Annotated in this window: 59 protein-coding genes and 3 pseudogenes; 48 read left to right on the plus strand and 14 right to left on the minus strand. The window is 43.4% G+C overall.

What is annotated here, in order from left to right:
* Positions 1-223: 223 nt before the first annotated feature.
* The 3 pseudogenes from QUA34_RS14755 to QUA34_RS14765 all read left to right on the plus strand — a co-directional run.
* Positions 224-458: pseudogene (locus QUA34_RS14755) on the plus strand (IS1/IS1595 family N-terminal zinc-binding domain-containing protein); the annotation flags it as partial.
* Positions 459-559: 101 nt separating this feature from the next.
* Positions 560-1354, plus strand: a pseudogene (locus QUA34_RS14760) (IS5 family transposase).
* 33 nt (positions 1355-1387) lie between these two features.
* A pseudogene (locus QUA34_RS14765) lies at positions 1388-1864 on the plus strand (IS1 family transposase); the annotation flags it as partial.
* 64 nt (positions 1865-1928) lie between these two features.
* Here the strand turns inward: QUA34_RS14765 and QUA34_RS14770 are convergent.
* From QUA34_RS14770 to QUA34_RS14790, 5 genes are all read right to left on the minus strand, one after another.
* Positions 1929-2735: a peptidyl-prolyl cis-trans isomerase gene (locus tag QUA34_RS14770; protein ID WP_333387714.1), complete on the minus strand. Its 807-nt coding sequence runs from the start codon at positions 2733-2735 to the stop codon at positions 1929-1931.
* Positions 2736-2808: 73 nt separating this feature from the next.
* A complete protein-coding gene (locus QUA34_RS14775; protein WP_333387716.1) occupies positions 2809-7725 on the minus strand; it encodes a hypothetical protein in 4917 nt (1638 codons plus the stop codon).
* 566 nt (positions 7726-8291) lie between these two features.
* On the minus strand, positions 8292-9197 hold the full coding sequence (locus tag QUA34_RS14780; protein ID WP_333387719.1) for an AraC family transcriptional regulator: 906 nt from the start codon (positions 9195-9197) through the stop codon (positions 8292-8294).
* Positions 9198-9346: 149 nt separating this feature from the next.
* A complete protein-coding gene (locus tag QUA34_RS14785) occupies positions 9347-9565 on the minus strand; it encodes a hypothetical protein (RefSeq protein ID WP_333387722.1) in 219 nt (72 codons plus the stop codon).
* Positions 9566-9746: 181 nt separating this feature from the next.
* Entirely contained in the window at positions 9747-10427 is a 681-nt protein-coding gene (locus QUA34_RS14790; protein WP_333387724.1) for a hypothetical protein, read from the minus strand.
* A gap of 755 nt (positions 10428-11182) precedes the next feature.
* Between QUA34_RS14790 and QUA34_RS14795 the strand changes: the two genes are divergently transcribed.
* A complete protein-coding gene (locus QUA34_RS14795) occupies positions 11183-14686 on the plus strand; it encodes an NB-ARC domain-containing protein (RefSeq protein WP_333387727.1) in 3504 nt (1167 codons plus the stop codon).
* Positions 14683-17040, plus strand: coding sequence for a carotenoid oxygenase family protein (locus QUA34_RS14800; protein WP_333387730.1), 2358 nt, complete (start codon positions 14683-14685; stop codon positions 17038-17040). Before QUA34_RS14795 ends, QUA34_RS14800 begins: the two co-directional genes overlap by 4 nt.
* 86 nt (positions 17041-17126) lie before the next feature.
* On the opposite strand, the gene QUA34_RS14805 is transcribed toward QUA34_RS14800, so the two are convergent.
* Both QUA34_RS14805 and QUA34_RS14810 read right to left on the minus strand, forming a co-directional pair.
* Positions 17127-18416, minus strand: a complete 1290-nt coding sequence (locus tag QUA34_RS14805) for a glycoside hydrolase family protein (RefSeq protein ID WP_333387733.1) — start codon at positions 18414-18416, stop codon at positions 17127-17129.
* A gap of 1151 nt (positions 18417-19567) precedes the next feature.
* Positions 19568-19738: a hypothetical protein gene (locus tag QUA34_RS14810; protein ID WP_333387736.1), complete on the minus strand. Its 171-nt coding sequence runs from the start codon at positions 19736-19738 to the stop codon at positions 19568-19570.
* A gap of 553 nt (positions 19739-20291) precedes the next feature.
* Between QUA34_RS14810 and QUA34_RS14815 the strand changes: the two genes are divergently transcribed.
* From QUA34_RS14815 to QUA34_RS14830, 4 genes are all read left to right on the plus strand, one after another.
* Entirely contained in the window at positions 20292-20840 is a 549-nt protein-coding gene (locus tag QUA34_RS14815; protein WP_333387739.1) for a hypothetical protein, read from the plus strand.
* A 103-nt stretch (positions 20841-20943) separates the two neighbouring features.
* Positions 20944-24597, plus strand: coding sequence for a hypothetical protein (locus tag QUA34_RS14820; RefSeq protein WP_333387742.1), 3654 nt, complete (start codon positions 20944-20946; stop codon positions 24595-24597).
* 91 nt (positions 24598-24688) lie between these two features.
* Positions 24689-25519, plus strand: coding sequence for a hypothetical protein (locus QUA34_RS14825; RefSeq protein WP_333387745.1), 831 nt, complete (start codon positions 24689-24691; stop codon positions 25517-25519).
* Positions 25520-25532: 13 nt separating this feature from the next.
* Positions 25533-26372, plus strand: coding sequence for an ATP-dependent DNA ligase (locus QUA34_RS14830; RefSeq protein ID WP_333387748.1), 840 nt, complete (start codon positions 25533-25535; stop codon positions 26370-26372).
* A gap of 70 nt (positions 26373-26442) precedes the next feature.
* Here QUA34_RS14830 and QUA34_RS14835 read toward each other — a convergent pair whose 3' ends face one another.
* From QUA34_RS14835 to QUA34_RS14850, 4 genes are read right to left on the minus strand one after another with little or no spacing between them, the layout of a single operon-like run.
* Complete coding sequence (locus tag QUA34_RS14835) at positions 26443-27015, minus strand: HU family DNA-binding protein (RefSeq protein ID WP_333387751.1); 573 nt, start codon at positions 27013-27015, stop codon at positions 26443-26445.
* Positions 27016-27068: 53 nt separating this feature from the next.
* Positions 27069-29780, minus strand: a complete 2712-nt coding sequence (locus QUA34_RS14840; protein ID WP_333387754.1) for a hypothetical protein — start codon at positions 29778-29780, stop codon at positions 27069-27071.
* 4 nt (positions 29781-29784) lie between these two features.
* Entirely contained in the window at positions 29785-31287 is a 1503-nt protein-coding gene (locus tag QUA34_RS14845; protein ID WP_333387757.1) for a hypothetical protein, read from the minus strand.
* Between the two features lie 48 nt (positions 31288-31335).
* The gene (locus QUA34_RS14850) at positions 31336-31764 is read right to left on the minus strand and encodes an RNase H family protein (protein ID WP_333387759.1); all 429 of its coding nucleotides are present in this window, start codon (positions 31762-31764) and stop codon (positions 31336-31338) included.
* Between the two features lie 92 nt (positions 31765-31856).
* Between QUA34_RS14850 and QUA34_RS14855 the strand changes: the two genes are divergently transcribed.
* The gene (locus QUA34_RS14855) at positions 31857-32378 is read left to right on the plus strand and encodes a hypothetical protein (RefSeq protein WP_333387761.1); all 522 of its coding nucleotides are present in this window, start codon (positions 31857-31859) and stop codon (positions 32376-32378) included.
* A gap of 614 nt (positions 32379-32992) precedes the next feature.
* Positions 32993-33544 carry an HNH endonuclease gene (locus QUA34_RS14860; RefSeq protein WP_333387763.1) on the plus strand — a complete coding sequence of 184 codons (552 nt, stop codon included), beginning with the start codon at positions 32993-32995 and terminating at the stop codon, positions 33542-33544.
* Here QUA34_RS14860 and QUA34_RS14865 read toward each other — a convergent pair.
* Positions 33541-34362: a DNA cytosine methyltransferase gene (locus QUA34_RS14865; RefSeq protein WP_333387765.1), complete on the minus strand. Its 822-nt coding sequence runs from the start codon at positions 34360-34362 to the stop codon at positions 33541-33543. The genes QUA34_RS14860 and QUA34_RS14865 overlap by 4 nt on opposite strands.
* Before the next feature lie 77 nt (positions 34363-34439).
* Here QUA34_RS14865 and QUA34_RS14870 point away from each other — a divergent pair, with 77 nt between their 5' ends.
* The 37 genes from QUA34_RS14870 (at position 34440) to QUA34_RS15055 (ending at position 55348) form a co-directional block, all read left to right on the plus strand.
* Positions 34440-34820: a hypothetical protein gene (locus QUA34_RS14870; RefSeq protein ID WP_333387768.1), complete on the plus strand. Its 381-nt coding sequence runs from the start codon at positions 34440-34442 to the stop codon at positions 34818-34820.
* A gap of 66 nt (positions 34821-34886) precedes the next feature.
* The gene (locus QUA34_RS14875) at positions 34887-35294 is read left to right on the plus strand and encodes a hypothetical protein (RefSeq protein WP_333387771.1); all 408 of its coding nucleotides are present in this window, start codon (positions 34887-34889) and stop codon (positions 35292-35294) included.
* Between the two features lie 152 nt (positions 35295-35446).
* Complete coding sequence (locus QUA34_RS14880) at positions 35447-35863, plus strand: hypothetical protein (RefSeq protein WP_333387774.1); 417 nt, start codon at positions 35447-35449, stop codon at positions 35861-35863.
* Between the two features lie 41 nt (positions 35864-35904).
* Positions 35905-36639: a hypothetical protein gene (locus QUA34_RS14885; RefSeq protein WP_333387777.1), complete on the plus strand. Its 735-nt coding sequence runs from the start codon at positions 35905-35907 to the stop codon at positions 36637-36639.
* Positions 36640-36707: 68 nt separating this feature from the next.
* On the plus strand, positions 36708-37055 hold the full coding sequence (locus tag QUA34_RS14890; RefSeq protein WP_333387780.1) for a hypothetical protein: 348 nt from the start codon (positions 36708-36710) through the stop codon (positions 37053-37055).
* A gap of 105 nt (positions 37056-37160) precedes the next feature.
* Complete coding sequence (locus QUA34_RS14895) at positions 37161-37493, plus strand: hypothetical protein (protein WP_333387781.1); 333 nt, start codon at positions 37161-37163, stop codon at positions 37491-37493.
* Positions 37494-37664: 171 nt separating this feature from the next.
* Positions 37665-38051: a hypothetical protein gene (locus tag QUA34_RS14900; RefSeq protein WP_333387784.1), complete on the plus strand. Its 387-nt coding sequence runs from the start codon at positions 37665-37667 to the stop codon at positions 38049-38051.
* A 41-nt stretch (positions 38052-38092) separates the two neighbouring features.
* Complete coding sequence (locus QUA34_RS14905) at positions 38093-38461, plus strand: hypothetical protein (RefSeq protein WP_333387787.1); 369 nt, start codon at positions 38093-38095, stop codon at positions 38459-38461.
* 174 nt (positions 38462-38635) lie between these two features.
* The gene (locus tag QUA34_RS14910; protein ID WP_333387788.1) at positions 38636-39001 is read left to right on the plus strand and encodes a hypothetical protein; all 366 of its coding nucleotides are present in this window, start codon (positions 38636-38638) and stop codon (positions 38999-39001) included.
* Between the two features lie 103 nt (positions 39002-39104).
* Complete coding sequence (locus QUA34_RS14915; protein WP_333387791.1) at positions 39105-39503, plus strand: hypothetical protein; 399 nt, start codon at positions 39105-39107, stop codon at positions 39501-39503.
* Positions 39504-39509: 6 nt separating this feature from the next.
* The gene (locus QUA34_RS14920; RefSeq protein WP_333387794.1) at positions 39510-39770 is read left to right on the plus strand and encodes a hypothetical protein; all 261 of its coding nucleotides are present in this window, start codon (positions 39510-39512) and stop codon (positions 39768-39770) included.
* Positions 39771-39794: 24 nt separating this feature from the next.
* Positions 39795-40085: a hypothetical protein gene (locus tag QUA34_RS14925; RefSeq protein ID WP_333387797.1), complete on the plus strand. Its 291-nt coding sequence runs from the start codon at positions 39795-39797 to the stop codon at positions 40083-40085.
* Between the two features lie 193 nt (positions 40086-40278).
* Entirely contained in the window at positions 40279-40674 is a 396-nt protein-coding gene (locus tag QUA34_RS14930; protein WP_333387800.1) for a hypothetical protein, read from the plus strand.
* 152 nt (positions 40675-40826) lie between these two features.
* Positions 40827-41342 (plus strand): hypothetical protein, encoded by a 516-nt coding sequence (locus tag QUA34_RS14935; protein ID WP_333387803.1) that lies wholly within the window; start codon positions 40827-40829, stop codon positions 41340-41342.
* A 152-nt stretch (positions 41343-41494) separates the two neighbouring features.
* On the plus strand, positions 41495-41794 hold the full coding sequence (locus tag QUA34_RS14940; protein WP_333387806.1) for a hypothetical protein: 300 nt from the start codon (positions 41495-41497) through the stop codon (positions 41792-41794).
* A 186-nt stretch (positions 41795-41980) separates the two neighbouring features.
* The gene (locus QUA34_RS14945) at positions 41981-42490 is read left to right on the plus strand and encodes a hypothetical protein (RefSeq protein WP_333310469.1); all 510 of its coding nucleotides are present in this window, start codon (positions 41981-41983) and stop codon (positions 42488-42490) included.
* A 92-nt stretch (positions 42491-42582) separates the two neighbouring features.
* Positions 42583-44022 carry a phospholipase D-like domain-containing protein gene (locus tag QUA34_RS30215; protein WP_445242822.1) on the plus strand — a complete coding sequence of 480 codons (1440 nt, stop codon included), beginning with the start codon at positions 42583-42585 and terminating at the stop codon, positions 44020-44022.
* 74 nt (positions 44023-44096) lie between these two features.
* The gene (locus QUA34_RS14960) at positions 44097-44702 is read left to right on the plus strand and encodes an alpha-ketoglutarate-dependent dioxygenase AlkB (RefSeq protein WP_333387809.1); all 606 of its coding nucleotides are present in this window, start codon (positions 44097-44099) and stop codon (positions 44700-44702) included.
* Between the two features lie 69 nt (positions 44703-44771).
* Complete coding sequence (locus QUA34_RS14965) at positions 44772-45368, plus strand: SLOG family protein (protein WP_333038917.1); 597 nt, start codon at positions 44772-44774, stop codon at positions 45366-45368.
* Positions 45369-45451: 83 nt separating this feature from the next.
* The gene (locus tag QUA34_RS14970) at positions 45452-45709 is read left to right on the plus strand and encodes a hypothetical protein (RefSeq protein WP_333107496.1); all 258 of its coding nucleotides are present in this window, start codon (positions 45452-45454) and stop codon (positions 45707-45709) included.
* A 44-nt stretch (positions 45710-45753) separates the two neighbouring features.
* Positions 45754-46029 (plus strand): hypothetical protein, encoded by a 276-nt coding sequence (locus tag QUA34_RS14975; protein WP_333387812.1) that lies wholly within the window; start codon positions 45754-45756, stop codon positions 46027-46029.
* An 8-nt stretch (positions 46030-46037) separates the two neighbouring features.
* The gene (locus tag QUA34_RS14980; RefSeq protein ID WP_333387815.1) at positions 46038-46592 is read left to right on the plus strand and encodes a hypothetical protein; all 555 of its coding nucleotides are present in this window, start codon (positions 46038-46040) and stop codon (positions 46590-46592) included.
* 101 nt (positions 46593-46693) lie between these two features.
* Positions 46694-47149: a hypothetical protein gene (locus tag QUA34_RS14985; protein ID WP_333299268.1), complete on the plus strand. Its 456-nt coding sequence runs from the start codon at positions 46694-46696 to the stop codon at positions 47147-47149.
* Positions 47150-47221: 72 nt separating this feature from the next.
* On the plus strand, positions 47222-47680 hold the full coding sequence (locus tag QUA34_RS14990; RefSeq protein WP_333387818.1) for a hypothetical protein: 459 nt from the start codon (positions 47222-47224) through the stop codon (positions 47678-47680).
* A gap of 172 nt (positions 47681-47852) precedes the next feature.
* The gene (locus QUA34_RS14995) at positions 47853-48605 is read left to right on the plus strand and encodes a hypothetical protein (RefSeq protein ID WP_333107502.1); all 753 of its coding nucleotides are present in this window, start codon (positions 47853-47855) and stop codon (positions 48603-48605) included.
* 111 nt (positions 48606-48716) lie between these two features.
* Positions 48717-49070 (plus strand): hypothetical protein, encoded by a 354-nt coding sequence (locus tag QUA34_RS15000; protein WP_333107503.1) that lies wholly within the window; start codon positions 48717-48719, stop codon positions 49068-49070.
* Positions 49071-49139: 69 nt separating this feature from the next.
* Positions 49140-50063, plus strand: a complete 924-nt coding sequence (locus QUA34_RS15005) for a DUF5131 family protein (protein ID WP_333387822.1) — start codon at positions 49140-49142, stop codon at positions 50061-50063.
* 674 nt (positions 50064-50737) lie between these two features.
* Positions 50738-51112 (plus strand): hypothetical protein, encoded by a 375-nt coding sequence (locus tag QUA34_RS15010; protein ID WP_333176257.1) that lies wholly within the window; start codon positions 50738-50740, stop codon positions 51110-51112.
* 2 nt (positions 51113-51114) lie between these two features.
* Positions 51115-51480 (plus strand): hypothetical protein, encoded by a 366-nt coding sequence (locus QUA34_RS15015; protein ID WP_333387825.1) that lies wholly within the window; start codon positions 51115-51117, stop codon positions 51478-51480.
* 49 nt (positions 51481-51529) lie between these two features.
* Positions 51530-51859 (plus strand): hypothetical protein, encoded by a 330-nt coding sequence (locus tag QUA34_RS15020; RefSeq protein ID WP_333387828.1) that lies wholly within the window; start codon positions 51530-51532, stop codon positions 51857-51859.
* A 21-nt stretch (positions 51860-51880) separates the two neighbouring features.
* The gene (locus QUA34_RS15025; RefSeq protein ID WP_333387830.1) at positions 51881-52132 is read left to right on the plus strand and encodes a hypothetical protein; all 252 of its coding nucleotides are present in this window, start codon (positions 51881-51883) and stop codon (positions 52130-52132) included.
* Between the two features lie 90 nt (positions 52133-52222).
* A complete protein-coding gene (locus tag QUA34_RS15030) occupies positions 52223-52588 on the plus strand; it encodes a hypothetical protein (RefSeq protein WP_333387832.1) in 366 nt (121 codons plus the stop codon).
* An 8-nt stretch (positions 52589-52596) separates the two neighbouring features.
* Positions 52597-53586, plus strand: a complete 990-nt coding sequence (locus tag QUA34_RS15035; protein ID WP_333310448.1) for a hypothetical protein — start codon at positions 52597-52599, stop codon at positions 53584-53586.
* A gap of 55 nt (positions 53587-53641) precedes the next feature.
* Positions 53642-54151, plus strand: a complete 510-nt coding sequence (locus QUA34_RS15040; protein ID WP_333310446.1) for a thermonuclease family protein — start codon at positions 53642-53644, stop codon at positions 54149-54151.
* 6 nt (positions 54152-54157) lie between these two features.
* The gene (locus QUA34_RS15045; RefSeq protein ID WP_333038882.1) at positions 54158-54766 is read left to right on the plus strand and encodes a hypothetical protein; all 609 of its coding nucleotides are present in this window, start codon (positions 54158-54160) and stop codon (positions 54764-54766) included.
* A gap of 11 nt (positions 54767-54777) precedes the next feature.
* Positions 54778-55101 (plus strand): hypothetical protein, encoded by a 324-nt coding sequence (locus tag QUA34_RS15050; protein ID WP_333106796.1) that lies wholly within the window; start codon positions 54778-54780, stop codon positions 55099-55101.
* A gap of 16 nt (positions 55102-55117) precedes the next feature.
* Positions 55118-55348, plus strand: a complete 231-nt coding sequence (locus QUA34_RS15055) for a hypothetical protein (protein WP_333106795.1) — start codon at positions 55118-55120, stop codon at positions 55346-55348.
* Positions 55349-55468: 120 nt separating this feature from the next.
* Here QUA34_RS15055 and QUA34_RS15060 read toward each other — a convergent pair whose 3' ends face one another.
* Both QUA34_RS15060 and QUA34_RS15065 read right to left on the minus strand, forming a co-directional pair.
* On the minus strand, positions 55469-55720 hold the full coding sequence (locus QUA34_RS15060) for a hypothetical protein (RefSeq protein ID WP_333310440.1): 252 nt from the start codon (positions 55718-55720) through the stop codon (positions 55469-55471).
* Positions 55721-55778: 58 nt separating this feature from the next.
* Positions 55779-57656 carry a hypothetical protein gene (locus QUA34_RS15065; RefSeq protein WP_333387835.1) on the minus strand — a complete coding sequence of 626 codons (1878 nt, stop codon included), beginning with the start codon at positions 57654-57656 and terminating at the stop codon, positions 55779-55781.
* Positions 57657-57671: the final 15 nt, after the last annotated feature.

Raw genomic sequence — 57671 nt, forward strand, 5'->3', positions numbered from 1 at the left:
TATCCTTGCTCTTCGCTGTGCTTATCTCAACGGTCAACTTTCAATTTGATGTATGTGCCAAAGTGAGATGCACCCGGATACTTTTATAACTCATACAATCAAATTTTGTGATTTTAATATTTTTTTCTCGTTTGAATGTAGGTTGAGTTACAGTTATGCTATCATCAGGGATTATTGCTGGAATCCTTGATATCTGCCAACAAGATTAGTTTAGTCATATAATATGCTATCCTTACGACCAAATTGCCCTGAGTGTGGTTCAAATCACATAGTTAAAAATGGTAGAATTCACAATAAAAAACCAAAATACAAATGTCAAAGTTGCGACCGCCAAGAAAGTCGAAAATCCGACCAAGAAAGTAATTAGCTCAGAAACAAAAGATTTAATCGATCGACTTCTTTTGGAGAAGATTTCTTTGGCTGGTATAGCTAGAAGCACGGGTGTTTCTCAAAAATGGACAGGATTACGTAAGAGGATGTTTGAAAAGGGGGGGATGAGGTAAAAAAAACTTTCAGGGTATAAGCTGAAGATACTTAGTCACAGCACCCTGAAAGAGATATGAGTAAAGTATACTCTAGTAACTTGACCCAATGGCAATGGGAATTAATCGAATCACTGATTCCAGCAGCGAAACCGGGAGGTCGAAACCGAGAGGTAGAGATCTGCTCGGTGCTAAATGCGATCTTTTATGTGTTGACACAAGGCTGCACATGGAGAAACATACCAGGAGACTTCCCGGCATGGCAAACAGTGTATACCTACTTTCGGAATTGGAGAAAAGATGGAACCTGGGTCGCCCCGTCACGAGCGGTTAAGGGATTGGGTCAGAAGTGAACAAGATCGAAACAAGCGAGCCAAGTGAAGCCATCATCGATAGTCAGAGCGTGAAAACAGCCGCAATGGTCAATCAATCAGTGGGTTATGATGCAGGGAAGAAAATTAAAGGGCGTAAAAGATTTGTGACAGTAGATACATTAGGCTTGATCCTGTCAGTATTTGTCACCGCAGCTAGTCAGACAGAACGAGATGGCGGTAAGATTGTACTCCAGAGACTCAAGGAGAAAGGTACTCGAATTACCAGATTACATACTATTTGGGTCGATGGTGAATTTACTGGTGACTCATTTATGATGTGGGTAATGGATCTGTGTCACTGGGTTGTTCAGGTGGTTCTCAGGCCGCAAGAACATAAGGGATTTGTACTGTTACCAAAACGTTGGGTGGTGGAACGCACCTTTGGCTGGCTATCTTGGTGCCGTCGATTGAACCCTTGATCATGAAGGTTTAACAGAGACTTCGGAAACTTGGATTTATATTTCAATGATCCGGATGATGGTTCGTCGTTTAGCATAATTTCATACCTCTCTCTGACTTTTCAAACACCCTCTAAATAATAAATATGCCTCAATCGAACGCACAGTAAAGGTTAAACCTAAAAAAAAAGTTAGATTGAATGTTGAATGTGATGAACTGTGGTCATTTGTAGATTGCAAACAAAATAAGCAGTGCGTGTGGTTAGCAATGGATAGAGAAACCAGAGAAATTATTGGTGTTTATGTTGGCGATTGTAGCGCAGAAGGAGCAAAACAATTATGGAATTCTCTACCTCCTGTATATCGACAATGTGCTGTTTGCTATACAGATTTTTGGGCTGCCTATGCTTGTATTTTTCCTTCGCTACGTTATCAGCCAGTTGGTAAAGACAGTGGAAAAACTAATCACATTGAAAGATTTAATAATACTTTGCGCCAACGTATTTCTCGGATCGTAAGAAAAACTCTTTCATTTTCTAAAAAGTTAGAAAACCATATTGGTGCTATTTGGTATTTTATCCATCATTACAACTATGTTTTGAGCCAATAAATATCTAATCACTATATATTTATTACTACCCAACGCACGTTTATAATGCTGAACACACCGTCTCTCAACTGTTTACACTAGGTTCGGGAATATTTAGCTTTATTGATACCTGCTGCAATTTTTCAGTGAGCCACTGTTGAAAAATTTGCTCTTCGATTTCGCATTTGAGCGAACCATCTAAAGACGCAGGTAAACATTGCTCAACCCTTAATAAACAATACCGTTGTTCGATCTGGAGAGGTCCAACAAGTTGCCCTGGTTGAGCCGATCGCATTGCTTCCCGAATGACTTCGGGCATTTGAGAACGAATGATAGGAGCCATAACTCCACCGACGATTGCATCATCAACGATCGAATGTTCCTTTGCCAGTTGATTAAAATCGGCTCCCTGTTCAGCTTTCTCCTTCAAGTTTCGAGCGCTGTCAACAGATTCCACAACAATTCGAGAGAAAACAACCCGCTCTAGATCAGCTTTGCGCTGGTCAAAGTAGTTCTGCACTTCATCAGCAGTTATGCTTGCTTTTAACTCTTCTTGCTGAATGCGAAAACTGACTTGTTGCTTGAATTCAGAGTAGGTGGTTCCATTTTTGAGTAGCCAAAGCTGAAAAGATTCTGGGCTGGTGAGTTTCTGTTGAAGCCGAAACTCCAAAAGAAATTGCTCGACCATCTCTGCTGTTGGTTCTGGAATCTCTCTAGCCTGAATCTCGCGTTCTAATAGATTCTGTTGAGCGATTTCCAAAAGAACTGTATTCAATTTCCCGGCTTTCTTTAAGTGTTGCAGAGACGCTTGTAGGGAAAGCGGTTGATCGTTGATCGTGACAAATATCAGATTTTCCATTGTTTGAGTAGCCGGAAGCAACGTGCTTTGCATATTTTGACCTTCTAGGTTGTAAAAGTACAGGATTGAGGCAGCCGTCCCAGTGCAAGAACAACTGCCAGCATGATCAGGTGCCAATCAAGAGTGCCAACTTGGGAGCAGCCTTGATCATGAGAGGTACTCCAACTTTGGCATTACCGTCTTTCAGTGCCTTGAAAGCGTCACCCAGTTCGCTAACTCCATCTACCAGAGATAGCCCCTCAATGAAAGCGTTGAGCGGCTGCTTATCTCTAAGCGCGATCGCTGCCTTCGCTAGAGATTCTCCTTTTGCAAAACCTGCTACTTTGAAGCCGGTTGAGAGCGCATCCAGATAGTTCTGTTTCTGGATGTTCTCTGCCATGTTGACCCAATCTCGCCCCTGAGCAAAATTTGTCAGAGAGAAAGCGGTGGAGGCAGCCTGGAGGTACTTCTGATCTTTGACCGCCCATGCCATATCAACCCAATCATTGACCTTCTTGAAGCCAACGGCAGATAAGCCTTGAGAGAGAGCAGTGCGGTCGTTATTAGGATCGCTGTCTTTGAGAGCTTGAACCCATGCACTATTGGCAAGCTGTGAAGCTTGTGTACCTGCTACTGAAAGAAGTTGATCGGCAACTTGGCTCACTTTATTTTCCTTCAGCGCCACCGCAGATTGCACGAAAGCGTTTGCCTTTGCTTGATCGACGTCCAGCTTATCCAGTCCAGCGACCCCAAAAGCAGCATTGAGAACATCCGCAGGCTTATTGTCGATTGCGCCCCAAGCCATATCTACAAATTGGCGAGCATTGTTGAACCCAGCACTAGACAGCCCTGCATCTAGAACAGAGCGCCAATCACCATCTTTCATCGCCCAAGCGGTATTTACAAATGTGTCTGACACACGACGCTCTACGCCGAAGTTAGATAGAGCAGCAGATACAGCGCCTTTGTAGTTCGGGACTTTTAACTCCCAGGAGACATCAACAAATAGAGAAACGAGGCGAGGAGTGACTACGTTGGATGCGCCATAGAACGCTAATGCACCATCAATGGCAGATTTCAAAACTCCTTTCCAGTCTCCTTTGGCAAGGTTGACTAACCCCTCCAGTCCACTGACAGCAGTACCAAGAACAGGAATGCGTTTCAATACACCAATAACTGAGTTAACATCTACAGCGTCTAGTCCACTCTTGAGTTTGCCAGCAAGATCATTAGCTAATTTACCAGCAGGACTATTTGCCAAAAAGCCATCCAGGTCTTTGCCAAGTGCTTTAAGGTCATTGACATCCTTCGGAAGCTTATTTCCTACATAATCAGACGCTTGACTAATAGCACTCCAGCTCTTATCAAGACTATTTTGCACATAATCCGCTGCATTAGAGACCTCATCTACAAACTTTCGAGGATTGGTTGCTAGTTCAAGAGAACCTCGCAGAACACTGTCAAACACAGGTGGTGTGATCTGATCTATACGCTCTGTTATAGGCTTGATTTCACGAGCAACGTTTTCTTTGGCATCTGAATAGATGTTGTCTAGTTTCTGCCCAGCCGATCGAACTAGCCGTTTAGCATCATCGTAAAGATCCTTGATTACACCTGAGATAACCTCTTTGCTTGCTTTTGCGTAAGAGAAACCTACTCCTTGAAGAGCATCTACTGCTTCTGGGATAGAAGCTCCTTCCCCCCGTAACACCTTACCTAAACGGTACGCTGTGCGAGGAGAAAGGACACCACTCTCCCAAACACCTATCGCGACATCTACATAGTTGAGCTCAGGGACACCATCATCCATTGCATCAGCGATCGCTGTATAGTCAAGTCCGATTGCTGCGAGTGCCTTACCGATCTCGCCTTGTGGTGCCCCCACATTTCTCCACAGTACAGCAGCTATATCTCGTGAGCTGACTGCCAACCCACTATCCCAAAGTCCTTTAGCAACATTAGTGTAGTTGAATTTTGCACCATCATCTAAGGCATAAGCAATGTCTTCTAAATTGAACCCAAGTCCATAGTTGAGTGCTCGTGCAATTTGTGTTTCATTGGCTCCTTCATTTCGCAACAGTCCAGCTAACTTAGTAGAACTAATAGCCTTGCCACTATCCCAAAGTCCTTTAGCAACATTAGTGTAGTTGAATTTTGCACCATCATCTAAGGCATAAGCAATGTCTTCTAAATTGAACCCAAGTCCATAGTTGAGTGCTCGTGCAATTTGTGTTTCATTGGCTCCTTCATTTCGCAACAGTCCAGCTAACTTAGTAGAACTAATAGCCTTGCCACTATCCCAAAGTCCTTTAGCAACATTAGTATAGTTGAATTTTGCACCATCATCTAAGGCATCAGCAATGGTTTCTAAATTGAATCCAAAACCGTTATTGAATGCCATAGCAATTTCGGTTGCCGTTGCTCCTTCATTCTTAAGAACGCTGGCTAGAGTGCGAGTAGTGGGGTTCTTGCCACTATTTCCAAGTCCCTTAGCGATGTCGGTGTAGCTAAAACGGGTGCCATTATCTAAGGCATCGGCAATGGTTGCCAGATCAAACTTAGCACCATAGTTGAGTGCCTGTGCAATTTGTGTCGCTGTTGCTCCCCTTTGTTCAAGAAGGTAGGCTAAAATACGAGAGTTGAAAGCTTGCCCAGTAGAATACTCTGTCTTGCCACTATTCCAGAGTGCATAAGCAATGTCAGTGTAGGTGAAGTCCGTGCCTTTATCCAAAGCATAAGTAATTTGGTCTAAATCATAACCAAGCCCATAGTTGAACGCTTGAGCAATTTCGGCTGCTGTCGCTTTTTCCTTCTGTAGAACCCTAGCCACATCGAGAGAATTGAAGGGAATTGGTAAACTTGCAATCCCCTTAGTAATGTCGGTGTAGCTAAAGGTCGCGCCATCATCTAAGGCATCAGTGATTTGGTCTAATGTGCCTCCAATACCGGAGTAGAGGGCTTGGGCAGTTTCCCTTGCAGTTGCCCCTTTGTCTTGAAGTACTTTGGCTAGAGTTGGAGCGTCGAGAGGTAGCCCGCTATTCCAGAGTCCTTTGGCAATGTCAGTGTAGTTGAAAGTTGTGCCATTATCTAGCGAACTGGTAATAATTTCAAGGCTGAACCCAAGACCATAGTTAAATGCTTGAGCAATTTCGGTTGCCGTTGCCCCCTCGTTTTGCAGCACTCTGGCTAGATCTAGGGAGTTGAAACCAGTCTTGCCACTGTTCCAAACCGCATAAGCGATAGAAGTGTAGTCGAAGGTTGTTGCGCCATCATCTAGGCCATTAGTAATGCTTTCCAAACTGAATCCAAGAGCATTGTTGAACGCTTGAGCAATTTCCTTTGCTGTTGCACCCTCATTTTGTAAGACTCTGGCTATAATTTGTGAATCGACATAGGTTTCGCCACTGAAATAAAGTCCTTCGGCAATATCGGTGTAGTCAAAGGTTGCACCATCATCCAACGCATTAGCAATCTGTTCTAAAGTGGCTCTAAAACCTGAATTGAGCGTTTGGGCAATTTCTGTTGCGGTTCCTCCCTTACTTTGCAATGCTCCAGCGATCGCTTGAAACACTTCCGTTTGTGTCGCTCCTTTTCTCTGAATCAGGTCAACTAGCGTTGTTAAACTAATTGCATATCCACTGTTCCACAAACCACTAGCAACATCTGTGTAATTAAAGGTTGCTCCATCATATAGTGCATCAGCGATTGTTTCTATAGAAAAATTGAAGCCATCCTTTAACGCCTGAGCAATTTCCTTTGCCGTCACTCCTCCATTTCGTAGCACTCTGGCTAAGGATTGTGGATCTGTTTTCTCAAACTCCCAGAGTCCTTTGGCAATATCTGTATAGCTAAAGGTTGTATTCTCACCTAGCAGCTCAACAATTTTTGCTGACGTGACTTTAATATCGGATTTAAGTGCTGTGATAAGTGCTGTGGTAATTTCTGTTACCGTTGCTCCTTTACTCCGTAATGCACTAGCTACTGCTCTAGTAATTTCAATCGGCGTTGCACCATAAATCTTAAGCGCACTAGCTAACTCTCGTGGGGAAATCAAATATCCACTGTTCCACAAAGCAATAGCTGTATCTGTATAGCTAAAGTTAATTAACGCATCAACAACCATTGCTGGAGAGAAGTTGAACCCATCTTTCAAGGCTTGAGCAATTTCGGTTGCCGTCGCTCCTTCATTTTGCAAGAATGCAGTTAGATATTTTGGACTCGACTTGTAAGTGCCAACTTCCCAAAGTGCTTTAGCAATATCGGTGTAGCTAAAATCTGTTCCGTCATCTAGCGCATTAGCAATTTGTCCCAGGGTAGCTCCAAAATCAGTTTTGAGTATTTGGGCAATTTCTGTTGCCGCTATACCCTTACTCTGCAACACTCCAGCGATTGCTTGACTAATTTCTGTCTCTGTTGCTCCTTTATTTTGAAGCAAATCAGCTAGCTCTCTAGTGTCAGTCGAATACCCACTATTCCATAAACCAGTAGCTATATCTATGTAGCTGAGGTCTGTTCCATTATCACTACTCAACTGCGCCCCTTTCCGCGTCGCCAGCAAATCATCACCAGCCTTGATGACATCGATCGCCGCTCCTGGATTGATCAAGTCGTCACCCAACCCAGTGATGGCAATATTGACACCCTCACCCAAGTAAAGTGTGTTGTTGCCCTTACCTGCATTTACAATGTCACTTGTAGCACCGCCATAGACTACTGTATCATTTCCTGCACCCGTAACAACGTTAAATTCCTCACCTAAGAAGAGGCTATTATTGCCTCCACCTGCAAAAATCTGATCGTTACTAGACCCCACATAAATTCGATCATTCCCTGCCCCAGTTGTGACGATGGGAATTCCTTCTCCCAGATACAGCGGTCCACTACTACTGGAAGAAGAAAAGACAGTCCCATTCTGAAACGTGTCACTGCTACCGCTCAGGAAAGCTAGCTGCGAGAGTGCATTTGTCTGAGTTAGCAAGCTGTCAGAACCTAAATTTGCTGCACTGTTTAGAACATTGGGGGGGATATTTGAAGAATTCAGCATGATCGGCTCCTAATAATCTTGGCAGGTGGGGGTCAACTTGAAGGAGATGCCTGATCTAAATCTGTGTTTTGACAGGAATAACTACTTTCTCAGCGCGCATTTTGGCAAGCTTGAACTGCGGCAGCTTCACTAATCTCAGTTCTGACTCTGACAGTTCTAAAGTTAACATCATTCGCAACACAAATCCAGCATGAAATCAGATGCACTGAATTCAGGTAAATTTATACGGAACTTCCCCCGCCTGAGCGCGATCGTTTCGGTCAAAACCCATATGAGGTGAGACTTTTCCTGTTGGGAAAATCTTTTACATAACTACAAGTTTTGGAAACTTTTATGTAGCTGGGTTTTTGCTTAATTTTACTATCTCACAAGAGGTTGTAGGCAGAGATTAAGAAAATCTTAAGACCTGACTGCTGATGTTTAACGATCAAATCGCCCAAACCTATATCCCAAAAGAGATACAACCAAAGCCCCCAAAAGCGGGGAATTTCCGTTTATACAAGACGACTTTAATCATCTTTGCCCGTTCAAGTCGAACATTTTCTTGCGATTTGGACACATTCTTGCTACATCATGCGAAACTGCTTGGGTGAAATGCCTGTGTATCTGCGAAAATGCTTAGCAAAATGGCTGGGGTTGGCAAAACCACACTCGATCGCAATGTCATTCATCGTGCCTTCTTTCTGCTTCAGTAATTGCTTCGATTTCTCTACTCGCTGCTGAATTAAGTACGCATGAGGAGTCGTTCCAGTTGATTGCTTAAATAATCGACAGAAATGGTACTGGCTAATCTGCAATTCATCTGCAAGGGTGGCTAATGATAGGTTCTCACTGAGATGAACATTCATGTACTCAAGAGCTTGCTTCAGTTTGTACTTAGGTAAGCCATCTTCATACTCTGGTAAAATGTGCTTGCGGGTTGAGTAGTTTCTCAAAAAATGTGCTGCCAGAGCTGTTGCCATTGACTCCGCATAGAAGCCACTATTTGTTGCATCAGTTTCTAATACCGTTTTCAGAGCTAAGATAATTTGACAGACTAGCCGATCGGGCTTTGATAGCATCGGCTTCAGTTCGATTTTCTCTGGATTCGCAGACTCGTAAGCAGCATGAGCTAGAAATGTAGGATCGAGATAGCAGTGAGTCGTTTCCCCTACCTGACTCGACCTCACTTTCAACGGCACATGAGCCGGAAAAATTTCAATATGCCCCTTTTCCTGTTGGTCGCGTTGACATCGATAACGCTTTCCATCAAATACCATCTCTACTTCCGTTGGCTGGTTCCACGATGGTAGAGAAATGAGGTGCTGAAGACCTGTTGTTTCAGGGAAATCAATTGCAGGCAGTTGATAATGTGCAAGATGGATATTTTTCCACCCCGCTTGTTGACTGGAGTGAATTACTGGACGCGGAGCAAATGTTAAGGTTGAATCTTGTTGAGAGTAATCGATCTCTAAAGGTCTCTCTGCTGACATTATAAATTTGCTCTCCAAATTTGTACGAATAATAGTTCTTTAAATAGCGACAAAAATGGTCTAACTACTAACTCACTATTATCTGGGATGATTCACTTTTATCCCCTCAATCCGCCTACGCTGCCCCTTGGGGGTGCGGAATGTGGGTCTTAACGCCAGCCTCGAATCTGGTACTCTGCCTGAACTTTGCGGATGCGTTCAACTGTTTGACGATGGGCGAGAATTTCTGTGCTGTAATTTGAGTCTTTGCTGCTTTGGCAAGTTTCCGTTATTTCGGGTCTAGGATTATCAATCACACCAATAGCTAAACGTAAAAGCAGACCGATCTTGTCAAAAGCTTGTACCATGATTCTTCTCCTGTCTGACATTCCTGTATGTTCTTATCAAACTCGAAGCAACACTGACTTCAAGGCTGAGAATGACTGAGTTATGTTGTTCATTCTTAAAACACTGCAATTCTGTTATATCAGGCTTGCGTGATTTTCTCTTCGTTAACACACTGTTTTGCATTCCTGCGAGTAGAAAAATTGACCAAAGTTAACTCATGTATCACAACCTTTGCTTCAATAAACTGTTTTTGGGAAATAGTCTACGTAAAACTACAATCGAGCTAGACCAAGCTAGAAGAAACTCATGCTTCATTTTATGTACTTGATTTGATCTCTCACACATACGTCTTCTAATTGCACGAATTTGGAGTTTATCAATTTGATCGAGCGAGTATTTTAGACGATATTGCTTAAACCAGAGAGTTAAATACTCTTCTCCTATCTGATCGTAGAGATAGGAGAGATATTGAATGAATTCTTGATCTCGCTCGATTTGTGTCGTTTCTTCTTCGCCCTCAAGAAAGGGTAGATGTGGTATGAATTTTCCAAGAAATTTCTCGCAAAAATTAGCATAGTCATCAGTGAACAGAATGAAGATATGCCACATTTCGTCAATAATAGTGATGGATGTTCGGATGCCTAGCGACTTTGGAACATTAGGCGAGCCTTGATTTAGGTCGTCAAGATGCTTTGCGTTCAGCCACAACCAGCGCTTCGTTTCAAGAAAAATTTCTTCTGCCTCTTTTCTGGGTATAGCGAACTGAAGCATGAAGCGAGCGACTACTCCCTCGTGCTGATAACTCAAAGCCTGTTCTAATGTGCTTACAAATCTAGACATCCTGAACTCCATCAAAGTTATAGAACTTCTTTCATTACTTGCATTTGCCTGTGCCTTTGTCACATATCTGACGGCCGTCTCCCATTGAGGCAACCTCGAATATGGAACGAATAAGCCTGTCTTTATCCGAGAGGGACTTAATGCTGTCAAGGCTTTCGGTTGTGTTTGGCGAAACAAGTGGAGCAGATGCATCAGTGCAGTGAATCATCGAGCAAAGTTTGTCAGGAAATACTTTGCCCTGACAAACGCTTGATGCGACTTGAAGAGCCTTAGAGTTACCGATACGGGTAATTGCAAAGGCAGGAGCGGCAACAGAAACAAGTGTGAAGGCAAATAGAAGTGAGTGAACCTTGAGAAGTGAATTCATTTGAGTGTCTCAAAACTAGTACAATGTAGACTAGGCAAACCTTCTAGCTGTATGCATTGTGTTTGTGAGCGCAGCCCTTATCCACTACTCACAAACACAATGAGTTTAATTATGGGCAAGGACATTCACGGGCAGGATAGGCTTGTGCAGGCTTACCATTGATAACGATCGATCCTGCTACAAGCGCGGCAGAAGAACCCAAAACGAGGACAGCAGACATAAGCGCAAGAAACCGTTTCATACAATTTGTTCTCCTGAATAGCAAGTTTTTAGTTTTTTGCAGGAAGTTGGAAATCTAGTTTCAGCTTCCTGCAAATCGCCGTTGACTGGTATCGGTGGCGATAATTTAATGAAACATGACTGTTAACTGAGTTCGCGCCTGAGAATGACTGAGTTAGGCTGACTTTTGAGCGATTATCATCTAAAATTCGATCACATCAAAAACAAGAATATGCCACGATCGCTCAGGGTTCGCCAAGACTGTATAGGAAGGGTCAAACTATCGGTGAGACGAAACGGCTTTCCAAGCCAGCAAGCGCTAGCCGAGGAGCTGGGCTTAGCTCGCTCTACAGTCGTCAATTTCCTGACGGGTAAACCTGTTGACCGGGCAGTTTTTGAAGAAATATGTCTCAGGCTATCTGTGGATAGTCAAGAGATTGCTGCAATGGATTTCGATCTTTCAGCACCTGGTCACCAGAATTTAAGCATTAACGCTGTAAGAATATCTAGAGACCTAAGAGGTGCTCCAGACGTTTCCTTTTTTTTCGGGAGAGAACCGGAGCTAACGACGTTGGAGCAGTGGGTTCTTCAGGAACAGTGCAAGCTAATTACGGTATTTGGGGTTGGAGGAATTGGTAAAACAACGTTGTCGGTTAAGCTAGCCCATCAAGTTGAAGAGAGCTTTGATTACGTGATCTGGCGATCGCTCCGAAACGCTCCCCCGTTAGACGCTCTTTTGGTAGATTTGATTCAGTTTCTGACTCCCACGCCAGTTGCTAAATTACCCGAAACACTAGATGGGCAGATTGCAACTCTTTTAGAATGCCTTCAGCAGCGATGCTTATTGGTTTTAGACAACTGCGAGACAATCCTGCAAGAAGGAATTCAGGCAGGAGCATATAAAGTTGGGTATGAAAACTATGGCTCACTACTAAAGTGCATTGGCGAAACACATCATCAGAGTTGCGTCGTTCTGACTAGCCGAGAAAAGCCGGCTGAATTAGTTCAGCTAGAAGGATCTAACGTTCCTGTGCGATCTTTGCGGCTTAATGGTTTGAGTGAAGTAGAAGGATACAAAGTTTTTGAGGTTCAAGGATATTCTGGCTCAGAAGCTGAATTAGAACCTCTGATTGGGCGGTATGGTGGTAATCCATTGGCCCTAAAAGTTATTGCTACGGCTCTTCAAGAATTTTTCGACGGCAATGTTGCTGAACTACTAAGACAAGAGATCCTTTTCTTTGGAGATATCTGGCAGCTATTGAGTGAGCAGTTCAATCGACTGACTGCTGTAGAAAAACAGATCATGTATTGGCTAGCAGTTGAGCGACATTGGACATCGCTGAGCGATTTGCGCGAGAACCTTTTTCCAACAGTGACAGCAAGAGAGCTACTGGAAGCCCTCAATTCACTACAACGCCGTTCTCTGATTGAAAAACGTTTAGACTATTTTACACAGCAACCCGTTGTGATGGAATACATCACAAATCATCTGCTTGAGCAAATTTTTCAGGAAATTAAAACAGGTCAAATCTCGCTACTCAATACTGTCGCCTTAATCAAAACTCAGACGAGGGATTTTGTAAGAGAATCGCAAGTTCGATTGATTATAGTACCCCTGCTCAAGGAATTACAAAAGTATTTCAGAACAGAAACAGCCCTTCGTCACCGATTAGATGCCTCGTTAGAGGTTGTGCGGCATGAGGATGAACTGAAACTAGGCTATGCAGCGGGTAACTTTCTCAATCTGTACCGTTCTCTAAATTTGAACTTTTCAGGATATGACTTTTCTGAGTTAGTAGTTCGTCAAGCCTTTCTACAGGACATCGAGTTGCACGATGTGAATTTTTCGCACTCCGAGTTCATTGATTCGTCATTTACTCAAACTTTTGGTGGTATTCTCTCCATCCAGTTCAGCCCAGATGGGCAGACGCTAGCCACAAGCAGCACAAATTGCGAAATTCAAGTGTGGAGCGTAACCGATAGACAACGCCTCCTAACCCTTCAAGGACATACAAACTGGGTACGAAGAATTTCGTTTGATCCAACAGGTGGACTACTCGCTAGCGCTAGCGATGATGGAACTTTAAGAGTATGGGACTTAGTGGAAGGAACTTGCAAAAATGTTCTAAGCGGGCATGGCGATAGTGTATACAGCGTTACGTTTAGTCCAGACGGTCAAGTCATAGCTAGTGCTAGCTATGATCGTGCTATCCGCTTATGGAATGCTAGTGACGGAACTTGTTTAGCTCTGCTCGAAGGTCATTCTGCTGGAGTTCTGGCTGCCAGTTTCAGTCCCTGTGGCAATCTTGTAGCAAGCGGTAGTTTTGACAACACGATCCGAATCTGGGATGCTCAAACGGGAGTTTGCCTTCAGATACTGACTGAGCATACCAACTGGGTAACAGGACTCAACTTCAGCCCAGATGGGCAATGGTTAGCAAGTCCAAGCTGCGATCTCACTATCCGTATTTGGCGAGTGGCTGACTGGCAATGCGTAAGGATTTTGGAAGGTCATACTGGATGGGTTTGGGGAATTGCCTGGAATTCAGATGGTCAGTTACTCACGAGCTGTAGTGCAGACTGCACCGCAAAAATCTGGGATGCTACAACAGGGGATTGCTTACGTTCTTTAGGGGGACACACAACCCAGATTTGGAGAGCAGTGTTTAGCCCTGATGGACAGAGTATTGCAACGGGTAGCGAAGATCAGACGATCTCGCTGTGGAATGTTGAGACAGGTCGCTGTTTAACGACTATAACTGGACACTCTAACTGGGTCCGTTCTCTGGTGTTAAGTCTAGATGGTCAGTTTTTTGCGACCGGGCACAAGGACAAAACCTTACGAATTTGGAGTAGCGTTGACAATCAGTGCCTACAGGAGTTTAAAGCGCATGAAACCGGCATTTTGTCGTTAGCTTTCCATCCTGATAACGAACTGCTAGCCAGTGGCGGAATGGATAGCATAGTCAAGGTCTGGAACTGGCGACATAAAAAATGTGTCGCTGTCTTTGAAGGGCATAGTGATGAAGTATGGGGACTTGCGTTCAGCCCTGATGGAAAAACTCTTGCTAGTAGCAGCTTTGATCGAACAATCAAACTGTGGCGATTGCATACTAAGACGTGCTTTGCTACTTTGACTGGGCACAATGATCGCATCCCCACAGTCGCCTTTCATCCTAGCCGTAGCATTCTTGCTAGCGGTAGCGATGACTGTACGATCAAACTGTGGAATGTTTCCACAGGAGAATGTTATGCCACCCTGAGTGGACACAAAGCGCGAGTGGGCACGATTTCCTTCAACCGGAAAGGCGATCGACTCGTCAGCGCTAGCCTGGATCAAACGCTGAAAATCTGGGATGTCGAGACCGGAGAATGCCTGCAAACGCTGCAAGGGCATCAAGGCTGGGTCATGGGAGCCGTATTTTTCTCTGACAATCAGACCGTTGCCAGCGCTAGTTCCGATCGATCCGTTAAGATTTGGAACAGTCAAACAGGACAGTGTTTAAATACGTTGAAGGGGCATACCAACTGGGTCTGGACTGTTGCAGTTAGTCCTGACGGTCGAAAGTTGATCAGTACAAGTGAAGATGAATCTATCCGGGTTTGGGATGTGCAAACCGGAGACTGTTTGGCAACGCTGAAGCCTAAACGTCCCTATGAAGGAATGCAAATCACCGGAGTCAGGGGCTTGACCTTGGCACAGGAAGCAACACTAAGAGAACTTGGAGCAATATGAAGCGACGACAGACGCAATTTGTTGGTGAGCCTTGTAGAAAAAACTTTGTGCCAAGGTCTGTCATCAAGACAAGCCGAGAAGAAATTACAGACTTGCAATTGCAGGTTCGTCGATACATTCACAAAGGCGGAGAAGCTTGGGAACTAGCGGAGGAGGGAGATGCTGTTGAACTGCCTCCAGGATTGCACGGTTATGTTTTCGTTGTAGGCGCTTTATTTCAAGCTGACGATCGCCCTCAAGAAGACAGCACTCCGTTATACACGGGCGATGGCATGATCTACCGCTTGGGCTTTGAGCATAGTAAAGCGATTCTCAAAACCCGAATTACAAAAACGCCCTGCTATTACGCTGATATTGCGATGACTGGAGCGAGCGATAACGCGGTATGGAAGCCTGAAACTATGTTTTCTAAACAGCATTGGCTATGGTCGTACTTGGCAGCTTTTCGGCATGGAGGTCCCAGTCGTATGAGTCTCCTTCTAGGAGGCAGAAATCAACTCAATACTGCATTTCTTCGAGTAGGCGATCGGTTAATTGTCACCATCGATGCAGGTCGTCCTTATGAAGTTGACCCCGATTCACTGGAGCTGATTGCACCAATCGGAACAACCGCTCAGTGGCTGGGCATCTTACCGATTGTGTCTCGCCTTGTTTCTCAGTTCACTGGGAGTTACCCGTTTGATGTTTACATCAACTCTGCTCATCCTGTCGCCGATCTCATAAAACCTGAGAATACTGCCGATACAGAACCGGGCTTCTTCACGACGAATTACTCAACTGGATATAACGGACTATATCGAAGACCCGTTAGTTGGGTATTTGATCGACTCAATCGCTTTCTCAAAAGCGGAGCAAATGCCAAAGAACAGTTCGGACGCTTTACTGACTTAATTTACTACCGATTCCCTACAGTGGAGGCAGAATTAGACCACAAAGTCGATAAACATAGCGAGCGTGGCAGATTTAAGGAGCCTATCCTCAAGCACTGGCGATTAGTTCTTGCAGATGGACCGCAAAAGGGTCAACCTGTTGTCGTTGAACAGTCTCTTCATCAGGTCGCTATTACAGAACGCTTTATTGTCCTTGCGGATATCGCCTTCAAGATGGAATTCTCACAGATTTTTTCACCCTTCTTCATCGGGTTTCTCAAACTAAACTTTTTTCAGGAACACTGGTCGCTAAGCGGATGGGTTCGTGCAAAAGTTCTACGGAATATCCTGCCTTTGCCGAAAGGAATTTTGTACGTTGTTAAACGGGAAGATTTAGAAAAGTATCCTAGTTTTGTTTGTACCGATAAGCAAGAGGAGAAACCACCACTTCCTATACCTGCAAAACAGATCATTCTGCCCTATGAAATTTCACATTTTGCTGCTGATTATAGTAACGCAAACGGAAAAATTACGCTTCATGTTGGACATCCCAATGGATGGGATGTGACCCAGTGGATTACCAGATATGATAGTTCTGTACCGGGAAGAGCGGGTCTTCGCAGCGATTTAGAAGGAATGCAGGTCGGAACGACGGATCTCGGTGCTTTGGCAAAGTACGTGATTGATGGTGACAGCGGTGAAATCGATACGGTGAATGTCATTCGGGATGCGGAGTCCACCTGGTCCCCTTCAATCTATACCCACAGCGAACTCTGTCGTGACGACAGCAATAATCAGGAAACTCAAGTTAAAAATATTTATTGGATTACCTGGGGATTTACCTGGGAGCTAGTTCCGCAACAGCTTTATGAAGTCTATAAATTAAGAGGATACAGAGCGATTCCGATTGAGAATCTTCCTGATGGGGACAAACCTTTAACCTTATTGCGACTCGATACTGAAACAATGGAGATTGCAGATTCCTTTCAATTTCCATCAGGATATTTTGCCTCCTCACCCCAATTTATTCCTAGCTCTGAACCACTAGAGGGAAATGATCCGTCTACACATGGTTTTATCGTCTGTACTGTCTTATCTGACGATCTGAACCATGAGAAAGAGTCTTGCGACGAATTTTGGGTATTTCATGGCGACGATTTTCACAAACCCATCTATCGTTTAAGTAATCCGGCTGCCCACAAGTCGCTCAACTTGGCGCTAACACTCCATACAGCCTGGATGAAGGAAGTTCGCAGCGAGAACCAGCGGAAACGCTATGGTGATGTGAACAACCGTCGGAACTTACGGAGAGATTCTGTTGATAAAGATTATGCACCCCGCTTGAAGAATGCTAAGAGCGTTGTTCGTGAGTTGTTCAGTGATATCGTTTATGAGTATTTTGTTGAGCAGCTTTCAGAAGTAGAAGCAACAGAACGCTTGCTACAGGAAAACTATCGGATTGATGGTTCTAATAAGTCCAGTTAATTAAAGCCAATGTACAAGCCGTGTCAGAAAAACCATAGCTTTGAGGACAGGATCGCTCCGTCCTCAAAAGGTTGACTTCCAAGCTACTAGCGAATTCCCCAGTCTACAAATAGATCGCGAGGATCATATCGACGCAGAAGAGCAACTAGATTCTTCAATTCTGGTTCTGTACCCACACAGACGCAGCCTGCGCTCCCCGGAGAACTACTCCCATTCCAATCCATGTGAAAGCCAAAACTGTCACGATCGTCAAATCGGGTCTTGATAATCGGAACCCAAACTGGACCAATCCCGTTTGTCTCATGGAAATGTACATCAATGTAGTTATCCTTGCCGCCTGCAAAATCGATGTCTCCAATGGTATAACGCGCTTGAGGAATAGGCTCAAAACTTCCAGGAAAACTAAGGGGATCGTCAGGGACTCTAAATTCCTGCGCTCCAGGTGCGCCTGAGATTGCATCAAGCGCTGCGAGAACTCTTCCCTTTGGATCGACAAACTCTAGCAATAACTTCTCCAGACCCGCATACGCCGTTGTACCAGTACGGGTCAAACGACAGTAAATTCGCTCCAACATGGGAGGAGGCACACGCTCCACAGCGTTTGTCAAGGCTGCTGTTAGGGCTGCCTTGGTTTTGGCTCCAAACTTTCCATCGACATCAAGGTCGTTTTCGCTCTGGAACCATTCGACCGCCCCTTTAGTAATCGGAGTATATTCGCCAGGCTGAATGCCGTCGGCAAGATAACCAAGCTTTCCTAATGCACAATTCAAAATGAAGCAGTCTTTGCCAGAATTTCCCACGACTAAAGTACGACCGATCTCTAAGGGAAGTTTTGGTTCCTGCCAAGGGGTGGCTGGAAATGTAGTATCTGGTGTGGAAGTACCAGCACCAGGAAATCCATCTCGCCGAAAGAGGGCTTCTTCTCTGTCACGACGGATGACTAGCCCTGGAAGAACTTTGCCATTTCCATGAATCCAGCGATCGAACTCCCTCGCTGCACCTTCGTAATCTTGACTGTTCAATTTCTTCAGAAGCGTTGACCCTTTCAAGCCATCTTTCCCAGTTCCCACATTAAATGCGAACGAAACGAGAGCATCAAACATACCCTGCGTTACAGCAACTGTGCAAAGGGTATTGACTGCACCTGTTTTCTCATCCACCTCCAATTGCAGCCATCGCTCAGCATTAGCTTTGGTGATCGCATCGCCCGCTTGCACAGGTCGTTTTTTATCAATGTGATAGATCGAGCCATAGCCAATCGTCCAAACTCCAACAGGATCAGCGTATGCTTCAATATTTCCATCAGCACGTTTACGGTGTAAACCTTCGGAATCTTTAATAAGATTCAAACAATCTTGTCCAGCTTTCCCAGCCATAGTGGTTCCTTATTCAAGTAGCAGAACTTTGAGACTCTTCCATCAAAATTCGCTATTGCCTGAGTTGAAGGCTGAGAATGGCTGACTTACAGGAATAGCATACTTGTGCTGAAGGCGATTGTGCGCTTTTTACAAAGTAGTCATCGCCGTCATATACAACGATTTTTACAGATTAAGGCACTTAACATACTTGTGCTGTGCTTTCCTATTATCAAAGAAGCGATATTTCGTCAGTTCAAAGCTGGTACTCAATTAGTCATTGCATTGCATAGAACCAAATGGAAAAAGTATAATATCTTAAGCGCCTTCAGATTGCTGGTGTTCAAAAATACGCTGTTTCCAGCTCTCTAGCGCCTCACAATTCATCGTTAGTTGAGGAGATTTAGCATAGCTGGGTTTGGGTTGAAATTCAGAGAAAAGTTCGAGTTGTGGCACGGATTCAAAGGGTTAATTGGACGATCGCTGCTGTAAAGTTTAGCTCAATGGAATTCTGCCAAACATCACGCTCCCGGTAGTAATATTTCCAAATATGGATCTGATACTGTCACAATTATACCAAAATGATGACAGTGGTTGTTTAAAAAATCATATAATTCCTGAATGAAATCAGCAAAATATCGAGATTTTGTTACAGATATTCTTGGTTTTTCGATGTTAATGAGGATTTATTTTGCCAAGTTTCGGAAGCTCTCGCATTCACCTTGCCCATTTATTCGATCGATTCTTAGCTATTCACATCACATATCGAGCCCTATCCTCACGAAATCACGGCAGTTTATCAAGAAATGCTACCACGTCAGTTTTTGCGCTTCTTACGGGCAGGCAATCCAGGGACAAGGAAAATCATGATGACCAGATTGTCAATTTGTAGCTTTGTAAAATTGTTCTTAGTGGTCGCTTAGGAATCACTGGCAATGACAGTTTTATTGAATATAAAGTGCTTTTCGTTGGTTGTAAGTATGAAATACAATTAATTGACTAAAAGCTACTTAAATGCTATTAACGTAGTGCTTCGCTTTTGGGCGATGATGTTTTTTCTCCATAACTATGACTATCTCTCATCAATCACATCTAAATCTAATGAGCAAAATAGCAAAAATAACTAAAAATCACATCGAATGGTTTAAGGAACCGAAGGACTGCTTTTTCTACTACGGCAGCAACTGGTGTCCGGGTTGGGCGATGGCGCTACCCTTCGACTCCGCGAGCGTGCAAGGCGCCCCGCAAGCTACGGTAAAATTGAACTTCCGTTGGCGCAGCCCTCGCAGAGGATCGTTCCTCAATGTTTCTATCTGGTAAGAAATGCTTCCGGTGACTGTCATTGGCTTCCTGCTAACAAAGCTTCTTGCCGTGGGGAAGGTCAAAGTCATCTGTTTGGCAGAGTTATATGGTCAATTCCTTTGATTGGCTTAAAGTCCAGAAATTCAAGCCTATCTCCTGAAGTTTTATGCACTTTCTCGCGACTAATAGCGTTGAACCAGTTCGCTACTGGTTTTCTTATGCTCAAGTTTGTTTTGTGTTTAGCTTACTATTCTGGTTGCACTGCTACAGAAAATGGTCAAATTGTTTTCTTAGGTGACAAAAACAGTGATAAATGGGTAAGCAATTTTGAAAATGCCTAGTTTTTTGATACTCAAAAGAGTGCAAATACTAAAACAACAGTTTTAAACACTAATTCTGTAGCTTGTAGGTTTTTTGCTGATTCTATATTTGTTATTGCCGTTTCCTGGTCAGAACCCCATTAGTCAATTTTAATTTTTCTTTCTATCTTATTTGTAAACAAAAGTCAAGTTTTTGCCGTTAAAAAGAGAAATAAAATTGAGATGATATACTAAAAAAATAATTTATCGATCGATACCAAACTCGATTACCACCATGACAATAACAGCCGGATTCGCAACAAAAATGCTGCGGGCAACACTCGCTGACTACAACTTTTGGCCCCAATCTGAAAGCGATTCACCGCTTTCAATTAAAAGAGCTAAACTGCCATTGGATGAAGCAGCAATCCTCAGCAGAGATGCTTCAATGCGGAGAGCTGCAATCAAGGCGATGAATCCCCTCGCTCCTAGTTATAAAGCTCCGGCGACACGACGCATTGAATACAAAACTTTAGATGAGCTGTTTCAACCTTTGATCAGAAACTCTTTGACAGAGTTAGTAGGGATGGCAACCCAAGGTTTGGCGATGGAAGATCCTGTTTTACCAGAGACAGTATTTAGCATTTTGATGCCGATCGAACAGGTTGAATATCTAACTGAGCTTTACCAAACATTCACTCAGTTGCAAAATACTAAAGTCATCATGGTTCACGACGATGACGGTGACAACACAAGCCCTGATGCTTACACAACTCTGATGATTGCTGGAGAATCAGTGGAATCAGAAGTTATCCTGGCTCAGGCTCTGCTGATTCAAACCTGATAAGCGCCAAAGTTCTTTCTCTCTCTTGTTTTTAATCTCTTCTCTGGTATTGACTACAGAGAAGAGATTAATTCTCGTGTATTCACAAATTAAATAAATAATCATGGCTATTAGAATCACCGCCCCAAATCAGCCAAGTATTCAATTAAACTCTTTGCCTTATTCCTTACCTGTTACTGCGATCGCAGACAGTAACACAAATACTGACGTTCGATTTAAACTAAACGGTACAGTTGTCGGCACAGACACCACAGCAACCAATGTCGGCACTACGGCTGCGCCTCAATATCAATTTGGGATGAGTATTACAATTAATACTCCGGGGAATCATTTAATTGAAGTTGAGGATATTACTGGAACAGCTCCTGTCACAGTTCGATCGACCGCTCAAATAAATTTTGAAGTTAAGGTCAACTCACCAACAATTGCGCTACGAGCTCCTGTTCTTTATTCAGGGCAAACTGTAGTAGTTGCTGATGTTGCATATCCGCCAACTAACTCTTTTGTCCGTTTCACTCTCAATGGCGCAATTATTAAAGAAAGTCCGTGGATTCCTTATGAAACAGCCATCACACAAAGTGGAACTCTACGCGCTGATTTGATGGTTGGCACTAGCATTGTTGCTACAGCTTCTCGGGATGTTGCTCTTATTCCTCCAGAGCCGGCAATCGTTGGGCCACAAGGTCCGATCGGCTTAACCGGCCCTCAAGGTCTGATCGGCCCTCAAGGTGTTGCCGGCCCGAAAGGCGATCGCGGTGATATTGGTCAGCAAGGTAATCCCGGTGCAGTCGGTGCAACAGGCGCGACAGGTGCAGCAGGCGCTCAGGGTGCAATGGGTACTCAGGGCATTCAGGGCATTCAGGGCAATCCCGGTGCTAATGGTGCAGATGGTATGCCCGGTGCAGCAGGTACACCCGGTTCAATCGGCCCTGCTGGTGCTACCGGCCCGCAGGGTATTAAAGGTGATCCAGGCAATCCCGGCGCGGATGGTATGCCCGGTGTAGCTGGAGCGATCGGCCCTGCTGGTGAAACTGGAGCACCAGGTCAGAAAGGCGATCAAGGAATTCCCGGTGCAGCAGGCGCTCAAGGTGCGATCGGTGCTACCGGCCCGAAAGGCGACCAAGGTAATCCCGGTGCTGCTGGCGTAGCAGGTTCTCCCGGTGTCGCTGGTGAAAAAGGTGAACCAGGCAGTCAAGGAATTCAAGGCATCCAAGGTTTGACCGGCCCTGATGGTTCACCGGGTCCTCAAGGAAATCCAGGCGTTCAAGGTGAACCCGGCAGTCGTGGTTTACCAGGTGAACCGGGCGCTCAAGGAGCAATGGGTTTACAGGGTGTGCCTGGGATTGCCGGCCCTCAAGGTGATAAAGGTGAAATTGGTAATCCCGGCGCTACCGGCCCGGCTGGTGAGAAAGGCGATCGAGGCGATCAAGGTCTAGTTGGCGCTACTGGCTCTCAAGGAAATCCAGGCTTAACCGGCCCACAAGGTGAGCAAGGAATCAAAGGCGATCGAGGCGACCAAGGAATTGCTGGTGAAATTGGTGCTACCGGCCCGGCAGGTTTGACAGGGCCTCAAGGTAGTCAAGGAATCAAAGGCGATCCAGGCAGTCAAGGAATTCCCGGCACAGTCGGGCCGGCTGGTGATATTGGTTTGACCGGCCCGCAGGGTGCTAAAGGCGATCGCGGTGATCAAGGTTTAGTTGGTGAAGCTGGCGCGACGGGCCCGATCGGTTTGACTGGTGCTCAGGGTTCTAAAGGCGACCGTGGCGATCAAGGCATTGCTGGAGATATCGGCCCGGTTGGTCCCGCAGGTTTAACAGGGCCTCAAGGTTCTAAAGGCGATCGAGGCGATCAGGGCATTCCTGGCGATGTCGGTATGACCGGCCCGGCAGGTTTAACTGGCGCTCAAGGCGTTCAAGGTTCCAAAGGCGATCGAGGCGATCAAGGCATTCCCGGTGATATCGGCCCTGCTGGTTCGATCGGTTTGACAGGGCCTCAAGGTTCCAAAGGCGACCGGGGCGATCAAGGTATCGCTGGCGATGTCGGCCCGGTCGGTCCGATCGGTTTGACTGGCGCTCAAGGCACTCAAGGAATCAAAGGCGACCGTGGCGATCAAGGTGTCGCTGGTGCTGCTGGCATGACCGGCCCGATTGGTTTAACCGGCCCGCAAGGTTCTAAAGGTGACCGTGGCGATCAAGGTATCGCTGGAGATATCGGGCCCGCAGGTTCGATCGGTTTGACCGGCCCGCAAGGTTCCAAAGGCGATCGCGGTGATCAGGGAATTGCAGGCGCGGTTGGCGCAACTGGTTCGATCGGTGCTACCGGCCCGCAAGGTCAAAAAGGTGATCCAGGCGTTCAAGGAATTGCTGGAAATCCTGGGGCAACTGGCGCAATCGGCCCGGCAGGTGCAACGGGAGCGCAAGGTGAAAAAGGCGACCGTGGCGATCAAGGAATTGCAGGCGCAACAGGTTCCCAAGGTTTGCAAGGTAATCCAGGTACTCCCGGTGAACGTGGAGAGCAAGGAATTCAAGGCGTACCGGGTAGTGTTGGCGCAACTGGCGCAATGGGGCCGATCGGCGCAACTGGCGCTCAAGGTGCTCAAGGGATTCAAGGAATTCAAGGGCGACCGGGATTGATTTGGCGTGGAATTTGGAGCCCGACTTTTCAATACGTGATGTTTGATTCTGTTGCTTATAACGGCAGCAGTTACATCGCTAACGCACCAAGTTTGAATTCTCCACCGTCGCTAACTTCGACAGTCTGGACTTTGGGAGCTAAGCAAGGCGATCCAGGTATCCAAGGCGCTCCCGGAGCAACTGGTCCTGCTGGTGCAGTCGGCGCTACTGGTGCTCAAGGCGCAGCCGGAATTCAAGGTGCAACTGGTCCCGCTGGAACACAAGGGCCTCAAGGTTTGCAAGGTAATCCTGGTGCAACAGGTTCTACTGGTGCGATCGGCCCGAAAGGTGATGTCGGCGCAACAGGTTCGCAAGGTCCGATCGGTGCAACAGGTTCTACTGGAGCGCAAGGAATTCCGGGCGCTGCGGGTGCTACTGGAGCGCAAGGAACTCCCGGCGCAACTGGTGCAACTGGAGCGCAAGGACCGATCGGCCCAAGGGGATCAAATTGGAGAGGTGCATGGAATTCAGCAACTGCTTATTCAATTAACGATGCTGTCTCCCAAGGAGGAAGCAGTTATATAGCCGTCGCTGCTAATACCAACTCCGTTCCACCTTCAGCAAATTGGAATCTTTTATCTTCGGTTGGTTCAACTGGAGCTGCTGGAGCTACTGGTGCAACTGGAGCACAAGGAACTCCGGGTGCAACAGGAAGCCAAGGTATTCAAGGCCCGGTTGGTGCAACTGGTGCGACTGGTGCAACTGGCGCAACGGGACCTCAAGGACCCGCAGGAACAGCAGATTTAGTTTGGTCAGCGCCAATTCAAATCTTGCCTTTGTCGTGGAACGTAACGGGTAGCATCACTTATCAAACCTGTGGAAAATTAGCTCGTATCAACGTTGATGTAAACGTTACTTTCGGTAACATCTCAGGAATGATTTTGTGTAACCTGCCACCTGCTTTTACCACTTGGTATTATGGCGTAGCTGGTGTTACCACTCCGAACGGTATGCTAGCAGCTAGTGGTCAATGGGCAAACATGAGATATGAGCCGAGTGGCACAAGAGATTTAGTCTTGAGGTTTGACAAGATTGTTAACGAGACATTACGATGCCGTAACACTTTCATTCTTCCGATCGATTAATCTTTGTTCAGTTTCCTAAACTTTGTAATTTATAACCCTGCTTAAAAACAGGGTTATAGATTCAACAATCCAATTACTCACAGAAACTAAAATGCTTCCACAATTAGCGAATACTTACAGTCCAGCAAAAGAATATCCTACAGGTTTCTTTTTTAGCAGTCCTAGACTTAACGGCATTCGATGTGTTTACCAAAGATTTGACGATTTGAAAGGACTAAGAAGTCAAATTTTGAGTACCAGATTTGTTGGACTCGATCGGCTTGAATTAGCTTGTCAAAGTCTTTGTGATGCTCATAATCTCACGCTTCTTGATGGTGAGTTATTCATCCCTGGCAAAACACTTGACGAACTAACAGTGTTGGTACGCGATCGAAACAACTATGACCTTGGCAATAAATTTGCTGTTGAGTTTAGACTCTCTGCGGTTCATTCAGCAATGAATCCTGGCATGACGGGTCATGAAATGATTACTTTGATGCGTCAAAACATTCCTCCGTTGGGGATGCTGAGTTTTATTCCTCAAGAATTGATTCGGAGTACACCGCTAGGAATTCTTGATGAATATACAAAGGTAGTTAATTCTGGGGTTTCTGATGAAATATTCTTAAGAAATCCTGATTCAGTATATTCAGAGATTCGATCGGACAACTATCTGAAAGTAAAGGGCATAACAAGCGGAGTCTTTACGGTTGTTTCATTCACACAGAATCCTGTAGTGAATTTCGTCAGTTATATGTCAGTCGAAGGTTTAGTTAATGGAGTCAATAAAATTACTCGGGTTTATGGTTTGAACGATGAAGAGGAACAAGATTTATGGATGAATCGAGATTCTTACATCGGCAAGCAAGCTCAGATAGTTTACATGGGTTTAAGTTCAACAGGAAATCTACGAACTCCGGCTTTAAGTCGATTCGTTAGCTAAGGAAAAAGTTTGAATGTTACCACAATTAGCCAATACTTACAGTCCAGCGAAAAATTATGGTGTTGCTGAATGGTTTAGCAGCCCTAAACTAGATGGAGTCCGCTGCTTATATGAAAATATGACGAGTGGATTGAGAAGTCGATCGGGACTGACTCGATATTCAGGATTGACTGAGATTGAGGAAATATGCGAAAGTATTCGATCGACTAATAATTTATCTTTTATAGACGGTGAGTTATACATCCCTGGAACTCTTTTTGATGTTATCTCAGGAATTGTCCGCAGCAGAAAAACTGTAGAATCTGTAGTAGCAAATAAACAAAAAGTTCAGTTTCGCATCTTTGCGATCGGCTTCAATCAATTCCCGACAATGGAGACAGTTCATGAAGTAGATCAGATTAAGCAAATTTTCCCGGCAATGGGAAAAGTTAGCTACGTCCCTCAGAAATTGGTTGAAAATAATCCTTTGGTAATCCAAACTGAAGCTGAATTGGTCAAAAGTTCTGGACTCTCAGATGAAGGGATAATGCTGCGGAATCCGAACTCTATTTACTCCGGGGTTCGATCGAACAATCTCCTAAAAGTGAAAAACTTTGTTAAGAACAACTTTACGGTGGTTGGGTTTACCAAAGGTAGTGGCAAATATGCCAAGTCTCTGGGTAACTTACTGATTCGGGGAATGATTAACAATCAAATCATCAATAGTCGAGTGGGGACAGGATTTACTGACTTGGAGCGATCGACAATATTTGCCAACCAAGCTGATTATTTAGGCAGAACGCTGGAAGTGGTTTATCTTGGTGTGACTGCTACAGGCTCTTTACGGCATCCAGTATTCTCGACATTTGTGTGAACCAAAATAGAGGCAGAAAAAAGCTTGAGTAGTGTACATCTACTCAAGCTTTTTTCTGTCTGGTTCAAAACTATTTGACGATTCCTACAAGTTCCGGCACTTTCCCCGCTAATTTCCAGCCTGTGCTAGGCGAGTAAACCGGGGTGTTAGCGTTAACTCCCCAGCCTGCTAGTTCACTTGTTGGTACTTCAACGAAGGAACTGTCAGGAGCTTTGATTTGCCAGGTTTGCTCAGGATGACTCAAGGTTTTTTGCGCTAGCAAGTCGGCTGGAATAGGAGGAGGTTGAATGCCTGCAACAAGAGGAACAGGAGCAACAGGAGCGACAGATTGAGCAGTAGATTCAGCAGCAGGTGCAGGCTGTGGTTGGCTTGGATCAGGCTGAACTAAAGTCAAAAAGGATTTGCTGAAAGTCAACTTAGGTCTGCGAGAAGCTTTAAAAGTGATAGCTTCTCCAGTCCGAGGGTTGCGTCCTTGACGTTCAGGTCGATCGGTAGCTTTTAAAATCCCTAACCCTTCTAGCGGTACTTTTTCACCATTGCGGAGAGTGAGTGACATGAAGGCTACTGCTGAATCCCATACCGCGTTAACGGTACTTTCAGAAAATCCAGTTGACGCTTTTACGTGGTCAGTTAAGGCAGACATAACTAATCTGTTCGGATGACTAATGAATATTTTAATTATGCACCATCAAATGATTAATTTGGTGGTAAACCAAAATCTTCTGGCTTATAAAGACCTGCTGGGAACTTGCCTTCTAAGAAATCAATTTGTTCTTGAGAGAGCGATCGGTTATAGAGCCGAACTGTTTTGGTGATGATTTGTCCGCTATCTTCCATATACTTGCCGTTGGTGTAACAGCGCATCTCACGAGTTTCCCCGATCGCAACTTTACTTTGGTACTCTTTCGGTATCCATCCAAGGGGGAAGTATCCGACATTTCTGGTACTTTCAGGAAAGCTCATATCTACCGCAAGTTCCATTCGTGCTGCGACTTCTCCGGCAGCAGGCTTCATTCGTTGGACAACGCGAACAAGTACATTTTGCCCTTTCCATTCACCTCGACTCCAGACACTTGGAGTTTGTCTGTGAACGTTGTATGCGTTGAAATAAGGCAAGGTGTCGGGGTTTTCTTGTAAATCTGTCACGATTTCTTCCCTGAATAAATTGAATGCAAGTGATCCGGTGCTGAGCTCAGTAGCATTAGTATGAACAGCTCGCCAATATGCAGCAGCCCAACTTTTTGCGCTGAAAGCCTCACCGTTGGCATCAGCTAATTGTTCAAGAGCAGAGTTTTTAAGAGCTTGAAATTTTGCGGACACCTCACGGATTTTAGTAGTATCCCCATCATTTTGGTTTTTCCATGCGATCGCAACCTTCATCTCGTCCGCGTATCCTTTGCGTTGCTCAAAAGCAAAATCTAACTGCTTTTGATCGACTACACCACCCACAAAGAGTGCATTTTCAAAGGAGTTGATGTTGATGTTGGTTTCCAACTGAGCTGGTTTCCAGTAGGTGTTAACGACTCTCACCAGGCGGGAAATAGTATCCATCGCATCCTCGGCAACGGCACAGGGTCGAGTTAGATAAACCGCATCCTCTTTAAAGTCTTTGAGCCAAGGGATTTTACCAGCATCTCCGAGACTGTTGAGATATTCGGTAACAGCTTGCAAACCCTTGTCATTATTGGGATATGCCGATTTCAATGAGTCAACCGCGATTTGGAGTTCCTGACTGAGAAAGTCGATGATTGACATCTCGACTGGAGCTGTTTGCATCCCGCCGGGAGGAATCATCAGCACTATTCCTTCAGCTCCCGCACCTCGGGCCCGACCCAGAAGTGAGGCAACAATCCCGGTGCTGTCATTCATGCTGTTAACGGCGACTTCTTGGAGAGTTCCAGGCAACGCCATTTTGGGAAGCTTGTCAACGGATGGAGGTTTGTCAAAGTTGGCGATCGCATCTCTCAGAGCTGGATACTCTCTGGATGAGATGAGCTGAACAAAGTCGCCGTCAAAGTCTCTGCCCAAATTCAGCATGAGTTTTGTCGAGGCTGCCATCAATCCATAGCCTTTGGCATAAGTGCCTTCATGACGGTTGATCCAGAGCTGACAATCTCCCCAATGCCTCATAGGATTGCAAAATACGATGTATTCGCCGGGAGCCATGCCAGGTGCACAAAATACTTTTTCTCTAAAAGTGGTTACGTTGTTCTCATCCGTGGTTTCGTATTTTTGGAAATACTCATCAGGTTGGGACATGAGTGACCAGAAACGAACTCCGGCTGCTTTGGCTAAGTTGAGCCAAACGGCGCGAAGTCTTTCTGCTACTTTCCCGGTGATGTAGGGATGCAATAACAGTCTGCCTTTTAAGTCATATTTGATAATCTCCATTGCAGTATTGACATATTCAGCTTCGGACTGAATACTATCGCCCTGCTCACGTTCTTGTGCTGCTTCTTCTTGATGGATTCGGAGTTCTTTAGCCAGAGCTTGAATAGAATTAGTAGCTGCTGCTAGCTTTTCACATTTTTCTCGCAGTCGGCTGATTATTCTGTCTTGTTCCAGAGTTTCAAATTTAAACCATTGAAACAGCATCCAGCCTGCTTTTGCGGTGCGCTTTTCTGCTTCAAATACCAGCCCGCATAGCAGTTTATCGGTATAGTTTCCGAGTGCTGGTTTTTTGCCTTTTAACGAACTCCAAGGAATGACCAAATCATAGCCTGATTCATCTAACAGAGGATTGTAGGCGATCGTCCCTTTTGCTACCCATTTTTTAAATGCAGCTATCCTAAACTGAATAGGAATATCAGCATCAATTTCATCAGCGTCAAATTCTACTGTTCCTGCGCCTAATATCTCCATAAATTCTCTGGAAGCTTTGGCGTGACTGTCTCCGCTGTTCCAATGCCGTTTATTTACTGGATCATCTTGAGGATTGCCATTAGCATCTCTGGCTGTATCATCAACAATCACATAATTGAATTCTCGACCTATTAAATGTTTGCATCCTGTGTGAAGAATACTGCCGTAAATGATTCGTTTCCATTGTTCTGTTGCTAATCCTCCATAGTAATCACTCCCGATCGGAGCTAGATTGAATGTAAACCTACCATGATTCCGAGAGTTACTAGCTAAATCCAGTTGATATCGATCAGTTTTATCAACAATAAATGGATTCAGCAGTGCAGGACTTTTTGTATTTTCTGGTATTTCACCAATACAAAATCTATCTTTCCCAACATCTTTGTGTAACCCTGAAAGCAGAGTATTTCGCAAAGTTACTTTGGGAGTATTCGACCATTGTTTTGCAACACAGTCCCACACTGACCAAACAGCAGTTGTTGCTACTTTTGCCAGTGTTTCGTCTGCGCCGTACCAGTCGTAATTTAGCTCATAAATTGTTGGCATCTGTTTAAATGAAGTCCATAAAGTTGAGTCTACCTGTTGCTATTCGAGCAACTTTGTCAGGTCCTAATAATGCTGCAATTTCTTCTTTTCCAGTGACTGGAATTGGATTATCAGGATTAGTTAAATTATAACAAATTGCATACTCATTTTTTGGATCTAATCCGAGTCCTATGATTTGGCTCATAGCAAGTTTGGCATTGTCGCGCATATTTTTAGCTGAGAGTTTGAACTGATCCAATATTTCGATCGAATTAGTTTCGTACATGGTAGCTACTCTCAGATTGAATCTGTTAGGATTATCCACTAAATCTCCAAAGACATAGAGAGTTTTCGACAAAGCCGTTTTATTTCGCATCGCTAAAATGATAATGATTGAGACAATTAAAATCGGCCCTGCCATTGCAATCAGAAACATCCAGGCAGTAACATTCATATTACTGGTGCCAAAAACAGTCATCAACAAAGCTTCGTTAATTTTCAAAGCAGAAGCAGCAAAAAATCTTAGTGCTTCAGCCCCTGAACTGCCAGAAACTTTGAGGACGATCGAAGTTACGCAATGAATAAGAGCTGTAATTAAACTTGCTGGTATTCCTGCCAAATTCATGCAAGTCGTTAAAAACCAACTTGCTATGCTAGAAATTATGCCTGCTGTAATCCCTACTGTCGCCAAAGCACCGCCTACAGCAACGATCGGCGCTACTACTGGGACAATTATCAAAGCACTTGCATTCACTTGGACACTTCGGATTGATAAAATCTGATCGTTGTAAATTGAGTTGATATCGTAATTGCTATTACCTATTACTGTACCTGTACCTGTTCCTGTACCTGTACCTGTCGTAGAGCGTACAATTCTGGGAGAAGGGATAGGTGCATCACCCATAGCAACTAAACTTCTAGCCACATTGTTGTATTTAGATCGCGTTCTACGTCGATCGTCTAATTTTAGTCGTTCATCTTGCAATTCTTGGTAATATTTATCTCGTAATCTTCTAGCTTCTTCCTGCATTAAAAGCTTTTTTTGATTAATTGATCTCCAAGCCTCATCCATAGCGTAGTTAATTTTTACCCCGGTTTTGGACAATTCTGGGAGATTTAAGCTATTGTTGAAAGCATTTATGACATCACCATAGATACCTTTCTCTGTACTGGTAGAGATTAATCCAGCCAACGCTCTTTCACCAGCACCTGCTAAATTGGGATAAAGTTTGCTGTTGTAGGCACGGTTGATGCCGTGGGATGTTTCCAAGAATGCTGTTCCACATTGAGCTATCAGAAGAGGAAAGGCTGCTACATTCTGTGATGACTGAAGCCAACCTAAAAGAACTTTAGCCGTTGGATGAGCCAACAATCCCTGAGTCAGCGGTTGCTCCAGGAGCCATTGCTGAGGAGCCTCCATTATCTTTTTGACTTCACTAACTCCTTTTAGTGATTGAAAATTCGCCCAAACATCATCGAGTGGATTGGTAGGCATAGTAAGTGTGGTTGTTTTAGATATTTTTAACAATATTATAATTCAAGTCACACTTACTATGCCTACCCTCATCAGCTAATTTTAAGAATTAGACTTCTTCAAACTTTCTTGTTTAGCAACTCGATCGCACTCAGTCAGTTCAGGAGTAGATTTTCGGGCTAGCCAGATCCATGTTACCTCGTGAACTTTTGCTAATTTATCAAGTTCTTCCCACAAGTCTTGGTTAGCGTTACGGTTCCAACTTTTAGCCATCGTGTTTACGACGTAGCTTGAATCCGAAAACAGTATCACCTTACAAGGCTTCTTGAGAGCTTTCAACGCTTCGAGCGCTGCTGTCAATTCCATCCGATTGTTAGTAGTCGTTGTGTCAGATTGACCACTAATCATTTTCTTGTTAGTTTTGCCTGGAATTGTGAGTAATGCAGCCCAACCACCTGGCCCTGGATTCCCTGAGCAAGCACCATCACAATGAATATTAACCACACTTTTTGTTTCAGTTACAGTTGTCATTACTTTTAACAAAAAAGAACATCAAAATCTAAAAGCGAAGCTACCTAAAACCTGAATTATTGCTATAATATAACAAAGAATTGGGGAAATTTATGTCAGAATACACAGATTTGTTGAGACAATATGCGCGTTTATCGGTTATCAATTCTGGATTGTCGATCGAGAATTCTGAATTATCGATCGAGAATTCGGAACTGTTAATAGAAAGTTTGAGGGTAAAAGCAGAAAATCTAAGACTGACTGAGCGGTTGGAACAAATGAACTATTTAGCAAGAGCAATGTATAACGATTTCAAACTCGATCAACCACATGAAAACTTGACAGAAAATAATAGAGAATCCTTAGAGCTGGAGAGTGGCGGGACTATCTATTTAGTTCAGTATCTCGATCGAAATGGAAAATCCTACATATCAACAGAAGGTTTTACACCAGAAGGTGACATAGCCCCTAAGCTTTATTATTTCGGCTATGCGGTCTTTTTCATGGTAGAAGAACTGGTACGACAAGGATTTAATAGTCTGCCTGAGAGATTTTCAACGTTGTTCGATCGAAACCCAAAGTTTATGAACTATGTAGTCAAAGAATTTGAACGGGTGATGGCATATTATTTATAAGTCCAGCGAAGAAGTTCAGCAGTCAAAGAACAAAAATTTGATATTCATTTAGAAACTAAGGAAGTTTTACTTATGGACGATCGTACCAAACAACGGTTTGAAACAACTTGACGACCAATCGCTTTCATAGATAACCCCTGACTCCGCAAACTACGAATGCGTTCTCTCAAAGCTTCAATTTCAGCGGTCGATGGCGCTACGCGCCCTTCGACTACGCTCAGTGCAAGCCCGCAAGCTACGAGTAGATGGTTCGACTTGCTTAGGCTGTAAGTCCCATGCTCTGATACTGCGCTGTACCTTTCCTGCTGTCGTGTGGGTATGTTTGGCTATCTCGGAATAAGATAGCCCTAGACGGTACAAACGGATTTGTTCTTCTAGATTGCTCATCTCTTTCGCAGAATTATTAATATTGAAGTAGAGAAGCTAGAAACTGGAGACGCATCAAAGGAACAGTCGCTTGGGGAACGCAGATCGACAGACCTGCTAAGTTGATTGCTTCTGCCCTGCCTGGAGTTCTCCGTTTTACTCCTGGCTCGGCTGGCGGGGGATTGAATCGCCACCAGTGGTCATAATGCAATCCAGCCATGTACTCGGGAAACCCAAAAAAACATATTATGCTTCGCTTTGGGGTTGTGATCCTTTTTTTAAAAGTCATGATTGATCCTACACTTCAACAGCGTCTCGAAAATCATATTATTTCTAAAACTGACTGTTGGTTAACAGATTTGTGTTGTTGCAAAGATGGCTACCCTAAAATCAGTGTCCATAAGAAGGTGAGAAAAGCTTCTCGTGCAATCTTTGAATTATACAATGGGGAAATTTCTAAAGGAATGTTTGTTCTTCATAAATGTGATAATCCAGCTTGTATTAATCCAGAACATTTATTTCTTGGAACTCAAAAAGAAAATATGGAGGATATGGCAAGCAAAAGTCGTTCAACCATAGGCTCCAAAAGTGCTAGCGCTAAACTCAATGAAGAACAAGTCCTTGAGATTAAGCGTTTGTTGTCTGAAACAGATTTAACCCAACAAAAAATCGCTGAGTCATTTAATGTTGACAGAAAGATTGTTTCAGGGATTAAAAACGGAAAAATTTGGAAGCACGTTATTTACACATCGGTTAGGGAGAATTTCTCAGAAGCTAAACAGTTGAGTTTATTTGACTAACTTGCTAGTAAAGAAGCTAGAAACTGAAGACGCATTAATGGAACAGTGGCTTGTGGAACGCAAATCGACAGACCAGCTAGAGTTATTGCCTCTGCTCGTCCGTGTGTGTTTCTGGGTAATCCAATGTTTTCTGGTGGAGAATTAAATCTCCACCAGTTTTCATAATGCAATCCAGCCAAGTAAGAGGCATTCCAAGCATCCAAAGGCATAGTTCTGGGTTTAGTTTCTGGGTAGCTGGTAAACGATTTTGCGATTTCAATCTGTGTTCCAATGTGTTTTGACCAGCCCTCCCACCTTTTCCGTTGCTGGATGCCAAAGTGGTTGGCGTAGGCAATGATAAACACTCTTTGCCTCTCATGTACCGCACCGCACTGCGACGCGCTGATAACTTCAACTTCTGTTTCGTAACCGCCCATTCTGAGTCCGGCAATAATTGTTCGTAGCCCTCGATCGATAAGCCCGACAGGATTCTCCACCAATACAAAACTTGGTCTACCGAGTATGACGCATCGGAGTGCTTGGAACCATAAACTTGATTCGATGTGAACGAGTCCGGTTTTTGTTCCGGCTCTGGATGTACCTGTGCAAGGGAACGAAATTGTATAGACATCGGCTTTATTTTTGATTGGTAGGTAATCACAAATATCGGAATGGATTGGAATATTAGGGAAGTGAGTTTGTAGAACTTTTTGAGAATATGGGTTTTTTTCTACGAATTCGATCGTCTCTAATTTAATCTGAGAATTGGCGTTAACTAAACTTCCTGCTAATTCCCAAGCTCCTATTCCCGCAAACAAATCAACGCATTTCAGTTTCATTTTAGTGACTTTATTTTAATTCTATCATTTTCACTTCGTGTTTGGGAAGTATTTTCTAATCACCAACTGTGACTAATATGACTAAAATTGTAATGATTTCTGGCAGTCGCTCAATCAAAGATATCACCGCTGGATTACCATCAATCGATCGAATAATGGAGCTAAAGTTTTCGATAATAGTTGGTGATGCGGGAGGCGTAGACAAGTTAGTTCAAGAATATCTGCGTCGATCGAATTACCTGAACGTTAAGGTTTACTTTGCTTTGTGGAACGGCAACGGAAAACCGAGAAATACGACGGGGTATGAAACGGTTGGAGTTGCAGGGAACTATGTCGATCGAGACAAGATGATGTGCTCAGTTTGCGATTACGGTTTGGCTCTCTGGGATGGCACAAGTCGCGGAACCAGGGACAATATCGATCGAACTGGAAGGAAAACCAAAATTATCAGAATTTGAGGCAATTGAGGTTGGTCGGTGAGGGTCGCTTCGCGATAAGGGAGTGACCTATCACTTGTAACTACCATGACTATTACTCTAGAAAAGTTTGATTTCGACAAATTTACGACTGAGAAAGTTAAATTTGCGATCGATATTGACCGTAAAGTTTTCAACGTATCTGAAGGTTTAACCGATCATTATGATCAGTTAGATAATTCTCCACTGTGGCGAGGTAAGTTTTCAGTTGAGGAGTATCGGCAAATGCTATGGCAACAAATCCAAAAGCATTTACCCAGATATTTCAAGGTCAGATTAAAAGGTTTCTATGAGCCTAATTTAGTCCCTGATTCAGATATCTTTCGATCGATTATGGAATTAGCTCATGCTTATCGAGATAACGGTGAGTTGAAGCTGATTTATATTTCTGATCGTTCCCATGCTGAACTTATCGCCAGATGCGTTGATTATGTGGCAAATCAGATTCTAAATTAGAATTTCGGCTGTACCAGGAAAGGAATTAATCTCCTTTCCTGGTAAGAAGCCGAGGTTTTCAGCGATACCGGAAATTAATCTTTGGTAAGAAGCTGTTATCTGACTATTATACTCGCAACATCGAAAACCGCAATTTAATATTAAGGAGAATCATGTCAGAAATTCACATCAATCCAATGAGCCTCTTCCCTTATGATGTCAACAGACGGGAGGGAACCTATTTCGATCGAAACGGCAAACGAGTTAAGGATGAGTGTCTAGACTATCATTATGCGGTTGCTTATGAAGGCACAGACATTCGCTTGGCAACTTGGGCTTGTAAACAGCGCAAAGAATTGACCAATTTAGCTACTTATTTTGAAGGAGCAACAGTCGAAGAAAAACGTCAAATTATTTGGCATAAAATTGAAACTCAAAGAGTTAATAGACATTTCCTTCGTTTCTGTGAGAGACATAGAAATGAACCTTTATTTCTTTGGTATGTAAGTTCCTACGACTTGCCTACGGCTCAATTTATCAAAAGATTCTTGGAATGGTATTGGTCACAATACCCAATAATCAATCATTAAAAGCTGCTATACTCTAACTAATTTAGTTGGAGTATAGCCTCATGTGTGCAACAAAATCTCCTGATAAACCAGCAATCAAAATAACAGACATAACCCCAGAGTATAACATCAATTATAAAACTGGGTACATAGGATTTCTCAACAAGGGAGCCGACGTAACATCTCTCGGTATCGCTTATTTTACCGGCTGGAATTTGATAAGCGATATCCATGTGACTCATACCTTGATTGTCGCGGGTGAGGATCAATGTATTGAAGCAGACATGGTAAATAACACAGTTAAGGTTTGCAGCCTAAGCAAATACTTCAATGACCCTAACTGTCAAATCTTCTTCCGCAAACCCATACTTTTCAACGAGGCGGTAGGTTATGCGATCGCATACAAAGCCAGTCTCGAAATCGGCAAACAATACGATTTCGGCGCAATTTTGACCCAAGGACTCTCAGGCAGTTTCCCTGGGCGGATGCTCGATCGACTGCTGACCGGAAAGTTGGAGGAACTGCTAGGTAAACTGCTCGACAACCCTAATAAATGGATTTGCAGCGAGCTCGTTGCTTACACCCTAGATGAGCAGTTACTTTACCGAGATAAAGGCATCCTCAAACGTCCTAACTGTACCATCAGTCCTCAAGAGCTTTTCCAGGATACCGAAATCTTTGCACCTTGGAAAAAATCTAAACCCTCAGTAACAGAAACAAAAACAGTAACAGAAACAGTGACCGTAACAGAAACGGTAACAAAAACAGATTCAGAAACAGACTTAATCTGTAAGTAGGAATAGCTGAGGTTAACGGTTAAAACGCTTTGCGGTAAGACGTGAGTTTTTCCGCAGGGAGTTTTGATATGAGTTTAGTTACAGTTACACCAACAGGTAAGAAGGTAGTCGCGCCGATTTTCCGTCCAGACCAGTCTGAGTTTGATTTGCCGGTTAGCCAGAATTTGGTTTGGCGAGGCGGTGTGTATGTTTGCGTAGATGGCAAGAAGGAATATCATTTCTCTTGCCAACTCTCGCTATGTGTCAATGGCGATCGCATCCAGGTGGGTAGCCTTTATTTGACTGTCTGCGGGGTAGTTACAGTTAAGTCGATCGTCCCTTCAGTAACAGTCAGTCAATATTTTGAGTATATTGTCCAAACTGAACAGGGAACTGAAGAAAAACTTCTGCCCTGGGAATTCGATAGCGCTGTCTAACTTTCATTTCAACAATTTTAAGATGTTTATCCAGACAGTTTGAGGTTCTTGAATGCTTCGCTGAGAAGTGCAAATTTGAGGTAACTATTATGAAAGTAATCGCACTTGATAGACTACAACCTGCTAATTTTGGCATTTCTGACACAATTGGCAGACATTGTAAATGGCGCGATGGTGTGTTTATTTACAACAACAGTGACGGGGAAATGTATTTTCAATGTGAGCTGCCGTTGTGTCAGAATGGCGATGCGCTATCGCGCCCGCAAGCTACGCATCCAGGTAGGTAGTTTGTACAATACCTCTATTGCAATCGTCCAGGTTCTAACCATGAATTTAACTAGCCATGTCAACCAAACTTTTACCTACATAGTTCTTGACGAAAATGGCGATTCCACTGAGATTCTTCACAGCGGTGAGTTTATCAGCATTTTCTGGTAACTCCTAACCCGGAAACAGGAGCGTTTTCAGTTCCTGTTTCCCTTATGTGATGCTCATGTGACGGTCATGTGCGCGCCCGGTACACATAACATACAGGTGCAGATACAGGCTATGTACGTGTGAGAATGAAAATACTTCGTTTTGGGAAAGTGATGTTATTCCCAAAACGAAATGGAAAACGTATCACTGTTTGACTGGATTGTAAAAAACAATTTCCCTGAAGCGGATTTCTGGCTGATAAATAAAGGTAGCAAAAATAAGTTAGGGGAACCAGTTAAGGAATTTCAGCCTTACCTTACAGGCATCAAATGTCCAGTGTTAGTTTTGCCAGATTACGCTTTCTATATGTGCCTGCACCTGCACCAGCAAGGATTGTGGCAACAGTATTCGCAAGGTTCATTAAATCTTCAGCATCTTCGCCTCAAGAATGTCAAAGAAGTTTTTCGATCGCTTGGTAATCAGCACAGAATTCAACATCAAGCCCGTTTCAAGTCGTTTGTTCCATATCCTGTGCCTGCTACTACAACAGACAAAGAAGAGGTTTATGCTTGGCTCTAAAGCGTTGAATTGTTGAATTGTTGAATTACAGGATTAGTGAAATGCAAAGAATCAATTTCGGTGGAATTCAAGCTGAGGTGTTGGCGTTGTCTCCGCACCACGGCTGTTTTATTTTCCGATTATCCGATCGGATCGCGGTTAAGGGCATTTACACAAGCCGATTTACTTGGGATGAAACAACGGACAATCTCACAGGTTTTCTATCAGAACGGTTTGTCCTATATGTGGGAGTGCACACCTACGACGAAGCTGAACTTATCAAAGACACAATCACCAAAGCTGGCGGAACTCCGAATGAGGATGTCTTTGTTTCCAAACTCGTTCGTGGCTATCCCTATCAGGTGAGAGCGATGGGGCTACGAGCTGAGTATCTTGTCCAAACTCTACAGCATTTTCCTCATCCTGCTTAGCTACAAAAACATTAACAATCCTAGAAACAATCCTAGAAACAATCCTAGAAACAATCCTAGAAACAATCCTAGAAACAATCACAGAAACAAAATCAAGAAACTGTTTCCAAGGGTTATTAATGTTTTGCTTCGCTTTGAAGTGTTGAGTTATTTACTTAGTAAGGAATCTTGGTCATGGAAACAGTCAATTTTGCAGGTGTTGAAGGTAAAGTAGTGGAAACATCACCGCACGGCAGTTACGTTGTAGTAAGATTGAGCGATCGAATCACGATTGTCGGCACAACCAATAATCAATTCAATTGGGAAGAAATGCCGGATGCTGCATCAGGATTTGAATCCTTCATCACGTACATAGGGATTCGATCGAAAACTGAGGCTACTACATATCTCAATCTGGTAGCTACAGTTGGCGGTTACACACTCCCGAAAGAAGCCGAACCGAGAAAAGCTAAGCGGATTAAAGATTTCCCGTTTGAAATTAAAATACGTGGGCTAAGTCCTGAGTTTGTTGCTGAAGTAATTCGCTGCCAAAAAAAGTAGCTGACTATTCAACTACCTAAAAGCTAAGACCTAAGTTTCTCTTTACTACTTCTGTAAGGAGAAACTTAGACTATCCACATTACCTAATTCACCCACAATTCTGATGTCTGACAAAATAGTTTACGATGTGATTCAACGATTTGAAGTTATTGACGGTGTACCTCAATTGATTTCTACTGACATTAAAACAATTCAAGGTGGAACAACTTTGTTTTCGCTCGCAGAAACTTGGTTAGCAAAGAATACTCAGTTAGTCCGGTGCTACACAGAACAATACGTTGGCTACAAAAACAAACGTGACAAAAGATATCAACTGGTTCTCACTCCTAGAGCAACCTCTCTTCAAGTAGCATTCCCCGCATCTAATTTGAGTGGCAAAGTTAAGTTTATTACCGAAAACGATGCGCTGTTTCCTTATGCACTGAAGGTGTCGATCGAGAACAAAGAAACTCTTTTCAAGCTTCTTAATGACCTTTTTCCACAACACCAACAACAGCAGTAACAAAAGATGTCTCTAAATGAACGTGAAGAACGTGAACGACAAGTCTTTGAATCTGAACGTGAGAAATCTGAAATTACTAAAAAGCTCAAGTTGGCTTTCAAATCGTTAGCTTGGCAACATTACCACGAACAGATGACTGAAGACGAGTTTAACAAACGTTGGCAAATCCATCAAATTCATTCGATGGATTACTATCGAACTGTTTGGTATCTCATGGAGAAAGGCTTTTCTATCCAAGCATTACTAAACAGCCAGTCAGAAACCTAACCTACTTCTACTTCTACTACTACCATGATTCAGATTGATTCACAAACAGAACAGACAACTCTACGCCTACGTGATGCCTTCCGTGTACTCGCATGGCAAGTCTTTGAAACAAATCCTGAGATTCGTGAAGATTTAAACCAGCGTTACACCAGATTCTACAGTCGCTGGAGACAGTGCAAGATTCGATCGATGGATCTAACTGAACTTTCTCTCTTAGCAACAGAAAGAGGTTTCTCGATCGAACAACTGTTGAGTATCAGAGAATGCTACTACTCCATCGCTCAACCTTATCCAGATACTTTTGCTGATGATTAACGGCTAATCTAAACAGTGCTTGATGATGGCAAGTTTATCTTTCCATCATCAATCGTAGGCGTAAGTCGGGGTAGCGATCGAAAGAGAAGAACCTACAGTAGTTTGTCTGTGAGGTTCGCTTCGCGATAGGGAAATGAGATAGGTATTCTACTTATTTCCGAATTTACTGTACATTTAGCAAAGGAATTTCATCATGGCTATTGTATTTATGTCCAAAACTGCCAAAAAGCGTAGTTTGTTGATTGATGCGCTTCGTATTCTTGCCTGGGAAGAGTACAAGTCTACCAACAAAGAAGCACTCAAGAATCTTCAGTATGGCGGTTATGCTGTCTTTGACAAAGAATGGCAAATTGATGAAATTCATGGCAAAGGTTATGAGGATCTTCTCGCTTTTGCTAAGAGTCTAGAGTTTTCTGAGGCAGAATTGCTGTCGATTCGATCGAAATACTACGCCAAGAAAACTAATACTCCTAGTACGACTGCTTCTGTCAAGAATAACAGTTCGTCTAACGGTAATGGCAATGGTAACATTCCTGAAGATGTTAGTGCTGTTGAAGAAGAAGAATATGATGTTGGTGATGCCTTTTAGCCTTGACTAACAGAGATTGATGGTGGAGAGTTTCTACTTTTCATCATCAATCCTATCATCGATCGAAAGAGAAGAATCTACAGAGAGTTATCTGTTAGGGTCGCTTCGCGATAAGGAGGTGAGTGAAATATTGTCGTTAGGAGCATAGTATCATGGAAAAAATGAAGAAAGTTATCCCAAATCTCTCTGAATTTAAAGAGTATTTGAGAGGTTTAGTTGCAGAAATGGAATATAGCCATAGTAGTTTGACCAATAAAAGGTTAGAACTTTGGTTGTTTAATAAAGTCCATCTTGGCAACGGACAAGTCAGCCTTGGGTTTTATGACGAAAGGTTGTATCAGCTTTGTCAGAGGCTTTATCCAGGCTGTGATATAGGTTTGTTGACTTATCATGGCAAAGAAAGAGGTGGTAGTTGTGGGTTGATTGCTCCACATCGAGATCATGGCTATGCACAACCGATCGCAGTATCTCTCAATATTGGCATAGCAGAGTTTGTCGTTGATGGCAAAAGCTGTGTGTTGAATGATGGAGAAATTGTAAAGTTTAATTGTAAGCAACTCCATTCTGTCCCTCGCATTATGAGTGAGGAAAGATTTAGTTTGGTGTTGTGGCAATTGAATGAAGCCAAAGGTTATCTATCGCAAATGGTAGAGCCGATCGAATGGTAAAATAATGGTTAAATATTTTGGATTTGATCCAGAGTATTTAACCGTTATCTCCTAGGTTGTCAAAGAAAGAAACAATGGTGAAGTCTAGTGTTGGGTAGGGCTTCGCCATTAGGGATTGAGTTAGATTTTTGTACTTTACTTAGAGGTTTATCATGGCTATCAATATCTTGACCAAATCTGAAAAAGAAGCATCCAATCTGAGAGATGCTATTCGGATAATGGCTTGGTCACAGTTCAAGGCTGACAATGATACCGATCTCAAAGGTTTAGATTTGTACGAAATTTTCAAAAAGGACTGGGAAACGTATGAGATTCATAAAATGGATCTGGCAGGAATTCGTACATTTGTCGGCAAGTTGGGATATACATCCGACGAATTGATGCAAATTCGATCGGAATATTATGCCAACAAGAAAGAGTACAACAACAACAACAGAACTGATGAATTTTAGTTATAGCGATACCGAGGCGCGTAGCGCCCGCCAGCTACGAACTTAAGAAAAAGCCTCAGTATCTGTGATAGATATTGGGGCTTTAAAATTAAGAGAAAGAGTAAGTGAAGATTTTTTGTGAGGGCGCTTCGCGATAAGAGAATGAGTTGTAATTTTGCAACTCATTCTCTTATCTAGGTATTTTTCATGGCTAATTTAACTGAAACTTTGGTATCGATCGTAATTGCTGGTGAATTAGCAGCCATTGCATTGTTAGCAGCAACTCCAATCATTGGTTATGCAAAAGTAACAGCAGCTCATGTCCAGTTAGTTCAAACAGCGAAGCAAAGCAGATATGATGCAATCGTAAATTATGGCGAAGTTAGAAGTGTCGCAATTTTCACAGGCGATAAGCCAGCAATTGCAGAGTGTTTGAGCGGAGTTTGTGGAGCTAAAATCCCTTTGCCTAGTGGTATCACCATCAAATCAACCTTTAGAGGTATTGATGCGAAAGTTGCAGGTAAAGCAGGTAGCAATGTAGCAACGTTGATTAGTTGGGCAAGCGAAACCAATAGCGGAATTGGTGGTAGCTATGGCCAGCATGGAACAATAACCTTTAGCCATCATTGGACTAAAAAGCGGTTTTGCTTAGTTCGGGGTGGAGCTAATGGCAATCAAGGCGAAGTCGTAATCCGAACTGATAAGGACTGTAAATAGCAATGTTGAAGTACAAGAAAATCTCTAGCTGGTGCTAGAGATTTTTTTTTAGACCCACACAACCATTATTCATCAACCAAAAATCACTCATCATGAACAAGAAAATTGTCGGTTTAGCAGGTTTAATTCTCGCTGGTTTCGCTTCCTGTCAGCTCATGAAACCAAAGTCAACCGAAGAACTTCCCGCAGCTCCAGTCATCAAAGCATTGCCTCAAGATCCATCACTTCAGGTTTACTTCAATCAGTCTCAGACTTCTAGCTATACTGAGCCTTATCGCCAAATTACTCGTCCAGGTCATGACTTAGAACAGCTCATGGTCTATTCCATCAATAGCGCTCGCGAGAGTGTCGATGTCGCTGTTCAAGAACTTCGCTTGCCTCGGATAGCGCAAGCTCTAGCACATCGCCATCGGTCAGGCATCAAAGTTCGAGTCATCATCGAAAATCTGTACAATCGTCCTGTTGCTCTTTCTCCCTCACAGATAGCAGCGTTACCCAAGCGTGAGCGCGATCGCTATGCCGAACTCGTTCACCTTGCAGATACCGATAAAGACGGTTCGCTGTCAGATGCGGAAATCTCCACCGGTGATGCTCTGGCGATCGTCCGTGAAGCAGGAATCCCCATGATTGACGATACCGCTGACGGCAGCAAAGGCAGTGGATTGATGCACCACAAGTTCATTGTCATTGATGGCAAAACCGTTATCGCCACTTCTGCCAATTTCACTACCAGCGATATTCATGGCGATTTCAAGAGCGCCGAAAGTCGGGGAAATCCGAATAATCTGCTCAAGCTTCAAAGCCCGGAGCTGGCCAAAGTTTTCAGCGAAGAGTTCAGCCTCATGTGGGGTGACGGCCCCGGTGGGAAACCAGACAGCAAATTTGGTGTGAAGAAGTCTGCTCGCCCGATCGCCAGAGTTCAAGTCGGCGGTGCGACCGTCGCGGTTCAGTTCTCGCCGGCGACAAGCAAAACTCCCTGGCAGCAGACACCGAACGGATTAATCGATCGGACTTTAGCCACCGCATCCAAGTCCGTCAATCTGGCGCTGTTTGTCTTCTCTGCTCAGCAGTTGGCAGACACACTCGAAACCAAATCTCGAACCGGAGTCGGCATCCGAGCTTTGGTTGATTCCAGTTTCGTCTACCGTCCCTACAGCGAGGCGATGGACATGATGGGAGCCAGCTTGCTTGAAGGCTGCAAATTGGAAGTCGAAAACCGTCCCTGGAGTCAGCCACTGGCGACGGTCGGAATGCCAAAACTTCCTGTAGGCGATGGCTACGCCCCGGCTTACGCCTACGACTGCACCACAAGTTCGGTGTTGTTGATGGAACCAAAGTCATCACCGGTTCTCACAATTGGAGTGAAGCCGCCAACCGAGCAAATGATGAAACGCTGTTGGTTGTGGAAAGTGCCACGGTCGGCGCTCACTTCGAGTAAGAATTCGATCGACTCTATCAAGGCGCAATTCTCGGTCTGCCACAGCGCATCAAGCAGAAGATGGATTCTCGCAAATCTGAAGGTAAGTAGATAATTCTCCGGCCCTCGCTGGAGATTTTCTGTTACCTAGCGCTTCGCGTTAATGAGTTGATTTCTAACTAAAAAACTATGCTGCACCTCAAAAGATATTTCTCTGTTTGTGAACAACAAGCTTTAGTTGAGCTTACCCGAAATATAGCCAGAGCCAACGGCGGGATAACAATTCCTGTAATGCCCAGTGGTCAGAAATTCAACTGTAGCCAAACCAGTTGCGGGATAGTTGGCTGGCTATCCGATCGCAAAGGATATCGTTATTCATCCATCAATCCAGTAAATAATCAGCCATTCGCAGCAATGCCGACAGAGTTGATAGACATTGCTCAAAGTTTAGCCAAATTAGTTGGTGAATTTGATTATCAGCCCGAAACTTGCCTAATCAACTTTTACCCAGCCACCGGGAAAAGTAAGTTAGGTTTGCATCAAGATAACACCGAGAGCAACCTCAAACCCTGCATCATTTCGATATCTCTCGGTGATGATTGCAGTTTTGTCATCGGCAGCAACCGCAGTCGGAAAGATCCATTAGAAGGCATCCTCTTACGATCGGGCGATGTCGTTATCTTGCACGGTGACAGCCGTTTAGCCTATCACGGAGTCCAAAGAATTCTTCCCAAAACCTCGGACTTATTGAAGAACCACGGCAGATTAAACTTAACCATTCGCCAAGTTTATTAGCCAAGAAATAACACAGAAATAAGTAATGCTTCGCCATGAGTTGTTGATTCTTTTTCAGAGAAACAACTCATGGCAGCAAGCAATATTCCTGCTTTACAACAACGAGTCAATCGAAGTCTTAACCGCGAGACTCAATACAATTTTCATGAACCGTTTGATGTGAAAGAGTACCACACGGCGATGATTACTGGACATCGCTGGTTCGATTACAACATTCCGATCGATAAACTTATCACAATGGCAGTGAAGCAAGGCGTGACTAAATTCTTGTGTGGTATGGCGCTCGGCACTGACCAAGTTGCAGCAGAGATTTTAGTTCGGCGTAAACTCAAATGGACAGCCGTGATTCCTTGCGCTGATCAACATCTTCTCTGGAAACCTCGTGAGCAAAGTCATTACAAAAAGTTGCTCGAGCAAGCAACTGATCAAGTCTGCCTTTACAAGAATTACAGTCCAGGTGTCATGCAGGCTCGGAATGCTTGGATGGTGAAACGATCGGACATTTGCCTAGCAGTTTTTTCCGGCGACCCTCACGGCGTTGGGGGTGGAACTGCCACAACTTTTGAGATGGCCCGCAATCATAATCTGCTCATTTATCAGTACGTCCCGGCTGAATCTCAGTTCTTAATTGTTGAACCTGCTCACCGTCAGTTACGCCTCTTCTAGCTGTTTTTCCTCACATCCCCCCTTATTAAGGGGGACATCTGACCAACCGCAAACTTAACCAAAAACTCAACCAGAAACTCAAAATGAAGAAAAAAGCAGTTATAGCGCATATTCACAGTCGCATCACCAAACTTGCGAAGGGTGCGATCGAACGCGGAGACATTCTCACTTGCGATCGCATCTCCGACAGCTCTTACTTAATCAAGCGTTCTGTGCCTGATAAAAATGACGGCAAACCACAGACTACCAAATATACTACCGTCGCTGCTGCTAGCCTGCTTTATCTTCTCAATTCCTACGCTTTAGCTAATTCCATAGACACAGAAACAAAAACAAAATAATGCTTCGCTGTAAGGGAGTGTTCTGTTTTTGTTTCTGTGTCTAAATGCAAAACCATTCAGCTACCTTCAGAACACCGCAAACCTGGTCAGAAGAAGATATCTATTATCTTTCAAAAGTTGAAAAGATACTAGATGTAGATGCGATCGTAGAAACGCTTAAATCTCGCTGCATCTGTGACTGTCAGATGTACGACGATTCTGATGTCAAATTAGCGTTTGTGCGTTGGTTTCAAGCCAAAATCGAATACATGAGCAACGATATTTACAATGTCGTTGAAGCTGATGATAACGTTTTCCAACTTAATTTGCCTCCTCTCTGAACTGAGAAATGAAAACAAAAGTACCCCTCGTGAAGGCTTCGCCGGGGGGTACTGATTTCTACTCTATTCCTCTGTCAAAGGTAACAAATATGTCCATCCAATCTTTCACTACTCTATCACAAACTGGTCAACAATTAGTAATCGATTCTGAAACTGTTGAGACTCTAGTTCCTGCAAAAGCATCAGACCGGATTCTTCTAGAAGCGATCGGCAAACTAATTAATCTGGATGAAATCGTCGATCGGCTTCAAGCTTTGGATCATCAGCAATGTAGCTTATTTACGGCTGACCAAGTTAAGTTTGCTTTCCTCAAATGGATTGAGAATCATCTTGAGTCGATCGAACTCCAGCCTGAATGGTTCCTCAACAAGGATTTCAAGCATTTCGATCGACATCTGCCATTTGATGATTTGCAAGATGCAATAGAGTTGCGAGAGTACGATCCAGAATCTATCTATGAAGAAATCGGTGTTGCTCACGAAGCTGGATTATTTGATTCGCCACTTGAAGATGATTTCGAGGGAACACCTCAAGAAGCAGCCATAAACGCTCTTAGTTGGTAGCTTTCTAGCACAGAGACACAAAAAAAGCGGTTAGCGTAGGACTAACCGCTTTGAGTTTAGTTACAGATTCAGTTCAGGTATTTCCACCTCACAATTCTAACATGAAACATCTCCAAAGAATTGCTGAAATTCGCAATCAAATTGAAAGATTAAAAGTTGAAGCTGATGCGATCGAACCGGATGCTATTCTTGAAGCTTTCGAGATTATTGAGTCTAAAAAATCTCGCAAAAACGTTGTCTATAATGACGAGAATGCGAAAATCATCATCCAGCTCAGAACTCGGTACGATGACAAAAACCTTACTGTTACTCGATTGGATGAAGACATCAACCGCGAATACGAGAAACTGTGTCGATCGAACGCAACTGCCATCGAAACTAGCCAAGCTTACATTAATGATTTGCAAGAAATGCTTACAGAAGCAGAAACAAAACATGAAGCACTTCTCGCTTCTGTGTACTTAGAAACGTTGCGGAAACAGCGGGCGGTCGCACTCAATAAAACTGAGCATAAAGTTCCAAGTTTAGCGGTTTATGTTCACTACCTAAAGTCTTAAAATAAACCTAAAGCGATCGTACTTTTAAAGTGCTTCGCTTTAGGATATTGATTTCTTTCGTAAGTTTGTACAATGACAACAATCATAATCAATGAATCCAGTTTTCAGGTAGAACCCTTTGTCCGCTACAAAGAAAATCGAGTCAAAGGACACTTTACTTTACAGAATCAAGAATTTCCTTCACTGAACATGGCGATCGTAAAGATGAATCACCTAACTTTAACGCTCGATTCGGTACTTGCTCGATTGCCAATAACAGAAATCTGGGGATTTGTCCTTAATGATTCTGGCGGAACGCTTTCAACTTTAATCACAGTTAAGCGTGATTTACCAGCGATCGAATCTGGCAAAATCTATGAATTAGGCTTTCTACCATTTAAGACTGACATAGGGAAAGGCTTCATGCTAAATGCTTTTCCTCGCAATCCTGTGAATAATACCGAAAAGTATGCTTTAGAAGCTGCTGACGATATCCTTAACTGTGAAATAAATTTTTGTCATGATAAAAAATTAAATCAAGTAGTCATTTAACTTTGGCGTACTTTGCGATTATATTGACCGATCGCAAGCTACCCTAAAGTTAATAGATATACCCAAACTGAGCGTAATGCTTCGCTGAAAGGTATTGAGTTTTAGTAATAGAAACTCAAACAGAAACAGAAACAAAAACAAACCAAAAGCAGAAACAAAACCAGAAACAATCATGGAAAACCCAATCATCATAGACGGATTCGCTTTTCGCATTCCCACCATTCCTAGCCGTTACAGAGCCAACTGTAGTAAAGAATTCGGAATGTTCGTTACCGGAGACACCAAAGGAATGAACAGCAGTAAAGCCGAGAAAGCTGGACTGACCCGTGGTGAATTTGTAGAAATGGCAATCTGTGCGATCGGACAGAAAACGCTAACTTTCAAGCCTCACTATGAAAATGAGCAATTCACCGAAATCTGGGGCATCCCAGTAGCCGGGGGAATGAAAACTCATTTCCATGAAAAATGTAGCGAACTTTCAACTTTCTTAATTCATCGTCAATCACAAGACAAAATGAAAGGCTTAGTCGAATGTTTTGGGCGAGAGGCATTCAATTCTTGGGTTGCTGAAGGTATGCAAGGCGACCACAGCGAATATGCACTCAACAAAGCATCAGACGCTTATTTCGCAAACATTTTCCGCTTCGAGATGGTGCAAAGTGAAGGTAATCATGGCCCTTACTACTACTTAGCCATCACCACTCGTCCGATCAGAAATCCTTTTGAAGAGGCTGCCGTAAAAGCTGCTCGTATGATTTTTGAAGATGAGAAAAACGGTATCCGTCATTGCAGCGATCCTCGACTGATTGAGAATCAGGCAATGTGTTTGGGTTCTGCTTCTGATTCGGGTTTAGCTCTTGCAGCGGGGAACGGCGCTGAAGTTGTTGAAGCTGAACAACCTGCAAAACTACTTAAAGGCAAATAATCCACGATTCAGGGGAATATTCCCCTGAATTTCTTCAGTTCGATCGTCCTTACTCAGAGCGATCGAACTGTTCCACTCAAACTCTATCTACTCGTTCTCTGCCAAAATGTGATGCTGAAAACAATCAAAGTAACTAGCCCAACAGGTAATGAACGACACATTATTAAGTTGTTCAAAGGATATGTGGTGGATTTTCTCAAAAAAGCTGTTGCTGTTGCCGAAGAAAACGGTCAACAGTTTTTACCTCAATTTCAAAATTCTGACTGGCAATGGGTAACAGATTCCTCTCCCGCTGAATTAGTCGAAACAGTGTCTTGGGCATGGCACAGTCGATCGAACGGGGATGGAGCCGATGGAGATTGCACTATCTATCTCAAGTCTGAGCAAGGCATCCGCAGCCACACCACAGAAAGATTGCTTGAAGGTAATGCCGTCTATGACCTGGATATCACCGTAACCAGCTAGTTTCTCATTTCTACACAAGCGCGCGTTAAGTAACACGCGCGCGTGATTACCCAACATCTAAAACACATTATGAGCAATATTCAGTGGACTGGCATCACGGCTAACCCCATCCATTTGGTCAAAGCCGATGGCAAACACGGCGGACACTGGTGCCATAAAATCAGCCCAGGATGCCTTCATTGTTATGCCGAAACAATGAATCTAAGTAACTACTTCATCTTTGCCAGTGGCTTAGCCTACAGCGGGACAGTTCCTGTCAACATGGTTTTCTCCTCAATCATCATGGAGAAGCTGGTGAAAACGAAGAAAGGTGAGAGAATTTTCATCTTCTCCATGACTGATTGCTTCGGGGATTGGATCAGTGATGATACGTTGGATTTAGCTTTTGCTTATATGGTGGTAGCGTCCCAGCACACCTTCCAAATTCTCACAAAACGCCCGGAGCGGATGCCGGACTATTTTCGATCGGCAAAAGAACCCATCAGAAAACACGTTGAGGATTTGAGACGGGAACTGAAATTACCCCCGGCAGAGTTTGTGTGGCCGATTCCGAATCTCTGGCTTGGCACGACGATCGAGAACCAAGACTGTACTAAAAGAATTCCTTACCTTTTAGAAACAGAATCAGTAATTTGGTTTCTGAGCTGTGAGCCTTTACTAGAACGGGTAACGATTAAGAAAGAATGGCTAGATCAAATCGACCAAGTAATTATCGGCGGTGAATCCGGGCCCGGTGCGCGTCCCTGTGACCTTGACTGGATTCGATTCATGGTCAGGCAATGTCAAAGTGCTGAAGATGTGGCGATATTTGTCAAACAACTTGGCTCAAACCCCATCCTCAGCGCCTGCTATATCGACGGAATAGCAACTACTTACCAAAAACTGAAGCTTAAAGATAAAAAGGGCGGGACGATCGAAGAATTTCCCGAAGATGTGAGATTTCGTCAGTTTCCTGTTCCGAGACAAATGTTGTCGTCTTCTCTCTCTCTCTAATCCTGCCTGAGAAAAAACCTCTGACCTGTGCCAATGGTTCGTCAGAGGTTTTTCTTTTAGCTACTGCCTACTCAACAAATATGACACTCACTAAAATCGGCGGACAAAAAATCGCTGCTGGCAAAATTGGAATTTCTGTTGAAGAATATCAGCAAAATCTTAAGTCTGGTTTGAAATGGTGTTTTTCTTGCCAAGCTTGGTTAAATTTGAACTTGTTTAATCAGAGCAAAAATGCGCGCGATGGGAAAGACAATCGTTGCCGAAGCTGTCGGAGAGCCTTTGATCGCCGAAGGTATCAGCCTATTCCGTAGCTTGCGGGCGCGTAGCGCATCGGTATAAGTAAACCCCGAGGTTTTCCCCCGGTTCCTGGCAGAGATGGCGACAAAAATCAAGCTCGCAACCGCGTAAACTATGCAGTCTCCCGCAATAAATTACCGCGTGCACCTAATATCCCCTGTGTGGATTGCGGTCATTTAGGAGACGATGGCGTACCGCCCCGCAAGCTACGACTCCATGAGTATGACCACTACAAGGGCTACGATGCCGTCAACCACCTAGAAGTCGAATGTGTTTGCGTTCCTTGCCAACGGAGACAGGAAAAGCAATATCACAAACACATCAGTCCTCTTAAATAGTGCTTCGCTGTAAAGTTCTAACTTTTCTGGACAAAGAATATGGCAATTCGCATTCCCAACAAAAATGGTAAGTTCTCTGACCCTGACCCGGAACCTGAACCTAAGTCGGAGTTACAGTCAGAGCCTTCTAATTCAAAGCCGAAAGAATCAATGTTCGCCAAATTTACAGCGAAATTAGCCTGGGAAATCAAAAATGTTGAGCCTGACTTAGATGAGCTGTTTCCTTATTACAAACACTACTGCTACATCTTTCTAACTCCTAACTGTGATGAAGAGTATGTAGGAGAAGGTTACGGAGTTTATCGAAATTGCTTAGAAAAATACGATGAAATTGGTCGGCGGTTGGCAAAAATGTGGCCGATCGAACAAGTAACTGAAGAGAAAAAAATCAATCACAACAGTCGAGGTAAGTAATTATGGCAATTCGCATTCTTCCTAAAAATTACAAATCCGGTGAGCCTGAACCAGAACCTAAAGAATCTAAATCTTCAGATTCTGGATTTGATGTTGATTTAGTATTTCAGAAATTGAATGCTAAACTTCGTTGGGAAAAAGAACATATCAAGCCTGTACTCGGTGAACTCTTCCAGTCCTATGGCGACACCTGTTATATCTTCCTAACCTTTGGCTGTGACGAAGGATATGTCGGCAAAGGTTACGGCTTTTACCACTCTCGCACCGCCGACTATGATGAGATTGGTCGGCGGTTGGCTCAGTTGTGGTCGATCGAACAGCTAACTGAAGAGAGAAAAGTAAATCATTACAGTCGTGGTGCTAACTAGCCAATAAGTAATGCTTCGCTGTAGGGTAGTGATTTCTAGAAACAGTAATATGTCACTACCCTATCTCACAAAAATTAGCGATTCTAACGATTCTTTCATCCATCCTTCAGCTATCCAATACGATCAACTAGCGGTAAGATTAGCTAACCGGCTACGTTGGAAGAGACTAAACATTGAACCTGAGCTAGAAACACTTTTTCGCTATTACCGTAACACCTGTTCTTTTGCAGACAGAACCCATGGATTTGAAGCTGCTAAGTCTCCCGAAACTTACGCTGAAATCGGTCAATTGTTAGCCAAGATGTGGTCGCTCGATCAACTTACAGAAGTCAAGCAACTGAATTATTACAGTCGTAGGTGCTTCGCTGTAGAGGGGTAGTGTTTAGCTAATTGTTGACCAATGGACATTGAGACTTTAGAATTTTTGGGACAAAACACCCAACAACAGTATCAAAAACTAACAGCGAAAGCTTTGTTTGAGATGGAATATATTGAGCCATATTTAGGCTCAATATTATTCCCTTATTACAGCCACTACTGCGTTATCTCGGTACTCGGCATTAACTATTCTCACTACCGATTTGGATTTTATGATAGCGGTAGTCATGCCGATCGATACGATCGAATTGCCATGCTTCTTAAAAGAATCTAACAAATCATCCGAAAAATGGACTGTTACATCGTGCTCATATAACAGTCAATTAAATCAAAACATCAAGTCAATTAATTGTACCCTAAATCTATGCAAGTATTTCTCACCGGAACCGAAAGACTTGAGAAAATGAACGAGGAAATGTGGACGCGAATTCACAATATCATCAAGCTCAATGCTACAATTTTAATCGGGAATTATCGCGGTTTTGATCAGTTAGCATTAACATTTTTAAATGTTTTGGGATATCCTAACGTTAAAGTTTATGAAGCGGGAAGCGGTATAGGTTTTGGATATCCAATCATTGATGCAGGTCGATATCCACGTCAAGATATCCTAATGAGTCGATCGGCAGATTATATGTTGGCAGTTCATGACGGTCTTAGCTATGGAGTTAAAGCCAATTTAAGACGGATGCCAGCGGAGAAAACGCGAATCATTTACGTTAACATTTGAAATCAATCATGAAACTAAAATCAATCATTTTTGACGAAAAAAATCCTAATCGCGATCGCAGCCTGAAAATCTTTGAGGAAATCCAGAAAGATTTGCTTAAAGAAATCAGAGGCGATCGCACCTATAAAATGCCTCCGAACTACATCAACTGGCATACTTTGAGCGGAATTGTCTCGGTAGCTTTGTCAAGTTGCGGTTCTGAATATGCGAAAGTTGATATTTCGGCATTTATTCATAGCTACCGAACAGCTCTTTGGTTTATCAAAGATGCTCCTATTTATTGCTTGACTGAGCAATTAATTACAGCGTTCGATCGAACCGATGCGCTTGCTAAACCTGGTATCCTTGCAGGCTGGCTACCGTCCTTACCGACTTTTCTCTTAGCCATACCTAAAGGATTTATCCACACACCGGACGGCGGTGAAGTGGATTATCTCACAATCTCTTGTAGCGATTGTGAACATCCTGAGTGGAATTCTGGTAGCTGGCACAACATTCAAATTAAACCGTTTTCGCTAGAACACAATCTATATTTTCAGATTTGCACCGTAGATTCATTAGAAACTGTCTGGACTTCAGGAACTGCGGTCAAAGCTGACGGTAGTTTGATTTACGATGAAAATGAGAGTTTGGGTAAACATACAATATCGATCGATGATAAAGCTTTCCTCCAACGCATCAGAAACTTAGTAATCAATGTGTTGTTGGCTCTGGAATTTTCACCAGATTTATTGATGTCCGTTACTGAATCTGAAATCAAGAGAAAAAATAAAGGATTCCAGCCTATCAATTGCACTTTTTCTAATGTCAGATATCCCCGATGGTTGGGTAAAAATTATCAACCTTTCTCGGTAATATCCGCAGACAAAAAAACTCATTTCTCTCCGTGTACTCACTGGAGACGAGGACATTGGAGGATGTTAGAATCAGGTGAGGGTAAGCGCTGGCGAGATAGTAAACGGCTTTGGATCGAACCTGTTTTAGTCAATTCTCCATAGCCTTAATTAAGCCTTAAAATTAAATTACAATAGATAAAATACTTTTGAGGCTACCATGATAACACCAGGAACTGTCTATAACTGCTTTTCTAAATTGGTATTTGATGGTGATACTTTATTGCTAGATTCTCAAGGTGCAGAACTAAGAGTAAGATTGCGGTGGATAGATTCACCTGAATCTCAAAAAAATGGGCAAACTAGCACCGACCCCGGAATACTTAAACACTGGGAATGGGCACAAAAAGCTAAGACAGCTTTGATGAATTATGTAGCAGGAAAATCAATAATCACGGTTCCGATCGAGAAAGATATATACGATCGCTGGGTATGCGATTGTTACTTTGACAAAATATCGGCAGCAACCAACATACAAATTCAGTTATGCAAAACTGGAATGGCAGTTACTTATATGCCATTTAATCGCTTTGCCTACAATACCCGCGAATTGACTGTACTCAGAGGTGTCATTACAGAAACTGCTGCTGCTAATCGTAAAAAATTAGGGCTTTGGTCAGAGCCTGACCTAATTCTTCCTTACGAGTTCAAAAAGTTAAATCTATCCTGAAAAAGAATGCAATTAGCTGAAAAAATTGTTAACTATATGAAAGCCAAAAATTACCAATTGGCTACACGAGCGGGAGAAAAAAACATAATTTATGTGGAAGGGATGAACCCGGACGGAACCCTCAATGCCGATACTCCAAATCATTTCAATGATGCCCGACTGCTTTTAGTTTTTTATGATGGATTGCCCCAGATCGAAGGTGCTTGGGAAGCAACAACCGAACCGGGCTACTACTACACCGACAATCCGATGAACCCTAACGGTGCCGCTAGAATTGCCTTTGGGCAGTATCGAGCTTGGCAAGTCGGCCTTCACGGTTACTCTCACCCGCACGAAGCTCTTATCCAGGTTGCACCTGTTCGCGTTTACCGAGATTGGAACCGGGACATGATGAGGACTGGGGATGCGATCGATGAAGGTTACTTCGGCATAAATCAGCACCACGGGTACGGCCACCCTAAGAACGACATTTACACCGCCGGAGCTGGATGTTTTGTAGGTCGCGATCCTGACGAACACTTTGATTTTATGGATCGCGTCAAGTCTGACCCACGGTATATTGCTGACCCAAATTTTGTATTTCCAACAACTATCATTCCAGGTGACAAACTCTAATCTATGGGAAAATGAAGCAAGAAACGCTTGATTATGTTGCGGGTTCGATCGGTATTATTGCAACCATCTCAACTTATATTTTTTGGCTAGCATCTCGACAAATTAAGGTTGATTTAGTCTACAAAATTGATAAGTTTTGTCACAACTTTAGCAAAAAACAAGAAAGCGATACGATATCTACTGCGTTTAAGTTACGGCGCTGGCAAGATATGAATAAACTTCGATGGATAACTTTAGAATGTAGAATGGAGGCTATTGAAAAAAAATTGGATATTGGCTCGTGCAATATCATTGAATCGATCGAAAGACAATTTGACGATGAAGATGAAGACTAAATTACTCTAGAAAACTATGAAGTTTAAAAAACCTACTCAGGATCAATTAGATATTTTGTCAACTATTTTCGGAGGGATCGCAGGCATCGCAGAATTGCTTATCGCTTGTAAACGTGTTAGTAATGAAGACGGTCAGCTTGTTGCTGGGCTTGCATTAATTGTTTGGAGTTTTTTTAGCAATAAACCACCTCGCATTGTTAAGCTCAGAGGATTTCCAAAATTACTAGATGAATTGACGGAGGAATAGTATCACTAAGATTCCTGTCAAAATACCTAATAGAAAAAACAAAACTGCTAACTGATCCATAAATCTCATAGTAAAATCACAACTTAAAATGATTTTACTATGAGATTTACTTTTGGGTCATTATGGATTATTAATTTTATCCGATATAACCTTTGTTGTTCCTACGGCTCCGCCAACCAAACCTATGATTAGTCCAGCAGTAAAAGTGTCTGCTGGATTTGCAGACTTTGTGCGCTTCAATTCTTGACTTGCTTGATGCGCGTCCTCTTTTAATTCTTGCATTACATTGGGGACAACTTCAGCAGTTGTGAGTATGGCTGTTGTCAATGTTCCCGCCAAAAATACTGATTCGCCTGGGGTTGGTTTACGCATTTTTTCTCCTAGTTTTGTTGGATTGATGTACTACAATCGAATTGACAAATAATTGGAATTACCTCTTTTCCAAGTAATTCTTGAATTTAGCAATTAGAGAGGGTGTGCCGTACTTCATTACTATGTACTGAAAACACTTTTTTCCTACATCTGAATAACTTCGAGGCTTCCTTCTTCCCTGGGTGAAACCCAAACCAATTTGTATGAGTTTGCTGGCACTTGTATATTTATCGGATAATTCCAAAATGCGCTCAAAAACTGCTGTTTCTGACTCATTTGGCAGTAATCTTGCGAAATCTTCGGCATCCCAGATAACTGGATAATCCTCTCTGGCTAAGGCTTTTGGAATTATCTCGCTTTTGATAAGGTTATCTAAAGCTGATAATTCTTCACTTGAGTTATCTGCTGAATTATCTGGTAAATTATCTGACTTTTGGCTGGCTTGCGATCGGTGTAAGTCTATTTGTCGAGCGAGTTCTTCAGTGGTTGATTCTGCTAACCAATAATCCCACGATACTGACTGATTTAATGCCCGATTTAGTTTGTCTATGTCCGATTCTATGTCCGATTCTATGTCCGATTGTATTTCAGGTAGTCTCTCAGATTGTAGTTCACTTTTTGTGTTGTGCAAGCTAAGGTTTAAATCAGGTTTCTGGTCAACTTCTGAATTACTAATAACTTGATTGTCCGACTCTGAACTAAAGCCATTAAATAACTCATAGACCCATTCAGGGCGTATCCAGTACGGCAAAATAGAAATAGGTAAATCTTTGATGCACTCTCCCTCTTCATCTTTGATGCCCGAAATAGTTCCTTTGAAAAGTGGCTGATATTTGCTGTCCGATCGTAACTGTAGTTTGATAACTCCTGAGTTAACAGATTTACTAAAACCATCACCACCGCCGAAAGCAGCATTAGTATCATTATGAGCAATGAAGATAGGCGCTTCTTTGCCTTTGCGAGGGTCGCCAACAACTTTTCTGGTTAGTTTGCTGGCAGGTTCCGCCGTACCTTCTTCAAAGCCATATTGTGTCATCTCATCAAAGATAGAAGTCAGCCAATCATCCTTCAGAGTTCTGACTTTGAATCGATCGTACATAGCGTTAAGTTGTTGACCAACTTCTTCAAAGTTTTGATTTGCGCCATAGCCGGGAACTCCCAACTTAACCAAACTTTTCCAGCATTCATCATAATTTTGATGAAAGTGAGGGTCAGCGATCGAGATGATTTTGTGACCATACAAATAATGCCGGCACAGTGCTAAAAAAGCGGCGAAGTAACTTTTAAAGCTACCCATATCTCCATAAATTAGGATGGGTTTGTGCATCAGTTGTGCAATCCATCCTCCTTCATGCTCCTCAATCAATTTCAACAGCTTCGATCGGGCAGCAGCTATATACTCCGCTCTCTTTTCTTCTACTGTTTTCTCTCTTGCCACACCACCCGGAACACTATCAACAACAGAATCAGAAATAAAATCTGTTTCTGTTTCTGACTGAGAATCAAAAACTGTTTTTGTTTCTGGTATTGGGGGTTGTGAAGTTTTGAGAAGATGCTCAAGAATGGTGGGGTGATCGTGAGCCATGACTCGGACAAAATTCTGCTGAGTCTCCGCTTTGTAGACCTCAACCGAGGCATCAGCCCGAAGTTTCTCTTTGACCACTACCTCCTCAACCAGGACATCGGTGAGTGCGGAGTTAACAGCAGCATCAAGCGCTTGTTGTTTCAGTCGCTGCTCAAATTCCCAAAGCTCTTGCCGTTCGAGCTGCTCCTTTTTTTTCTGGCTGTCCTGCCAGCCAAAATATCCGCAGCCGATCGCAGCAACAGAGCTGGCTTGCCGAACTCCCACCCAGCGATCGAAAGGAAGCGGCATTAATGCCAGCGCCAAAGAGCAAAATGCTCCGAAAAATGACCCGATCGTTACCCTGTTACCCATGACTCATGACTCCTA

Origin of the sequence: Microcoleus sp. POL10_C6 (assembly GCF_036701585.1) — a bacterium.
Lineage (GTDB): Bacteria > Cyanobacteriota > Cyanobacteriia > Cyanobacteriales > Microcoleaceae > Microcoleus.

What these genes read in the sequence shown, in the direction of transcription:
- QUA34_RS14945 (WP_333310469.1), top strand. Translation starts at nt 41,981, where the DNA reads ATGGCTAATTTAACTGAAACTTTGGTATCGATCGTAATTGCTGGTGAA.
- QUA34_RS15010 (WP_333176257.1), top strand. Translation starts at nt 50,738, where the DNA reads ATGGCAATTCGCATTCCCAACAAAAATGGTAAGTTCTCTGACCCTGAC.
- QUA34_RS14970 (WP_333107496.1), top strand. Translation starts at nt 45,452, where the DNA reads ATGAAGAAAAAAGCAGTTATAGCGCATATTCACAGTCGCATCACCAAA.
- QUA34_RS14840 (WP_333387754.1), bottom strand. Translation starts at nt 29,780, where the DNA reads ATGCCAACAATTTATGAGCTAAATTACGACTGGTACGGCGCAGACGAA.
- QUA34_RS14875 (WP_333387771.1), top strand. Translation starts at nt 34,887, where the DNA reads ATGACTATTACTCTAGAAAAGTTTGATTTCGACAAATTTACGACTGAG.
- QUA34_RS14940 (WP_333387806.1), top strand. Translation starts at nt 41,495, where the DNA reads ATGGCTATCAATATCTTGACCAAATCTGAAAAAGAAGCATCCAATCTG.
- QUA34_RS15000 (WP_333107503.1), top strand. Translation starts at nt 48,717, where the DNA reads ATGCTGAAAACAATCAAAGTAACTAGCCCAACAGGTAATGAACGACAC.
- QUA34_RS15030 (WP_333387832.1), top strand. Translation starts at nt 52,223, where the DNA reads ATGCAAGTATTTCTCACCGGAACCGAAAGACTTGAGAAAATGAACGAG.
- QUA34_RS14780 (WP_333387719.1), bottom strand. Translation starts at nt 9,197, where the DNA reads ATGTCAGCAGAGAGACCTTTAGAGATCGATTACTCTCAACAAGATTCA.
- QUA34_RS14795 (WP_333387727.1), top strand. Translation starts at nt 11,183, where the DNA reads ATGCCACGATCGCTCAGGGTTCGCCAAGACTGTATAGGAAGGGTCAAA.
- QUA34_RS14915 (WP_333387791.1), top strand. Translation starts at nt 39,105, where the DNA reads ATGTCTGACAAAATAGTTTACGATGTGATTCAACGATTTGAAGTTATT.
- QUA34_RS14865 (WP_333387765.1), bottom strand. Translation starts at nt 34,362, where the DNA reads ATGAAACTGAAATGCGTTGATTTGTTTGCGGGAATAGGAGCTTGGGAA.
- QUA34_RS14830 (WP_333387748.1), top strand. Translation starts at nt 25,533, where the DNA reads ATGTTACCACAATTAGCCAATACTTACAGTCCAGCGAAAAATTATGGT.
- QUA34_RS15060 (WP_333310440.1), bottom strand. Translation starts at nt 55,720, where the DNA reads ATGCGTAAACCAACCCCAGGCGAATCAGTATTTTTGGCGGGAACATTG.
- QUA34_RS14820 (WP_333387742.1), top strand. Translation starts at nt 20,944, where the DNA reads ATGGCTATTAGAATCACCGCCCCAAATCAGCCAAGTATTCAATTAAAC.
- QUA34_RS15050 (WP_333106796.1), top strand. Translation starts at nt 54,778, where the DNA reads ATGAAGCAAGAAACGCTTGATTATGTTGCGGGTTCGATCGGTATTATT.
- QUA34_RS14860 (WP_333387763.1), top strand. Translation starts at nt 32,993, where the DNA reads ATGCTTCGCTTTGGGGTTGTGATCCTTTTTTTAAAAGTCATGATTGAT.
- QUA34_RS14920 (WP_333387794.1), top strand. Translation starts at nt 39,510, where the DNA reads ATGTCTCTAAATGAACGTGAAGAACGTGAACGACAAGTCTTTGAATCT.
- QUA34_RS14975 (WP_333387812.1), top strand. Translation starts at nt 45,754, where the DNA reads ATGCAAAACCATTCAGCTACCTTCAGAACACCGCAAACCTGGTCAGAA.
- QUA34_RS15035 (WP_333310448.1), top strand. Translation starts at nt 52,597, where the DNA reads ATGAAACTAAAATCAATCATTTTTGACGAAAAAAATCCTAATCGCGAT.
- QUA34_RS30215 (WP_445242822.1), top strand. Translation starts at nt 42,583, where the DNA reads ATGAACAAGAAAATTGTCGGTTTAGCAGGTTTAATTCTCGCTGGTTTC.
- QUA34_RS14835 (WP_333387751.1), bottom strand. Translation starts at nt 27,015, where the DNA reads ATGTCTGCCTTAACTGACCACGTAAAAGCGTCAACTGGATTTTCTGAA.
- QUA34_RS15065 (WP_333387835.1), bottom strand. Translation starts at nt 57,656, where the DNA reads ATGGGTAACAGGGTAACGATCGGGTCATTTTTCGGAGCATTTTGCTCT.
- QUA34_RS14965 (WP_333038917.1), top strand. Translation starts at nt 44,772, where the DNA reads ATGGCAGCAAGCAATATTCCTGCTTTACAACAACGAGTCAATCGAAGT.
- QUA34_RS14775 (WP_333387716.1), bottom strand. Translation starts at nt 7,725, where the DNA reads ATGCTGAATTCTTCAAATATCCCCCCCAATGTTCTAAACAGTGCAGCA.
- QUA34_RS14890 (WP_333387780.1), top strand. Translation starts at nt 36,708, where the DNA reads ATGAGTTTAGTTACAGTTACACCAACAGGTAAGAAGGTAGTCGCGCCG.
- QUA34_RS14825 (WP_333387745.1), top strand. Translation starts at nt 24,689, where the DNA reads ATGCTTCCACAATTAGCGAATACTTACAGTCCAGCAAAAGAATATCCT.
- QUA34_RS14910 (WP_333387788.1), top strand. Translation starts at nt 38,636, where the DNA reads ATGGAAACAGTCAATTTTGCAGGTGTTGAAGGTAAAGTAGTGGAAACA.
- QUA34_RS14990 (WP_333387818.1), top strand. Translation starts at nt 47,222, where the DNA reads ATGACAACAATCATAATCAATGAATCCAGTTTTCAGGTAGAACCCTTT.
- QUA34_RS15040 (WP_333310446.1), top strand. Translation starts at nt 53,642, where the DNA reads ATGATAACACCAGGAACTGTCTATAACTGCTTTTCTAAATTGGTATTT.
- QUA34_RS14815 (WP_333387739.1), top strand. Translation starts at nt 20,292, where the DNA reads ATGACAATAACAGCCGGATTCGCAACAAAAATGCTGCGGGCAACACTC.
- QUA34_RS14885 (WP_333387777.1), top strand. Translation starts at nt 35,905, where the DNA reads ATGTGTGCAACAAAATCTCCTGATAAACCAGCAATCAAAATAACAGAC.
- QUA34_RS14960 (WP_333387809.1), top strand. Translation starts at nt 44,097, where the DNA reads ATGCTGCACCTCAAAAGATATTTCTCTGTTTGTGAACAACAAGCTTTA.
- QUA34_RS15005 (WP_333387822.1), top strand. Translation starts at nt 49,140, where the DNA reads ATGAGCAATATTCAGTGGACTGGCATCACGGCTAACCCCATCCATTTG.
- QUA34_RS14850 (WP_333387759.1), bottom strand. Translation starts at nt 31,764, where the DNA reads ATGACAACTGTAACTGAAACAAAAAGTGTGGTTAATATTCATTGTGAT.
- QUA34_RS15015 (WP_333387825.1), top strand. Translation starts at nt 51,115, where the DNA reads ATGGCAATTCGCATTCTTCCTAAAAATTACAAATCCGGTGAGCCTGAA.
- QUA34_RS14980 (WP_333387815.1), top strand. Translation starts at nt 46,038, where the DNA reads ATGAAAACAAAAGTACCCCTCGTGAAGGCTTCGCCGGGGGGTACTGAT.
- QUA34_RS14770 (WP_333387714.1), bottom strand. Translation starts at nt 2,735, where the DNA reads ATGCAAAGCACGTTGCTTCCGGCTACTCAAACAATGGAAAATCTGATA.
- QUA34_RS14800 (WP_333387730.1), top strand. Translation starts at nt 14,683, where the DNA reads ATGAAGCGACGACAGACGCAATTTGTTGGTGAGCCTTGTAGAAAAAAC.
- QUA34_RS15025 (WP_333387830.1), top strand. Translation starts at nt 51,881, where the DNA reads ATGGACATTGAGACTTTAGAATTTTTGGGACAAAACACCCAACAACAG.
- QUA34_RS14810 (WP_333387736.1), bottom strand. Translation starts at nt 19,738, where the DNA reads ATGACAGTCACCGGAAGCATTTCTTACCAGATAGAAACATTGAGGAAC.
- QUA34_RS14870 (WP_333387768.1), top strand. Translation starts at nt 34,440, where the DNA reads ATGACTAAAATTGTAATGATTTCTGGCAGTCGCTCAATCAAAGATATC.
- QUA34_RS14900 (WP_333387784.1), top strand. Translation starts at nt 37,665, where the DNA reads ATGGAAAACGTATCACTGTTTGACTGGATTGTAAAAAACAATTTCCCT.
- QUA34_RS15045 (WP_333038882.1), top strand. Translation starts at nt 54,158, where the DNA reads ATGCAATTAGCTGAAAAAATTGTTAACTATATGAAAGCCAAAAATTAC.
- QUA34_RS14930 (WP_333387800.1), top strand. Translation starts at nt 40,279, where the DNA reads ATGGCTATTGTATTTATGTCCAAAACTGCCAAAAAGCGTAGTTTGTTG.
- QUA34_RS14925 (WP_333387797.1), top strand. Translation starts at nt 39,795, where the DNA reads ATGATTCAGATTGATTCACAAACAGAACAGACAACTCTACGCCTACGT.
- QUA34_RS14785 (WP_333387722.1), bottom strand. Translation starts at nt 9,565, where the DNA reads ATGTCAGACAGGAGAAGAATCATGGTACAAGCTTTTGACAAGATCGGT.
- QUA34_RS14985 (WP_333299268.1), top strand. Translation starts at nt 46,694, where the DNA reads ATGAAACATCTCCAAAGAATTGCTGAAATTCGCAATCAAATTGAAAGA.
- QUA34_RS14805 (WP_333387733.1), bottom strand. Translation starts at nt 18,416, where the DNA reads ATGGCTGGGAAAGCTGGACAAGATTGTTTGAATCTTATTAAAGATTCC.
- QUA34_RS14935 (WP_333387803.1), top strand. Translation starts at nt 40,827, where the DNA reads ATGGAAAAAATGAAGAAAGTTATCCCAAATCTCTCTGAATTTAAAGAG.
- QUA34_RS15020 (WP_333387828.1), top strand. Translation starts at nt 51,530, where the DNA reads ATGTCACTACCCTATCTCACAAAAATTAGCGATTCTAACGATTCTTTC.
- QUA34_RS14995 (WP_333107502.1), top strand. Translation starts at nt 47,853, where the DNA reads ATGGAAAACCCAATCATCATAGACGGATTCGCTTTTCGCATTCCCACC.
- QUA34_RS15055 (WP_333106795.1), top strand. Translation starts at nt 55,118, where the DNA reads ATGAAGTTTAAAAAACCTACTCAGGATCAATTAGATATTTTGTCAACT.
- QUA34_RS14855 (WP_333387761.1), top strand. Translation starts at nt 31,857, where the DNA reads ATGTCAGAATACACAGATTTGTTGAGACAATATGCGCGTTTATCGGTT.
- QUA34_RS14905 (WP_333387787.1), top strand. Translation starts at nt 38,093, where the DNA reads ATGCAAAGAATCAATTTCGGTGGAATTCAAGCTGAGGTGTTGGCGTTG.
- QUA34_RS14880 (WP_333387774.1), top strand. Translation starts at nt 35,447, where the DNA reads ATGTCAGAAATTCACATCAATCCAATGAGCCTCTTCCCTTATGATGTC.